Source organism: Burkholderia sp. Ax-1720 (genome assembly GCF_011753035.1).
Classification (GTDB): domain Bacteria; phylum Pseudomonadota; class Gammaproteobacteria; order Burkholderiales; family Burkholderiaceae; genus Burkholderia; species Burkholderia gladioli.
Genome location: NZ_VWWK01000019.1, coordinates 1 through 56,079, shown reverse-complemented (window position 1 = coordinate 56,079; position 56,079 = coordinate 1). Strand labels below are relative to the sequence as shown.

Genomic DNA, 56,079 nt, shown 5'->3' with positions numbered 1-56,079 from the left:
CGCGTAAGGGACAAGCGGATGCGGGACATCCACGGCATCGCGCGCCATCCCGGCCTGCTGGCCGGCCGCGATCACGCGTGCCCCGGCGCCGGCCGCAAACGGCTGCGCGCGCACCGCGCCCTCGAACACGCCGACCGTCACGCGCGCCCCGTCCAGGCGCACCGCGAAACGCGTGCCGAGCGGCCTCAGCTCGCCCGGCGCGGCCGCCACCACCAGCGGCCGGGCCGGCGTGCGCTGTTCGTGGCCGCTGCTCACCATGATTTCGCCGCGCAGCAGAACGATGCGGCGCTCGTGTGCATCGAAGCGCACGTCGATCGCGCTGTCGGTATTCAGCATCACGCGCGTGCCGTCGACCAGCGTCAGGCCGCGCCGCTCGCCGACGGCCGTGCGCCAGTCCGCGTTCCAGAGCGCCCAGCGTTCGGCCGGATCGAGCGACCAGGCCGCGCCGCCCGCGCCGACCAGCACGGCCAGCACCTTGAGCGCGGTTCGGCGGCGCGGCGCGCGGGCCGGCAGCAGCGCGGCCCGCGCGGCGCCGGCATCGACGCCGCCGGCCAACTGCGAGAAACGGCCCTGCATGGTCTGGATATGGCACCACGCGGCCTCGTGCAGCGGATGCTCGGCGCGCCAGCGCTCGAAGCCGCCGAGCAGGGCCGGGTCGCGAGCGCCCTCGCCCTGCAGATCGACCCACCATTGCACCGCGCGCCGCGCGATCTCCGGCGGAATCGCCGAGGCTGCCTCGTGCTTCATCGGTTCAGAGCGCCATCGCGAAGAAACACCGGGCCGCGGCCTTGACCAGGTGACGCTTGACGGTGGACAGCGAGAGGCCGAGCTCGGCGGCGATCTCGGCCTGCGTGAGGCCGTCGAGCTGGGACAGCAGGAAGGCCCGCTTGGCCGCGACCGGCAGCCCGTCGAGCAGGCGATCGATTTCGAGCAGGGTCTCCATCACCAGCGCGCGCGTTTCCGGCGAAGGCGCCACCGCCTCGGGCTGCGCGGCCAGCGCCTCGAGATAGGCCTGCTCGAGCTGCTCGCGACGCCAGTGGTTGTAGAGCACGCGCTGCGCGACGGTGGTCAGGAAGGCACGCGGCTCCTCGGCGCGGATCGGCTCCTCGCGGGCCAGCAGGCGCAGGAAGGTGTCGTGGGCGAGATCGGCCGCGCGATGCGCGCAGCCGAGCTTGCGTCCGAGCCAGCGCTGCAGCCAGGCGTGATGGTCGCTGTAGAGCAGATCGACTTCGCGGTGCAGCAGCAGTTTGTTGGCCGACATCTAAGCTCTCCCGGCCGGGCGCGGCGGGTTTCAACAGGTAAATGAGAATGATTATTATATACAACAACAAAAATCATCTCGAAAACTATCTGTCGGCTTCGCGTCGGCGGGAAGGCAGCCCAGATGCGGATGCACGGCCTCGCCGCGCCCCGCGCGGGACGCGGCGACGAGCACCGAGGAAGGAAAAAACGGCGATATCGGCTCCGGGCCGCCGGGCGCGCCACGAGGCAGCGGTACTTCAGGCAGCGACGGCCAACACCTGCCCCTCGAAGCGCACCTCGACCGCGAGCCCGAGCCCGCAAGGCCCGTCGCGCAGGACCACGCGGGCCCGATGCTGCTCGGCGATGCGCTGCACGATCGACAGGCCGAGCCCGCTGCCCGATTCGGCGACGCCCTGCGCGCCGCTGCCGCGATAGAAGCGCTCGAACACGCGCGCTCGATCGGCCGCCGGGATGCCCGGGCCGGTATCGCAGACCTCGATCACCGGCACGCCGCCGGCATCGCGCCGGGTGCGCACGTCGATGCTGGCGCCCGCTCCCGCGTAGCGGATCGCGTTGTCGACCAGGTTGTTGAGCAGCACGCGCAGCGTATCGGCGCAGCCGGGTACCACCAGCGCGCCGCTCGCGTCGGCGCCGAGATCGACGCGCCGCGCATCGGCCAGGCGCGCGCGTTCGCCGACCACCGAGCGAGCCAGCGCGGCGAGATCGACCGGTTCGAACGGCTCGGCCTGCGTCTGAGGCTCGAGCCGCGCGAGCGTCAGCAACTGCTCGGCGAGATGACCGAGCCGCGTCGCGCCGGCCTGGATCTGCGCGATCACGCGCAGGCGCTCGGCCTCGCTGCCGGCGCGGCCGAGCAGCTGCGCCTGGATCGACAGGCCCATGATCGGCGTGCGCAGCTCGTGCGCGGCATCGGCGATGAAATGGCGCTGCAGCGTAAACGAAGCGTCGAGCCGCTGCAGCAGGTCGTTGATGGCGCCCGCGAGGGGCCGCACCTCGTCGGCCACCGCCTCGGCATCGAGCGGATCGAGATGCGTCGCGTGGCGCTGCCGCAAGCTTTCGGCGATCGCCCGCAGCGGCCGCAGCCCGTAGCCGATGCCGAACCACAGCGCCACCGCCAGCAGCGGCAACAGCGACAGCACCGGCCAGAGCAGATGGACGGCGATGCGCGCCAGCGCGTCCCAGCGTGCCGTGCGCGGCTGCGCGACCCGGATCGTGGTGCCGGCGCTCTCGCGCACGTAGCTGTGCCAGCGCTGGCCATTGGCTTCGAGCGTGCCGAGCCCCGGCGCGCCGGGCGGCGGCAGCACGATGCCGGGATCGGTGGTGAAGGCCAGCCGGCCGCCGCGCCAGAGCTGCAGCACCACGTCGTCGGCGTCGTCGAGCTGGCGCGCCGGCGCCGCGCCGTCATGGCCCGCGAAGGCGGGCAAGCCATGCTGGTTGATCTCGATCTGGCGCGATACGCTGCGCAACTGGTCGTCGAGCAGCACGTCGAGTTCGCGCACCGCCGCCCAGTAGGTGCCGGCGCTGGCCAGCACGCCCACCACGCAGGCGGCCGGCAGCAGCCAGATCAGCAGCCGGCCGCGCAGCGAGCCGGCCAGGCGGCGCCAGGGCGAGCGGCTCATGCCGCCTCGCTGATCCGGTAGCCCACCCCGCGCACGGTCAGGATCGCGACGTGGCCGAGCTTCTTGCGCAGGTTGTGGATATGCACCTGCACTGCATTGCTCTCGATCTCCTCGCCCCAGCTGTAAAGACGCTCCTCGAATTGCTCGCGCGAGATCACCGCGCCGGGATCGACCATCAGCTCGTGCAGCATCACGAACTCCTTGGGCGACAGCGCCACCTCGTCGCCGCCGAGCCAGACCTGGTGCCGCACCGGATCGAGCCGCAAGGCGCCGGCCGACAAGGTGGTCTGCGCGCGGCCAGAGTGGCGGCGATTGACGGCGCGGATGCGCGCCAGCAGTTCCTCCAGCGCGAAGGGCTTGACGAGGTAATCGTCGGCGCCGGCGTCGAGCCCGGCGATGCGATCCGACAGCGCGTCGCGCGCGGTGATCACGATCGCCGGCAACGCATCGTCGCGGCGCCGCAGCGAGCCGAGCAGGGACAGGCCGTCCCGCCCGGGCAGGCCCAGGTCGAGCAGCATCAGCCCATAGGGCGTGGTGCGCAGCGCGAGCGAGGCGGCATCGCCGTCGCGCACCCAGTCCACCGCGAAACCTTCGTGGCGGAGTCCTTCCTCGAGCCCGCTGCCGATCAACGGGTCGTCTTCGACGAGCAATACGCGCATGGTGGGGTTCCGTGAACGGGCGGCCCGGCACTTCGGGCACGCATCGAGCACGGATCATAGGCAGGCGATGCTTAGGGGGTACTTAGCGCTGCCGGCGAAGCTCCGGTGCTGGATCTCATCGCGGCTCCTGGACTCCGAGCACCGCCACCGCCAGCAGCAAGGCCGCGGCGAGGGCCGATTCGAGCAGCAGGCTGCGGCGCAGGACGCGCACCGCCCCTCCTGATCGATCGCCGTCAGGTAGCCGGGCCTCGAGTCGTGGGGTCAGACGATAGCGATTCAGCGCGGCCAGCCCGAGCATGCCGGCGAACAGGGCCAGCTTGGCCAGCAGCACGCGTTGATAGGTATTGCCCGGGAATCCGGTCAATGGCCACCCGGCCACCAGCACGGTGTTCGCGATGCCGGTCGCGATCAGCGCCGCCACCGCGGCACTGCCCACGATGGAGAACTGCGCCAGCGTGCGAACCAGGGTTTCGACCCGCACCGCCCCGCCGGCGCCGGCCGCCGCCAGTTGAATCGCGAATCCGCCAAGGGCGCCGAGCCAGATCGCCGCCGCCGCGAGATGCACGAGGTCGGCCATCAGATGAAGCACGCCGCGCCGGCCGTCGTCCATCACCGCGTGGCCGCCCCAGGCGAGCGAACCGAGTACCACGAGGCCGGCGGCCGCCGCTGCCGCGAAGGCCGCCATCGTCGGCCGGCCTGCCAGCCGCCTGGCCAGGCAACAGGCGCCCAGGCAGGCAAGAACGCGAGCAAACCAGGCCGAGCCGAAGGCAGTGCCGCCGAGCAGCGCGCCGAGTACATCGAGATTCGCGTCGAGATCGTCGCTCCCCGACATCGCGCGCGTCATCACCGCCAGCGCGGCCACCGACGCGATCAGGCCAAGCCATGCCGCGCCGGCCAGCACGCGCGCGAACGGCACGACGAACCACGGCGCCCCGCGCTCCTCGCGCCGCAAGGCATACAGCGCGAACATCGGCAGCCCGGCGAGCAACATCGCGGCCGCATACAGCACGAAGCGGATCGCGATATTCAGCGCCCCATCCATCGCGCTCATCGGACCGTGAAGCTCACCGAGCCTGCCACCGGATGCGTATCGGCCGACACCGCCCGCCAGGCGACGCGATAGGTGCCCGCCCGCAGCGCCTGGTTCGGCACGATCAGCATGATTTTCGGGTCGGTGGTTCCCGACACGGTCGAGGCGATCTTCATCGGTGCGTGACCGGCCATGCCCGGCATCGCCGTCATTTCCAGCACGGCGCCCGACAGGCGCGGCATCAGATCCTCGGAGAAGCGCAGCTCGATGCGCTCGGGAGCCGGGCCCTCGACCTGGTTGGCGGGAGTCGAGGCAAGCAGCGCGGGATGGGCGGATGCGGTACTCGCCAGGATCAGGGACGAGACGACGAGCGACAGGCCGGGCAGAATCAGACGACGCGACATGAATGGACTCCTAAAGGATGGGAAAACGGGTGGAAAGACCGGGCGCCGCGTCGCTCAAAACCACACGCGAACGCCCGCCAGCACCGACAACTCCGAGCGCCGGCCGCCCTCCCGGACGACCATGCGCGCGCTGTTGCCGTAGGAACGATCCCAGCTGATGCCGAGATAGGGGGCGAACTGACGATCCACTTCGTAGCGCAGGCGCAAGCCCAGCGAGGTATCGCCGAGGCCGGCGCCTTGTCCGCGCGCCGCGTCGTTCTTCGCGAACAGATTGGCCTCGAACGACGGCTGCAGGATCAGGCGATTGGTGATCAGCAGGTCATAGCGCCCCTCGACGCGCAACGAAGCCTGGCCGCGCTGGCCGACAAAGGCCGTCACCTCCGACTCGAAGTTGTAGAGCGCCAGGCCCTGGATGCCGAAGGCGAGCCAGGTCTGCGCCGCCGAGGGCCGGAAATCGTGGCGCAGGCCGGCTACCAGGTCCCACCAGGGCGTGATCGAATGCCCCCAGAGCGCCTGGACTTCCGCATCCTCGAGACGCGAGCCGACGCGGCTTCCCTCGGTGCGCAGCCACAGACGGTCCAGGTCGCCGCCGATCCAGCCGCTGCCGTTCCAGTTCAGGGTGCCGCCGGCGGTGCGATGCTGCCATTCGAGCTGATCGAATACGAAGTACGAATGCAGCTCGGTATCGCCCATGTCGTGCAGCGCGCCGCCGCGATAGACGGCGCGGCGATCCGCATCGGTCAGGGGCGCGACCGGCGACGCCGGGCTCGGCGCCATCGGCTGCACGAGCGGCTCCGGCAAGGCGGCCGGCGAGGGCATCTCCACCTCGGCGGCATGGACGCCGGAGATGCCGAGCGCAGCCGTCATGCCGAACAAGCAGGCGACAGCGCGCGGACGAAGGGACATCTTCATGACGTGGTTCATTCCTCCACCACCACTTCGCGGAACATGCCGGTTTCCATGTGGAACAGCAGATGGCAGTGATAGGCCCAGCGGCCCAGTGCATCGGCCGTCACGCGGTAGCTGCGGCGCGTGCCGGGCGGCATGTCGATCGTATGTTTGCGGACCTGGAACCGGCCAGCCTCGTCCTCGAGATCGCTCCACATGCCATGGAGGTGGATCGGGTGCGCCATCATCGTGTCGTTGACGAGCACGAGCCGCACACGCTCGCCGTAGCGCAGCCGGATCGGCCCCGCGTCGGAGAACTTCAGGCCGTTGAACGACCAGGCGAACTTCTCCATATGGCCCGTCAGATGCAGTTCGATGCTGCGCATGGGCGAGCGGCCGTCCGGATCCGGGAAGGTGCTGCGCAGGTCGGCATAGGTCAGCACGCGCCGACCGTTGTCGCGCAGGCCGACACCGGGATCGTCGAGCCGTGCCGTGGGTGCCATCGCCTGGGCATCGACCAGCGGGTTGCCGCGCTCCGTCGCCGGATGCTGGATCATGCCCGCCATCGCGCCATGGGCCATGCCTTGCATCGTGTCGGGCGACATGCCGGCCATCGAACCATGGTCCATGCCCTGCATCGCATCCGACGACATCCCCGCCATCGCGCCGTGGTCCATGCCCTGCATCGCATCCGGCGACATCCCCGCCATCGCGCCGTGATCCATGCCCTGCATCGCATCCGACGACATCCCCGCCATCGCGCCATGGTCCATGCCCTGCATCGCATCCGGCGACATCCCCGCCATCGCGCCATGGTCCATGCCCTGCATCGCATCCGGCGACATCCCCGCCATCGCGCCGTGATCCATGCCCATGTCGGCCATCGTCAGCAGCGGGCGCGGGTCGAGTGCAGGAACCGGCGCGGCCAGCCCCTCGCGTCGAGCCAGCGTGGCGCGTGCATAACCACTGCGATCCATCGATTGCGCGAAGATCGTATAGGCCTCGGCCGAACCCGGCTCGACGACGACGTCATAGGTTTCCGCCACCGCGATCCGGAATTCGTCCACCGCAACCGGCTCCACGTCCTGGCCGTCGGCGGCGACCACGGTCATCCTGAGCCCCGGGATGCGCACATCGAAATAGCTCATGGCCGAGGCATTGATGAACCGCAGCCGCACGCGCTCGCCCGGATTGAACAGGCCCGTCCAGTTGTCGTCCGGCGCCGCGCCGTTGACCAGATAGGTATAGGTGTAGCCGCCGACGTCCGACAGGTCGGTCGGGCTCATCCGCATCGCGCTCCACATCCGCCGATCGGCGAGCGTGGCGCGCCAGCCATCGCGCCGCGCGTCGCGAAACAGGTCCACCAGGGTGCGCTGGTGGAAGTTGTAGTAGTTCGACTGCTTCTTGAGCCTGGACTTGATGCGACGAGGATCCTCGTCGCTCCAATCGGACAGCATCACCACGTAGTCGCGTTCGCAGCGCCTCGCCTCGGGTTGCGCCGGGTCGATGATCAGCGGGCCATACACACCCGTCTGCTCCTGCAGCGAGGAATGGCTGTGATACCAGTAGGTGCCGTGCTGGCGGACCTTGAAACGGTAGGTATAGCTGCTGCCCGGCGCGATACCGTCGAAGCTCAGCCCCGGCACGCCGTCCATGTTCGACGGCAGCACGATGCCGTGCCAGTGGATCGAGCTCGCCTCGTCCATCCGGTTCGCCACGCGCAGGGTGACGGTATCGCCTTCCCGCCAGCGCAGGATCGGCCCCGGCAGGGTGCCGTTGACGGTGGTCGCGCGGCGTGACTTTCCGCCGATCTCCACCGAGCTGCGCGCGATCGCCAGGTCGAATTCGGATCCGGCGAGCACGCGCGGGCGGTCGCCGGCTTCGAGCGCCCACACTTCGGGCCGCCACATGCCGAGCCCTCCCGCGACGCCGGCCGCGCAAAGCCGCGTCACAAAATTTCGTCTTCCCAGATTCGTATGCATTGCCGAGGATCGTCCGATCGCCTTGATTCACTTGGAACGCCGCAGCGTCGATATCGCCGCGACCCGGCCGGGTAAGGCCTGCCGAGCAGATTAAGAAGGGACCGACGACTGCCGGATGGCTCCCAAATGACGGTTTTTTCATCTTCGGCAAACGTGGCGCGTCATCCGATTTGGCGTTATCGTTTGCCGCATCGCTCCACTGCCCCAGCCTCTGCCCGCCATGCGCATCCTGATTGTCGAAGACGAAGAAAAAATGCGGACCTACCTGCAGCGGGGATTGACCGAGGCCAGTTATGGCGTCGCGGTCGCCGGCAACGGCGAGGACGGCCTGTTCATGGCGCTCGAAGAGGACTTCGACCTGCTGATCCTCGACGTGATGCTGCCGGTCATCGACGGGCTCGAAGTGCTGCGCCGCCTTCGGCAGCGCAAGTCGACGCCAGTGCTGCTGCTCACCGCTCGCGACTCGGTTCCCGACAAGGTCGAGGGACTCGAGCTCGGTGCCGACGACTACCTGGCCAAACCCTTCGCGTATGCGGAACTGCTCGCGCGAATCCGCTCGCTGCTCCGGCGCTCGCGAGACGTCGGCACAACCACGTTGCGGATCGCCGATCTCGAACTCGACCTGGTGAAGCGGCGCGTGAAGCGGGCCGGCGCGCGTGTCGAGCTGACCGCGCAGGAATTCGCGCTGCTGCAACTGCTGGCCGAACGCGAAGGAGAAATCCTCACGCGCGCCTTCATCACCTCGCAGGTCTGGGACATGAACTTCGACAGCGACACCAACGTGGTCGACGTCGCCATACGCCGCCTGCGCCTGAAGATGGACCACCAGGAGCCGAAGCTGCTGCACACCGTGCGCGGCATGGGCTACGTGCTGGAAGATCGGTCCGCATGACGCGGCAGCGTCGTTATTCGCTGGGCGCGCGCCTGGCCGCCGCGTTCGCGTTGGCGGGCCTGGCGGTGCTGGCCATGCTCGGTGGCTACCTGTACCAGGCGCTGTCGACACAGTTGCGGCAACGCGACGACATCGAGATCGCCGACAAGCTCAAACAGGTCACGCAACTCACCAGCGCGGCGCGCACGCTCGCCGGCGTGCGGCTCGCCGCGCCGGCATTTCACGAAACCCTGCTGTCGCATTCCGGCTTGTTCGTCGGGGTCTTCGACGCGAGCGGCGCCCCCATCGTCGAGCATTCGGAGGAAGCCGGGCTCTCGCTGGATGCCGGCATCGCACAGGGCCATCGGGCAGGCGTCGCCTATGCCTGCGCGCCGGCCGGCATCGGCTCGGCCGAATGCATCCACGGCGCCGTGCCGCTCGGTGACGGCAACCGGATCACGATCGCCATCGCGCGCAGCGCCGACGATCGCAGCGCCCTGCTGCGCGCCTATTGCCTGGATATCGTCGCGGCCACCGTGATCGGCGCCTTGCTGGTCGGCACGCTGGGATACCTGATCACCCGCCTGGGCCTGCGCCCGGTGCGCAACATCGGGCGCCAGGCCTCGCAGATCGAGGCCAGCAGCCTGCACGAGCGGCTCGATGTGGCGCACGGCCCCGCCGAACTCGTCGATATCGGTGCCTCCATCAATCGCATGCTGGATCGACTGGAGCGCGCGTTCGCGCGCCTGTCGCGCTTCTCGTCCGACGTCGCGCACGACATGCGCACGCCGCTCGCCAACATCATCAGCGCCTCGCAGATCATCCTGTCGCGCGAGCGCGAGCGCGCCGACTACGAGACACTGATCGAATCCAACATCGAGGAATGCGAGCGCCTGCAACGGATGCTCGACGACATGCTGTTCCTCGCCCGCTCCGATCACGCCACGCAACACCTGTCGCCGACGCGACTCGATGCGCGCGAGACGCTCGGCAGGATCGCCGTGTATTACCAGGCGCTCGCTGACGAAAAAAACCTGCGCATCCGCATCGACGGAACGGGCACCGTGCTGGCCGACGCGCTGCTACTGCGGCGCGCGGCGGCGAACCTGCTGTCGAATGCGGTGGAACATGCCGCCCCGGGCAGCACCATCGCGATCGAGGTGGCGCAACAGAACGAGGCCAGCACGATCCGTGTCGAAAACAGCGGCGCGACGATTCCACCAGCCCACCTCGAGAACATCTTCGAGCGTTTCTATCGCGTCGACCCCTCTAGGCAAGGTTCGGCGAAGAACGCCGGCCTAGGCCTCGCCATCGTCCGCTCGATCATGGAACTGCATCGCGGCAGCGTCGACGTGACGAGCCGCGACGGGTTCACCGCGTTCACGCTGAGGTTTCCGCGCGAGGCAAGCCGGCACGATTGACACGGTCGTGACGAAAAGATCATCCACGCGTCACCGCTCGCTCGGGCGCGGCTCTCCAGAATCCATGGCATCGGGATCGCATATCGCCATGCCCGGATCAAGACTGGAGAACGCCACCATGAAGCTGCGCACCCTCATGCTCATCGCCGCCATCGCCACCGCATCCACCACGGCGCTGGCGGATGCCGGCCACGACGCTCCCGGCTCGCGAACGGCGCCGGCCGCCGCCGGCAAGACCCGCGAGCAGGTTCGCCAGGAACTGATCCAGGCGTATCACGACGGCTTGCTGCCGGCCAGCAAGAACGACTATCCGCCGAGCGCGTCGACCATCGAACGAAACCAGGAACTCCACCGGATCGCGCAGCCGGCTTGGGATACGCATCGCTGACGGGCTCGGCGCGCGCGATCGCGAGATCGGTGCACGCGCCGACCTCGCGGGAGCAGGGCGCGGAGCGCCCATGCGAATCAATGATGCGCATAGATGCCGCCGCGCGGGCCGGCAATCGGCATTGCCACGCCACCGCCCTGGGCCGATGCCGCGGACATCGTCCCGTAGCCCGACGTATCGCGTCGGGCGGCCGCGTCGCCGTTCAGCCTGGCTTCGGCAGCCTGGATATCGTCGGGATACTGGTTCGAATTGCGAGCCGGCTGGTAGCCGGCCCGCTCCAGGCGAATCAGTTCGGAACGCACGCTGTCGCGCGAGGTCAGGTGCGTGACGTCGGCATGCGCGGCACCGGCCAGAAGGGCAAGAGACGAGGCGACGAGAAGCGAAACGATAGGGAATTTCATGATCTGCACTCCTGATATTGAACGATGGAAGAAAGGCGAGGCACATCGCCAACGCCTATCCCCCATGATCCCGACGCGCGGTTAAGCCGAGCTTAACGAGCCGCAATCGCAACGAGACACGATCCTGATCGCAACGGCATCCGGTCCATAAGCAACGCTTAAGTCTCGCGCCGGCACAGTAGCGCCGCGATCCACCCGGATCGCGCCCGCTACCGTGGAGACTCCCGTGACTTCGATGACAAGGCCCCGAGCCGACGATACCGCCCGGATGCTGAACAAGGTGCCGCCCGTCACGCTGGCGTTCTGGCTGGTCAAGATCCTGACCACCACCGTCGGCGAGACCGGCGCCGATTACCTGGCCGTCCACGTCGGGCTCGGCACGGCCCTGACGGCCGGCTTGATGCTGCTCCTGCTGGCCCTCGCGCTGTTCGCCCAGTTTCGCGCGCGCGCCTACCTGCCCTGGCTCTACTGGCTCAACGTGGTACTCGTCAGCGTGGTCGGCACGCAGATCACCGACGCATTGACCGATGGCCTGCATGTCAGCCTGTACGCGAGCAGCAGCGCATTCGCCGTCGCGCTCGCCGCCGCCTTCGGGATCTGGTATCGCAGCGAGGGCACGCTGTCGTTCGACAGCATCGTCACGCCACGGCGCGAAACGTTCTACTGGAGCGCGATCCTGCTGACCTTCGCGCTCGGCACCGCCGCCGGCGATCTCGCCACCGAAGCGCTGGGCATGGGCTTCCGGCTCGGCGTGCTCGCCTGCGCCGGCCTGATCGCACTGAGCGCCCTCGCCGCCCGGCTCGGCGCCTCGCGCGTGCTCACCTTCTGGATCGCCTACGTGTTGACGCGCCCGCTCGGCGCCTCGCTCGGCGACCTGCTCTCGCAGGCACGCGAATACGGCGGCCTCGGCCTGGGCACCGTGCACACGAGCCTCGTATTCCTGGCCGTGATCGTGCTGCTGGTCGGCATGCTGGAGATCGCGCACCGGCGCGGGCCCGCATCCCGCTCGCCAGCCTGAGGCGTCGCCCCATTGCATTCATCCGCCCACCCGTTCATTCACTTCATCAGGATTCCTCTCATGCCTATCCGAAAACTATCCGCCCCCCTGCTCGCCGTCGCGATATCGCTCGGCGCCGCGGTCACCCTGCCTCTCTCGCCGATCGCCACGGCACAGGCTGCCGCCGCCTCGCGGCTCGGCGATCTGTCCGGCTTTCGCGCGATCGTCGTCGATACCTCGAAGCTGGTCGAGGCCGGCAGGCTGCCGGATGCGAAGCTGCGCATCAAGGACCTCGAAACGCGCTGGGACGATGCCGAGCCTTCGCTGAAGCCGCGCGACGCCGCCGACTGGCATCGCGTGGACGATGCGATCGACCGCGCGCTGTCCGCCCTGCGGGCAAGCCGGCCCGATGCGGCCGCCTGCCGGCAGGCGCTGGCCGATCTGCTGGCGGCGATGGACGGCGCCGGCGGCAAACCCTGAGTCCACCCTGCCCACCGAGCACACTGGAAGAAAAAAGACCCGGCCATCATGGCCGGGTCGAAAAGAGTGAAACGGGATCGTCAAGGGGGACGCCGTCCGAATCACTCCACGTGGACGGGAGCCCAATCGGCTCATGTCGCCAGCATGCCGGAAGCGAAGTTAACAGCCCGTTAAGACCCCTGCCGGCCGCCCGCATATCCGGCCCTGTTTTTTCTCTAAGTTTCGGCCGCCACGCTGGCTCGCTTCGAGTGGCCACCTCCGCCTTCCGGGTTTTCGGTGGCCAGCCAGTTCATCCCGCTCCGGCCTCATGACATCCGCTCCGTTTCGCCGCCTGCTCGCCGCCCTGACCTGCGCCGCCGCCCTGCTTCCGGCCGGCATCGTGCTGGGCAGCACCCCGCCGGCCGGCTACGCGAGCGCGCCGCGCGCGATCGATTTCGTGGTCGCCGTGGCCAGCCGCGATCTCGCCCAGGCCCGCGCGGATCAAACGCACGGCCTGAACTATGCCGAGGATGAAACCGAGGCCAGGCTGGCGGCCGCGATCCGCGAATGGCTCACCGACGGCAACGACGGCAGCCTGCACCTCGCGCCGGCCGACCGGATGAGCCTGTTCGCACTGTATTGGTCAGCGCAGCAGATGCCGGCCAACTCGAGTTGCTTCCAGGATCCGGACGACGATGGCTGCGAACAGGAACTGGCGCATTGGATGGGTGCCGTGCGCGACGATGCACCGGCCTTCCTGGCGGCCTACCATCGCGCCGAGCGATCGCTGAACCTGCCCTCGCTGCCCGCTCCTTCGAACCGCCTGCAAACCGGCAGCCCGTGATTGTCGGTATCTCGTCCATCCGCGCCATGCATCACGAACAAATCAATGATTCATCAGTGATCGACACCGGGCGCCGTGCATCGATATGACGATTCGTCCCGCTCGCTCGATTGCCTCGATCCGGCACGACAGCGCACCGCGTCACGGTTTCGCACTCGTCAACAAACCCCAGGATTTTTGAAAGCATTCATTTACAAAGCACGAGGAGGTCACTAGAATCCGGAACGCAATCACGAATCATTCTCATTAATATCAATATTCAGTCGAACATCCGGCTCGACGAAACCGCTTTCGATAACGCTCTCTCGCCCATGTCCACCGCTCTTCGCACGAGGCCTCGCGTCCTCGTATCGGCCCTCGCCTGTTCCGCGTTGTTCACCCCGCTCCTTGCCGCCGCGCAAACCAGCCCGGCCGCGCCCCCGTCGGCCGGCACCGCGCCCGTCGCTTCGCCTTCGCACGACGCTTCGCAGTCCTCTTCTATTCCCGGCGGCACCCTGCCCGCGATCTCGGTGACCGCGCAAGCGCAGATGCAGACGCGCACGCTGCCGTCCTACAAGTTCACGGCGCCGCTGCTCGATACGCCGCGCTCGGTCACGGTGATCCCGGAGGAAGTGATCCGCGAGAAGAACGTGACCACCTTCGCCGACGCGCTGCGCACGGTGCCCGGCATCACCTTCCTCGGCGGCGACGCGGCCGCCAATCCCTCGGCGGACCGGCCGGTGATCCGCGGCTTCGAATCGCGCAACTCGATCTTCGTCGACGGCCTGCGCGACTCCGGCGTGCAGAATCGCGAAACCTTCGACATCGAGCAGATCAGCGTCGTCAAGGGCCCCGACTCCGTCTACGCGGGGCGCGGCTCGGTGGGCGGCAGCATCGACATCGTCACCAAGGCGCCGAAGAACGACAACTTCACCAATGCCAGCCTCGGCTTCGGCACCGACAGCTACAAGCGCGCGACGCTCGACGTCAATCGCAAGCTCGACGACACCACCGCCGTGCGCCTGAACGTGATGGGCCACGACAGCGACCAGGCGGGCCGCACCGACGTCTACAGCAAGCGCTGGGGCATCGCGCCGTCGGTCACCTTCGGCCTGAACACGCCGACCCAGGTCACCGTCAGCTACTACCACCTGAACTCCTGGGACATGCCCGACTTCAGCGTGCCGTTCCGCGCCAGCGGCACGCCGGTGCCGTCCGATCGCGGGCTGTTCTACGGCCTGAACACGCGCGACTACCGCTACGGCCAGACCGATACGGCCGAGGTGCGCGTCGAGCATCGCCTGGAGGGCGGCTGGAAGCTGCGCAACACCACCATGGTCGGCCGTTCGACGCTCGACTACGTGGCCACCAATCCGCAACTCACCTCGCCGAACTCGAACACCATCAGCCTGCAGGCCAAGAGCGGCAAGTACGCAACCAACAGCATCGCCAACCAGACCGAGCTGACCGGCCGTGCCACCCTGTTCGGCATGGAGCACACGTTGACGGGCGGTATCGAATTCAGTCACGAGCAGAGCCGCTACGAGGGGTACCTCGTGAGCGACGTCAACGGCAACAACATCCGCTCGGGCGGCCCCTGCTCGGTGGCCTTCAACTGCACGCCGCTGGGCAGTTGGAACCCCAACAATCCCTGGACCGGCAACCTGGTCCTGAACGGCGACAAGGGCTTTCCCGGCGCGACCACCAACACGCGCACCGACGTCGCCTCGGCCTACCTGTTCGACACGGTCCGGCTCTCGGAACGCTGGCGCTTCAACGCGGGCCTGCGCTACGACCGCTACGACGTGCGCGCGAAACAGGCCGGCGTGGCCGACCTGAGCAATACCGCGAACCTGTTCAGCTACCAGTTCGGGCTGGTGTTCAAGCCGGTCGAGACGCTCAGCCTCTACACCTCCTACGGCACCTCGTCGAATCCGCCCGGCGCGAACGCCGGCATCGGCGGCGGCAACGACCAGCTCACCGCCACCAACCAGGACCTCTCGCCGGAGCGCTCGCGCAATATCGAGGTGGGTGCGAAGTGGGACGTGCTCGACCAGCGCTTGTCGCTGAGCACCGCGCTGTTCCAGACCGACAAGACCAATGCGCGTGTCTCCGACGGCCTCGGCCACACCGTCAATGCCGGCTCGCAGCGCGTACGCGGCTTCGAGTTCGGCTTCGCCGGCGACGTCACGCGCAAGTGGCACCTGTTCGGCGGCTACTCCTACCTGAACGCCGTCACCACCAACGCCGGCGCCGGCAGCCCGACCGCCTCGGGCCTGCCGATGGTGATGGTGCCCAAGCACAACTTCACGCTGTGGACCAGCTACGACGCGCTGCCCAAGCTCACGCTCGGCGCCGGCGCGACGGTGTCGAGCCTGACCTACGCCTCGGTGTCGGCCACCGCACGCAAGTGGACGCCGGGTTACGCACGCTTCGACGCCGCCGCCACCTACCACGTGACGAAGTCGATCGACCTGCAGTTGAACGTGCAGAACATCTTCGACAAGAAGTACTACGCCACCGCCTACCCGATCTACGCGGCCTGGGCGCCGGGCCGCTCGGCGATGCTGACCTTGAACCTCTACCAGTAAGCCGGGAATGCACCGGGAAGCCGAAGGACTTCCCGGTGCCGCCACCTTAATCCTCCGTTAAGCCGCCGCTCGCTACCCTTGCGTTTCGTTTTCCAATCAAGCGAACAAAGGGGCAGGCATGCACGCCAAGGCAGCACAAACGGCCGAGCACGCGATCAGCAAGGTTCCCGCGCTGACGCTCGGCTTCTGGATCATCAAGATCGCGGCCACCACGCTCGGGGAAACCGGCGGCGACTGGGTCACCATGTCCCTCGACCTCGGCTACCTGGTCGGCTCGCTGATCTTCCTCGCGGCCTTCGTGGTGCTGGTCGCCGCCCAGGTCCGTGCCTCGCGCTTCAACGCCTGGCTGTACTGGGCGACCATCATCGCCACCACCACCTTCGGCACCACGCTGGCCGATTTCTGCGATCGCTCGCTCGGGCTCGGTTATGCGGGCGGGGTGTCGATCATCGTCGCGCTGCTGGCCGCGAGCCTGGCGACCTGGTATCGCGTCGAGGGCACGGTTTCGGTGGACAGCGTGACCGGCGCACGCGCCGAATGGTTCTACTGGGCCACCATCATGTTCTCGCAGACGCTCGGCACCGCGCTCGGCGATTTCGTCGCCGGTCACGATCTCGGCGGCCTCGGCCTCGGTTACGAGACCGGCGCCGCGATCTTCGGCGCGGGCCTGGCGCTGGTTGCGGTACTGATGCTGTGGCCGCGCGTGTCGCGCACCGCGCTGTTCTGGGCGGCCTTCGTGTTGACGCGCCCGCTCGGCGCCACGTTGGGCGACTGGCTCGACAAGCCGGTGGCACAGGGCGGGCTGGAACTGAGCCGCTTCTACGCCACCGCGCTGCTGGCCGTTTTCATCGTGGCCTGCGTGCTGCTGGTTCCGCGACGCGCGGCGGGAAGCGGCGCGCGGGCTTGACGAAAGCGCAAGGGCCGACCACGAGAAACGGTTCACGCGACGCGCCCTCGTCTGACTCCTTCGCTCAACGCATCGCAGCCCGGAACATTCACCGCGCGCGCGGCAGGCTCACCGTCACGCGCAGCCCGCTCGGCTCGACATCCCCGAGCTCGATGCGCGCCCCGATCCGCTCGACGATGGTGCGCACGATCGCCAGCCCCAGCCCCGAGCCGATCGCCTCGTTGCCGACGATCCGGTAGAACGCATCGAACACGCGCTCGCGCTCGGCCGGCGCGATTCCCGGCCCGCTGTCGGCCACCGACAGCTCGACATGGTCCTCGCCGGCGCGCACCGCCAAGTCGATGCGGCCGCCCTCGGGCGTGTAGCGGATCGCGTTGTCGACCAGGTTGCGCACCAGCATGCGCAGGTCGAGCGGGCGGGCCAGCACCTCGCCCTCGTCGAGCGCGACCACGCCGATATCGATGCGGCGGCGATCGGCGAGCGGCATCAGGTCCTCCAGCACGGCACGGCACTGCTGCGCCACCGACAGACGCTGATCGGCCGCATCGGGCGCGTCCTGCACGCGCGCGAAGTTCAGCAGTTGCTCGACCAGCGCGCTGCCGCGCGCCAGCCCGCGCCGCAAGGCCAGCACGCGCTCGTGCGCGGGCGTGGCCAGCGTCAGGGGCTCGAGCCGCTCGGCCTGCAGCGACAGCGCCGTCAGCGGCGAGCGCAGCTCGTGCGCCGCATCGGCGATGAAGCGGCGCTGCGCGGCCACCGATTGCCCGACGCGATCGAGCAAGCGATTCAGGGCGACCACGAACGGCCGGATCTCGTCGGGCAGCCCCGCATCGGACAGGCTCGACAAATCGCGGCTGTCGCGTCCGTCCACATGTGCCGACAGCGCGCGCAGCGGCGCCAGCATGCGGCGCACCACGTAGCCGAGCACCAGGACCAGCACCGGCACGAACACGATCAGCGGCGCGGTGGTGGCCAGCGCGCTGCTTTCGGCCACGTCGTTGCGGCCGGCCGTCTGCTGGCCGACAGCCACGCGCGTGCCGGCGTCGAGCGTGCGCACCACCACCCGCCAGTCCACGCCGGCCACGTTCACGTCCTGCACGCCGTCGGGCAGCGAAGCCGGCAGCGCGAGCGTCCCGCCGCCGGCATCGAGCCGCTGCACCACCAGCTCGGGCTTGCGATGCACGGCCTTTACCCGCTTGCCGACGATGCCGCCTCGCTCCATCTCGGCCAGCACCTGCGGCGTCATCATCGCCGCGACCTGTTCGAGCTGCCAGTCCTGCAACTCGTTGGCCTCGTGGAAGGAAGCGAAGAACGAGGCCAGGCCGGCCACCAGGGCCGCCAGCAGGACCATCACCGACAGCCACGCCGAGAGCCGGAATTGCAGGGAATATTTCATTGGTTCTTCGACACCATCCAGCCCACGCCGCGCACGTTGCGGATCGTCTCGCTGCCGAGCTTGCGGCGCAGCGAATAGATCAGGAATTCCACCGCGTTGCTCTCGACCTCCTCGTTCCAGCCGTAGATGCGATCCTCGAGCTCGGTGCGCGAGAGGATCGCGCCGGGCCGCTGCAGCAGCGCATGCAGCAGGGCGAATTCGCGGCTCGACAGGCGCACCGAGCGCTCGCCCGCGCGCGCCTCGTGGGTGGCGGGATCGAGCGACACCACGCCGTTGCCGAGCACCGGCGCGGCCGTGCCGCCGCCGCGTCGTGCCGCCGCGCGGATTCGCGCCAGCAATTCGGTGATCTCGAAAGGCTTCAGCACGTAATCGTCGGCGCCGTTGTCGAGGCCGCGCACGCGGTCCTCCACCGCGTCGCGCGCGGTCACCACCACCACCGGCACCGGATTGTTGGCGCCGCGGATCGCGGCCAGCACCTGGAAGCCGTCCTGTTTCGGCAAGCCGAGATCGAGCAGCACCAGGTCATAACGTTGCGCGCGCACCGAAGCGATCGCCCCGGCCCCGTCGCGCACCCAGTCCACCGCGTAGCTGGCGTCGCGCAGCGCGCCGGCCATCTCGTCGCCGATCATCTCGTCGTCCTCGACCAGCAATACCCTCATCGGCCCGATCCCCCGTGCGTTCATGGATGCCCTCGCCGGCGGCTGCAATCCACCGCCTTCCCAGGCTACAGGCGCGAATTTACCGCAATTCCCCTCGCCCGCTCCGGCATCGATGATGGCCCTGTTTTCAATTCGTCCCTATTTTTCAGCTAAGTCTGGCCGGTCATGCTTCCTCGGCCCGGCGCGCCCGATTCCAGAGGCGCGCCGCGTCCACCGCCCGGCTGCCCATGAATGCGATTTTTTCGGATCTGAAAAAGGCCCATATGCGGCCGACCGCGACGCGTATCGCGGTCTACCGGCTGTTCCACGAGGAGCCGACCGCCCATTTCACCGCCGACCAGGTGTTCCGCCAGCTCGGCGAGCGCGACGAGCCCTACAACCTGTCGAGCATCTACCGCGCGCTGGGTTCGCTGCAGGACGCCTCGCTGATCCTCGGTTCCTCGCTGGGCATGGCCAAGGTGATCTACGAGCTCAATCGCGGCCAGCAGCACATCCACCTCGTCTGCACGCGCTGCGAGGCGATCCAGGACATCCACGATCCCGAGTTCGAGGCCCAGCAGGCAAGCATCGCCTCGGCTCACGACTTCCGCTACCTCAGCTACAGCCACGCCGTGTTCGGCATCTGCGGCGCCTGCCAGCAGCGCCTCGGCGGCCGGCACTGAGCCCCGGCCGGCGCGCCCGGCCGCCGCCGGCATCGTTCCTCCCGCCTCCCTCCGGCGCCCTTTCCGGGCGTTCGCTCCCCGCTTTCCCTGTTCCCGCCGCATTGCACGAAAGTTGACCTTGGCCCGGCTACGGGCTAACCCGAATGCAAAAAAGTATCGGTAAACGGTCTTATTTTCAGTGGCCGCCAGGCCCCGCCACGGCTATTTTTCATGCATCGGGCGGCAGCCCCGATCCGCGCCACGGCGCGGCGAGACACGCGGGAAGGCAGACGTGGCGGTGCCGGAGGACCAGGACAGATGAAGGCGATGCGGATTGAGGATGCACACGAGGCCGGGCGGCCGGGCGAGTTCGCCCAGCCCGACCTCGAGCTGGTGGCGGTGCCGCGCGACGAATCCTTCAAGGTCTGGTCGCACGGCTACCCCTATCGCACGGTGCGCTGGCACTTCCATCCCGAGTACGAGATCCACCTGATCACGGCCACCACGGGCAAGTATTTCGTCGGCGACCATATCGGCAATTTCGCGCCCGGCAACCTGGTGATGACCGGCTCGAACCTGCCGCACAACTGGGTCAGCCACGTGCCGCGCGAGGAACGCGTCGAGGAGCGCTGCCTGGTGCTGCAGTTCGGCGCCGAGTTCGTCGAGCGCGTGATCGCCGCCTTCCCCGAATTCCGTCGCGTCGAGGCCCTGCTCGACGCCTCGCGCTGGGGCCTGCTGTTCAGCCCCGAAACCGGCGCGGCCGCCGCGCCGATCCTGCGCGAGATGCTCGGCGCGCAAGGCATGCGCCGCATCGTGCTGTTCGTCTCGCTGTTCGAGCTGCTGGTGCGCAGCCCCGCGCCGGCGCGCCTGGCCAGCGCCGCCTACTGCGCGAACCCGGCGCGCTACGCCGAATCGCGCATCAACCACGTGCTCTCGCATATCGGCAAGAACCTCTCGCAGGAGCTGCGCGAAACCGAATTGGCCGAGCTGTCGGGGCAGAGCGCGAGCGCCTTCTCGCGCTACTTCCGCCGCCATACCGGCGTGCCCTTCGTGCAATACGTGAACCGGCTGCGCATCAATCTCGCCTGCCAGTTGCTGATGACCGACGAACTGAGCATCACCGACATCTGCTACCAGGTCGGCTTCAACAACCTGTCGAACTTCAACCGGCAGTTCCTCCAGCTCAAGGCGATGTCGCCGTCGCGGTGGCGCGCCTGGCAGCGCCTGAACGCCGCCAGCGCGAGCGGCGCCAGCGCGCCGCCGCTGATCGAGGAGCCCGGCGTCGAAGCCTTCGGCTGATCCGGCGCGCTTCGCGCCGCGCCGGCACGGCTTGCCGGCACCGCTCGACGAGCGGATCCATTGATTCGTCATGCAGATCATCCACGGAGCATCGCAGCCTGCTCCCGATGCTTGCCCGATCCACACCGCTGCAACAGAACGGCAGATCCGAAGCCGGCCATTTTCGACAACACGGAGACATACGATGAACCAGTCCTTCTCTCTCGCCCTCGGCGCCGCCGCGCTGGGCCTCGCGCTGGGCGGCATCACGCCGGCCTTCGCGGCGCCGTCCGGCACGGTGGCGTTCCTGATGCCGGACCAGGCCTCGACGCGCTACGAGCAGCACGACTTCCCCGGCTTCAAGGCGCAGATGCAGAAGCTCTGCCCGGATTGCAAGGTGCTCTACCAGAACGCCAATGCGGACGTGGCGCTGCAGCAGCAGCAATTCAACTCGGCGATCGCCCAGGGCGCCAAGGTGATCGTGATCGATCCGGTGGATTCGACCGCGGCCGCCTCGCTGGTGCACATGGCGCAGGGCCAGGGCGTCAAGGTGATCGCCTACGACCGGCCGATCCCGGCCACACCGGCCGACTACTACGTCTCCTTCGACAACGAGGCGATCGGCAAGTCGATCGCGCAATCGCTGGTGCAGCACCTGAAGGACAGCGGCGTGCCGGCGGGCAAGGGCGGCGTGCTCGAGGTGAACGGCTCGCCCACCGACGCGGCCGCCGGCCTGATCCGCAACGGCATCCATGCCGGCCTGCAGGGCAGCGGCTACAAGACCCTGGCCGAGTTCGACACGCCCGAATGGGCGCCGCCGAAGGCCCAGCAATGGGTCAGCGGCCAGATCACGCGCTTCGGCTCGCAGATCGTCGGCGTGGTGGCCGCCAACGACGGCACCGCGGGCGGCACCATCGCCGCCTTCAAGGCCGCCGGCGTGAACCCGCTGCCGAGCGTGACCGGCAACGACGCGACCAATGCCGCGCTGCAGTTGATCATCGCCGGCGACCAGTACAACACCATCCTCAAGCCCAGCGAGATCGTCGCGGCGGCGGCGGCCAAGGCGGCGGTCGGCTTCCTGTCGGGCCAGGCGCCCAAGGGCGAGACCACGCTCTACAAGACGCCCACCCAGTTGTTCACGCCCGCGGTGATCACGGCGAGGAATCTCAAGGCCGAGGTGATCGACAAGGGCTTCGCCAGCGCCAGGGAGCTCTGCACCGGCCGCTACGTCGACGGCTGCAAGAAGCTCGGCATCAGCCAGTAATTCCCGGCAGCAATCCGCGCGGGCCGGCATCGCAGCCGGGCCCGCGCCGCAACTCACAGGCCATTGCCTCATGAACCAAGACTCCACGACGACCCGCGCGACACCCGGCGAGCTGGTGCTGAGCCTGCGCGGCATCTCGAAACAGTTCGGCGCGGTATCGGCGCTCAGCGATATCGAGCTCGACGTCCACGCCGGCGAAGTGGTCGCGCTGGTCGGCGACAACGGCGCCGGCAAATCGACGCTCGTGAAGATCCTCGCCGGCGTGCACCAGCCCACCTCGGGCAGCATCCACTTCGGCGGCAAGCCGGTCACGCTGTCCGATCCCGGCACCGCGCTCGACCTCGGCATCGCCACGGTGTTCCAGGATCTCGCGCTGTGCGAGAACCTCGACGTGGTCGCCAACATCTTCCTCGGCCGCGAGCTGAGCCCGCTGCGGCTCGACGAGGTCAGCATGGAAGTGCGCGCCTGGACCCTGCTCAATGAATTGTCGGCGCGCATCCCGAGCGTGCGCGACGTGGTCGCCTCGCTGTCGGGCGGCCAGCGCCAGACGGTGGCGATCGCCCGCTCGCTGCTGCTCGACCCGAAGCTGATCATGCTCGACGAGCCGACCGCCGCGCTCGGCGTGGCGCAAACCGCCGAGGTGCTCAACCTGATCGAACGGGTGCGCGATCGCGGCCATGCCGTGATCATGATCAGCCACAACATGGAGGACGTGCGTGCCGTCGCGGACCGCATCGTCGTGCTGCGGCTGGGCCGCAACAACGGCGTGTTCTACCCGGATTCGTCGAATGCGTCGCTGGTCGCGGCCATCACCGGCGCGACCGAGAACGCGGTCTCGCGCCGCGCCGGCCGCCGCCAGGCGCACCTCGACACGCAGCCCCTGCAAGGAAACGATCATGCGCAATGACAGCCCCCAAGCCTCGCAGCCGGCGCCGCTGCTCGACCGCGCCGACGTGCGCGTGGCGCATGCCAGCGGCCTGGGCGAGACGCTCGCCGCCTTCGGCCGCCGCGTGCGCGCGGGCGACCTCGGCTCGCTGCCGGTGGTGGCCGGCCTGATCATCATCTGGACCGTCTTCACCAGCCTCAACCCGGTGTTCGTCTCGGCGGACAACCTGGTCAACCTGCTGTTCGACTGCTCGACGGTGGGCGTGATCTCGCTGGGCATCGTCTGCGTGCTGATGGTCGGCCAGATCGACCTGTCGGTCGGCTCGATCAGCGGCTTCGCCTCGGCCCTGGTCGGCACGCTGTGGGTCAACGAGGGCTGGCCGGTGCCGCTCGCGATCCTCGCCGCGCTGGCGGCCGGCGCCTTGATCGGCGCGCTCTACGCGCTGCTGTTCAACCGGCTCGGCATGCCCAGCTTCGTGACCACCCTGGCCGGGCTGCTCGCGATCCTCGGCCTGCAACTCTACGTGCTGGGCCCGCCCGGCTCGATCAACCTGCCCTACGACTCGGCGCTGGTCACGCTCGGCCAGCAACGGGTGCTGCCGGCCGCGGTCTCGCACGGGCTGGCGCTGCTGCCCGGCCTCGCGCTGGTGCTGCTCGGCCTGCGCACCCGCGAGCGCCGCCGCGCGGCCCGGCTCTCGGCGCCCTCGGCGCTCGGCGTGCTGGTGCGCGCGGCCGTGATCACGGTGCTGCTCGAGCTGGTGGTCGCCTACCTCGATCGCGGCCGCGGCGTGCCGCTGATGTTCGCGCTGTTCGTCGCGCTGGCCGCCGCCATGCACTACGCGATGACGCGCACGCGCTGGGGTCGCTCGATGCACGCCGTGGGCGGCAACCACGAGGCCGCGCGCCGCGCCGGCATCCATGTCGGCGCGATCTATACCAGCGCCTTCGTGCTCTGCACCAGCCTGGCCGCGCTCGGCGGCATCCTCACCGCGGCGCGCCTGGCCTCGGCCAGCCAGCAGGCCGGCACCGGCGACGTCAATCTCAACGCGATCGCGGCGGCCGTGATCGGCGGCACCAGCCTGTTCGGCGGGCGCGGCAGCGCCTGGTCGGCGGTGCTGGGGATCGTCGTGATCCAGTCGATCGCCAGCGGCCTGACCCTGCTGAACCTGTCGTCCTCGCTGCGCTTCATGATCACCGGCGCGGTGCTCGCGATCGCGGTGATCGTCGATTCGCTCGCGCGCCGTTCGCGTGTCTCGCACGGCCGCGCCTGAGCCCTCACCTGGAGAATTACGCATGTCTGAATCGTTGAATGGAAAGGTCGCCGCGATCACCGGCGCGGCATCGGGAATCGGCCTGGCCTGCGCGCGCGCGCTGGTCGAGGCCGGCGCGAAGGTGGTCTTGATCGATCGTGCCGAGGACCGCCTGGCCGCGTGCCGCGAGGAACTCGGCCCCAACGCGCTGAGCCTGGTGGTGGACCTGCTCGCGCCCGCCGAGGTGTCGGCGATGCTGCCGCGCATCCTCGAACTGGCGGGGCGCCTGGACATCTTCCACGCCAATGCCGGCGCCTACGTGGGCGGCGAGGTGGTGGCAGGCAACCCCGACGACTGGGACCGCATGCTGAACCTCAACATCAACGCCGCGTTCCGCTCGGTGCACGCCGTGCTGCCGCACCTGGTGGCCCAGCGTTCCGGCGATATCATCTTCACCAGCTCGATCGCGGGGATGGTGCCGGTGGTCTGGGAGCCGATCTACACGGCCTCGAAGTTCGCCGTGCAGGCCTTCGTCCACACCACGCGGCGCCAGGTGATGCAGCACGGCGTGCGCGTCGGCGCGGTGCAGCCGGGGCCGGTGATCACCGCCCTGCTCGACGACTGGCCGCAGGCGAAGATGGACGAGGCACTGGCCGCCGGCAGCCTGATGCAGGCGGACGAAGTGGCCGACGCGGTGCTGTTCATGCTGACGCGCCCGGCCAACGTGACGATCCGCGACCTCGTGATCCTGCCGACCCGCGTCGATCTCTGATCGGCCGCCCCGACACGTCTTATCGACAGGAACCCGAAACATGACGGACCACCCGAACCCCGACGCGCGCTATGTGATCGGCATCGACGTCGGCACCGGCAGCGCGCGCGCCGGCATCTTCGACGCGGCCGGCCGGATGGTCGCCTCGGCCCGGCACGACATCCAGGTGTTCCATGAGCGCGGCGCGATCGTCGAGCAGTCGAGCACCGACATCTGGCAGGCGGTCTGCACGGCGGTGCGCGCGGCGCTGGCGCAGGCCGCGATCGCGCCGGCCCAGGTGGCCGGGCTCGGCTTCGACGCGACCTGCTCGCTGGTGGTGCTCGGCGAAGGCGGCAAGCCGCTGCCGGTCGGGCCGTCCGAACAGGCCGAGCGCGACATCATCGTCTGGATGGATCACCGCGCGCTCGACCAGGCCGAGCGCATCAACGCGCACGGCCACGCCGTGCTCGACTTCGTGGGCGGGCGCATCTCGCCCGAGATGGAGACGCCCAAGCTGCTGTGGCTGTATGAAAACCGCCGCGCGATATTCGATGCCGCCTGGCAGTTCTTCGACCTGAGCGACTTCCTGACCTGGCGCGCGACCGGCGAGCTGGCGCGCTCGACCTGCACGCTCACCTGCAAGTGGACCTACCTGGCCCACGAGCGGCGCTGGGACGAAAGCTATTTTCGCGGCATCGGCCTGGGCGTGCTGGCCGACGAGGGCTTCGCGCGGATCGGGCGCGAGGTGGTCGAACCCGGCACACGGCTCGGCCAGGGCCTCAGCGCCCAGGCCGCCGCCGAGCTCGGGCTGCCGGTCGGCACGCCGGTCGCCGCCGGCGCGATCGACGCGCATGCCGGCGGGATCGGCACGGTGGGCGCGCAGCACGAGCCCGAAGCCTGCCTCGCCTATGTGTTCGGCACCTCGTCCTGCACCATGACCACCACGCGCGAGCCCGTCTACGTGCCCGGCGTGTGGGGGCCGTATTTCTCGGCGATGGTGCCCGGTTCCTGGCTCAACGAAGGCGGTCAGTCGGTGGCCGGCGCCGCGATCGAGCGGCTGGTCGCGATGCACCCCGCCGCCGCCGAGGCGCAGGCCGAAGCCGAGCGAGCCGGCCTGGCCCTGCCGGCCTGGCTGGCCGAACTGGCGGCAAAGCGAGCCGGCGGCGAACTCTCGGCAGCCGCGAAGCTCGCCGACGGCCTGCACGTGGTACCGGAATTTCTCGGCAATCGCGCACCCTTCGCCGATCCGCACGCGCGCGCCGTGATCGCCGGGCTCGACATGGAGACCGGCATCGACAGCCTGGTCGCGCTCTACGTGGCGGGCCTGGCCAGCATCGGCTACGGGCTGCGCCAGATCATCGACACCCAGGCGGCGGCCGGTGCGCCGATCGAGAAGATCGTGATCAGCGGCGGCGCCGGGCGGCTCGACCTGGTGCGCCAGTTGCTGGCCGATACCACCGGCAAGCCGGTGCTCGCCACCGAGGCCGACGAGCCGGTGCTGCTCGGCGCCGCGATGCTGGGCGGCGTGGCGGGCGGCCTGTATGGCGACCTGCGTTCGGCGATGGGCGGCATGTCGAGGATCAGCCGCAGCTACACGAGCGCCGAGGGCGGGATCGCGGCCCTGCACGCGGCACGCTATCGGGCCTTCGAGGCGCTGCAGCGGGTGGCGCGCGAGATTCGCTGAAGAGGCGCCGGGCTCAACATCCTGTTGTCACACAACACGTGTCTGATTCCCGGATCCCACCGTGTTTCTTCGTGTTCCGGTTCGTCGCGCGGGCTGCCCCGCCCACGCGGCATCGACTCCCGTCATCGAAATGAAAGAACGGCCGATGCTCGAATACGCGCTGCATCCCGTCGAGGACCGCCTGGTCCATGTCGACGAGTTCTGTCGCGACCTGCCGCTGCTGCGCGGGCTGGCACGCTGCCCGCTCTGCTCCGGCGTGCTGCGCGTGGTGCAGTTGCGCGATCGCACGCACGCGCGCCGCTTCGTGCACGCGGCGGGGCCGTTCGCGCGCTGCCCGCTGGTGTCCGACGCGGTGCCGAATCCGCTCGCCGTCAATGTCGGGCCGCCGCTGACCGAACGCGCCAAGCAACTGCGCGCGAGCTTCTTCGCGCAATGGCAGCGCCACCTGCAGACCATTCGGCAAACCGCCTCGGCCTTCAACGTGACGCGCTTCACCGGCGCGATCGAACACGCGGACGTGTTGAAGATGTGGGGCTGGCCGACGCTGGCGCAGCGGGATATTCCGTACGTGATGCTGGTGCTGACCGACTTCATCGCCGCGCCGGGCAACGAGAAGCAGGCGGCCTGGCTGCGCTTCTGGTTCGATGCCTCGGTGCAGCAGATCGGCGATCTGGGCAAGCCGGACCGGGTGATGCCGCGCTTGTTCCGGTTGCGCTACAAGCGGCCCCGCATGTCCAAATACCCCAGCGTTCGGCATCTGATCGATTGCCAGCAGGTGCCGATGACGGCGCACGACATGGTGGACGCGGAAGCCTTGTTGACGGGGGCGGATGTGTCGGCGTTCGAATCGTTCGCCCGGAAGATGGCGAGAACGCCCGCCGAGTAAACGCGGCGCGGCCGGTTCCCGTGAATCCCGCCCCACGGGAACCGGCCGCGCCGGATCAGCCTTGCCCGCTCAGTCTCAACCGTGCGTCAGGCTCAGCGCGTAGAACTTCACCACCGTCCCCGGCGTCGTCAGCGGCGTCCCCGACACGGCGCTCTGGTCGTAATCGCCGGCCTTGAAGTAGAAACTCTCGCCATCGAAGCTCGAGTCCATCGTGAAGGACTTCGACGTGCCGTTGATCTTCGCGGTGATCTTGGTGCCGCTCAGGCTCAGTTCATAGGTGAAGGACTTGCCGATCGTCACGTTGGCGATCGAATAGGTCTGGCCCGAGCCGCCCTGGTTGGTGTCCTCGATGAACAATTGCGCGACGCCGCCGGAGGTCACCTGCAGCTCGCAGAGCGGCTTGCTCGGCCCGCTGCCCTGGAAGATCTGGCCGATGGTGGTGGTCTTCGGCACCTGCGCGACCGTCACCGTGGCATCGAGCTTGTTGGTGCCCGAGGTGCTCCAGGTCGCGTTCTCGCGCATTTCCGTGCGCGGGTGCTGCGAGCCCGAGGTGGTCCAGCCCTGCTTCGGGTCCATCATCACCATCGAGCCGTCCGACTTGTCGGTGTAGAAGTAGTACTGGTTCGTGTAGCCGGCCGCGAGGCTGTCGCCATTGACGGTCGTCACGCTGCCCGACGAGCCCGTCGGCAATTGCAGCGTCCAGGGCTTCAGGTTGAAGTTCGAGCCCGGCGGCGCCGAGGTGCTGAGGCTGGCCGCGGCCGCCGCCTGGTCGGACTGGATTTCCTGCGAGCCCGCGAACGCCGGTGCCGACACCCATGCGCCGAATACGGCCGCGACCAGGCAAGCCATCATTGATTGCTTCATGTCTCCATCTCTCCTGTTTGATTGACCGTTGATTTCCTGAATGGCGGCAAACAAGTTGTCGTTATCGTTTTTGTGATTGTCGTGCGACCCGGCTCGCGGTCCTGCCGCGTGACGGGTGCCGTGCCTACTGCATGCTTCCGACGTTCGGGAACCGGCTCGCCAAGGACGATGCAGCCGCCGGTTTCCGAACGTCTCCGAGGCTACATCCATCGATTCACGCTGTAAAACGATAGAAATCTATAGTTTCCAGTGACGGAATCGATACTTGTAAGTCGCCGTAAGCATCGCTGCGAGCGAGCGGCCTCGCGCCTTCGATTCTTGTATTCATGATGAAAGGCGCGAGGCGAAGAGAAGGGCTCAGGTATAGATCGACGCCTCGGGCAAGGCGCCGGTCAGCGCATAACGGCCGACATCGCGCAGCCGATAGTCGAGCGGGTCGTGCAGCGTATGCGTGCGCGCGTTGCGCCAGAAACGATCGAGCGCGAGCGGCGCGGCGGTGGCGCGCGCGCCGCAGGCATCGAACAGCGCCTCGCCGGCATCGAGCGCCGCGCGCTGCGCGACGATCTTCGCCTCCGAGATCGCCAGCGCGACCTCGGCGCGGCCATCCGCGCTCAGCGCTTCCTTGCGATCCCAGGCGGCCTGCAGGCTGCGCGCGGCGCGATCGGCCAGCGCCTCGGCCGCCACCGCCTGCACTCGCATGTCGCCGAAGCGCTGCAGCGTGTAGGGATCGTCCTGCGCATTGGCCACGCCCGAGTGAATCCACGGCCGGCCACGCGTGCTCACGTAGTCGCGCGCCTCGGCCAACGCGCCCTCGGCCAGCCCGACGAACAGGTTGGTCAGCACCAGTTGCGAAACCAGCGTGCGCAGCGTCGCGCGCGGCGTGGGCGGGGTTGCCGAGCGATGCAGCACCTCGTCGGCCTCCACCCTCACCGCATTGAACGAGACACTGCCGCTGTCGGTCTGGCGCTGCCCGATCGGATCCCAGTCTTCATGCACCGTGATGCCGTCGCGGCCGGTGGGTACCACCGCGAACACCGGCTTGCCGGTGGCCGGATCGTGCGCCGAGATCGTCATCCGCGCCGAGCCGCGCGTGCCCGAACAGAAGCCCTTGATGCCGTCGAGCCGGTAGCCCTCGCCGTCCTGCCGCGCGACCAGCCGCGTGTCGAGCGGATTGACGGCATTGCCCCACCACCAGCCCTGCTCGACGGTGCCGCGCAGGTAGCGCTCGCGCTGCGCCTCGCTGCCCCAGACATCGACGCTGACGATCTGCAGCACCTGGAAACCGACCAGATGCGCGAGCGCGCTGTCGACGCGCGCGATCGCGCGGATCGTCTGGTAGACGATCGGCCAATCGGCTTCCTGGCCGCCGAAGGCGCGCGGCACGGCCAGCGTCTGCAGGCCGAGCGCGGCCATCCAGGCCTTTTCGCGCGCGGCGTGACCGCCGCGTCGGTCGCGTTCGGCGGCGCTCGCGCGCAATGCGGCGATCAACTCGCCGAAGCTGCCCGGCGCGTCGAGCGACGGGCCGGAAGCAGCGCTGGCACCTTCATGGGGTGGCGTGGCGGATGAAGGGGAATCGCTCATCGTGGAAAAGCTCTCGATCGTTTCAGGTCGGACGAATAGGGTCGAATGCGATGCGCGACGCCCATCTCTCGCGCCACACTCGATCTTGCCGACCGGCTGTCGTAAACACGGATATTGCCGCGGCAATCCGATGTCGGGGCGCAAGCCGGCGGCCCTCGCCGCGATGATAGATGCGCTCGCCGAGGCCCGTCCAACAAGCAATCCGCAAATGGAAATCGCCGAAACCGATATGCCCGACGGTGATCCAGAGGCACCTTCTTGATGGTTTCAGCGATTTGCAGTCTTTTTCAAAACTGCTATTCATGAATGACCGGACGGGGAAATCCGGCGCGGCAGGCAGCGAATCATCGGCAACCAGGGGCACGAACCCCATCACCAGCGGCACGACGCTCCCGCGTACGTGGCGGCGAGACCTGAAAAAATGCGAGGCTGAACATGAGCATCCAGCAACAAGCATCCGGCATTTCTCCTGCACTCCTGATCGATCGACGCAGCCGGGCTCGCACCCGCCGCGCGCCGGGCGCATTCCGGCGCTTCGCCTCGGCGGCCTGCTCGCTGCTCGCCTCGTTCTGCGTGGCGAGCAGCGCGGCACAGGCGGCCGACCTGGTGGTGCCGGCCTACTTCTATCCCTCGGGCTCGGGCGCGACTGCCTGGAACACGCTGGCCAGCAATGCCGCCTCGGTGGCGCTGACGGCCATCGTCAACCCGAACAGCGGCCCGGGCACCGCCGTCGATCCGGCCTACACGAACGTGATCTCGAAGCTTCGCGCGGCGGGCGGCAAGGTCATCGCCTACGTGCATACCTCCTACGGAAGCCGCTCGCTGTCCGATGTCGCGAACGACATCAATACCTATCTGGCCTTCTATACCGTCGATGGCTTCTTCATCGACGAGATGGCGAACGACAGTTCGGCCGCCCACGTCCAGTACTATCAATCGCTCTACAACTACATCAAGGGGCTGTCCGCCAGCTACCAGGTGGTCAACAATCCCGGCACCTATATCCCGGAGATCTACGCGAGCCTGCCGGTGGCGGATCGTTTCGTGGTCTACGAGGACAAGCAGGCGAACTACGCGAGCTACAGCGCCGCCGCCTGGCAGGCGGCCTATTCGCCGGACCGCTTCATCCATATCGTGTACAACACCAGCGCCGCGCAATTGAGCGGCGACCTGCAGTTCGCCGTGGCGCACGGCGCGGGCGGCATCTACGTGACCTCGCTGAAGCTGCCGAATCCGTACAACGGGCTGCCTTCGTACTGGTCCCAGGAAGTCGCGGGCGTCGCGGCGCTCAATCCGCCGGCGGCGAAGGCATCCAACAAGACGGCGAGTACGAAGCCTGCCGGACGAAACACACGCTGAGACGTTGGCGCCAACGTCCATCTAAACAGCCGATAAGCTGTATTTTCAAATAACAACTTATCGGCTGTATCTTGTGATTACAGCCTGCCGGCTGTATGCTGATGGCGTTCGCCATCCTCTGGCGCATCGCGCCCCTTCATCGTGAACTACCCGCTCAAGACCCTGAGCCAGATGCGGCCACTGCTGCAGGGCTTCCGCAAGGCCGCCGGCCTCACGCAAGCCGATGTCGCGGAGCGGCTCGGCGTCACCCAGCAGACTTACGCCAGGCTCGAAACCAATCCCGCAAGCGCAAGCCTCGAACGGCTGTTCCGCGTGATGCGCGTGCTCGGCATCGAGATGAATCTGAGCGACATGCAGATGCCCCAGGACACGCCCTCCAGGGGCGCCGCGACAACCCCATCCGGCAGCAAGCGCTCGTCCGGCGACAACTGGTGATCCGCGATGTCGAGAGCCTCACACCCCACTCGCCTGGTGCTCTGGATGAACGGCGTCGAAGTCGGCTACTGGAAGCGGGTACAGGGTATCGACCGCCTCGCCTACGCCGAGAGCTGGCTGGCCAGCGAGCAGCGCCGGCCGCTGTCGCTCTCCTTGCCGTTCCGGCCCGGCAATGCCCCCTACCAGGGCGCCATCGTCGCGAACTACTTCGATAATCTGCTGCCCGACAGCGACGCGATCCGGCGCAGGATCGCGCAACGCTATTCCGCTCGCGATGCATCGCCCTTCGCCCTGCTCGAAGCGGTCGGACGCGATTGCGTCGGCGCCCTGCAATTGCTGCAGCCGGGGCAGGAGCCGGACAATCTCCAGCAGATCACAGGCACGCCGCTGAGCCTGTCCGACATCGCGCACTGGCTGCGCGAGCTGCCCCGCGTGCCCGCGCCCGGTCACGATGCAAGCCGCGACCTGCGCCTGTCGATCGCCGGCGCCCAGGAAAAAACCGCCCTGCTCTGGCATCGCGATCAATGGTGGCGCCCCGACGGCAGCACGCCGACCACCCATATCCTGAAGCTGCCGCTCGGCTTGGTCGGCGGCATCGGTGCCGACATGCGCACCTCGGTCGAGAACGAATGGCTCTGCGCGCTGGTGGTCGCGGCCTATGGCCTGCCGGTCGCGCCTTGCGGCATCGGGCAATTCGAGGACCAGAAGGCGCTCGTGGTCGCGCGCTTCGATCGTCGCCACGCCGTCAACGGTCGCTGGATCATGCGGCTTCCGCAGGAAGACCTGTGCCAGGCCACCGGCACCTCGGGCTTGAACAAGTACCAGGCCGACGGCGGCCCCGGCATCGAGACGGGCATGGATATCCTCGCCGGCTCGGTCGAGGCGGAGCACGACCGCCGCCACTTCTTCACCGCGCAGCTCGTGTTCTGGCTGCTGGCGGCAGCAGACGGCAATGCCAAGAACTTCAGCATCGCGCACCTGCCGGGTGCCGATTATCGCGCCACGCCGCTTTACGACGTCCTCTCGTTTCATCCGATCATCGGCCGCCGGGCCGGGCAGATCGCGCCGCAACGAATCCGCATGGCGATGGCCGTTTGCGGCACCAACCGGCACTATGCCTGGCACGAGATCCTGAACCGCCACTGGCTTGCCCAGGGCCGACGTTGCGGCATGCCGGAGGCCACCGTGCTGCGCATCATCGAGCGCCTGGTGGCGACCACGCCACGCGTGATCGCCACCGTCAGCGCCCTGCTGCCCCGCGATTTCCCGGCCGATCTCGCCGATGCCGTGTTCGAGGGCTTGCGCAAGCAGGCCCGTAAACTGGAAACGGGCCTCTGAAGGCCCGTTTCCAGTTTCATGCGCAACGCGGCGAGCCGAACCACGGCTCGCCGCATCTTCACCGCCTCAACGCTGCGCCACCGACTGCGCGGCTGCCGAAGCCGGCACGCTGCCCACCGCGGTCGCCGGCGTGCCCCAACCGCCGCCGAGCGCGCGGATCAGGTTGACCGTCGACACGGCTTGCGCGCCGGTCAGCTGGTTCGCCTGCAACTGCGACTGCAGCACCGAGCGCTCGCTGTCGATCACGTCGATATAGGCGATCTGCCCTTCCTGGTACTGCGTGCGCGACAGCTTCGCCGCGCGCTGCGAGGCGCTGACCGCATCGCCCTGCGCGCGGATCTGGTCGTCGAGCAGGCGCAGGTCGGCCAGGTTGTCCTCCACCTCGCGGAATGCCACCAGCACCTGCTGGCGATAGTTCGCCACCTGCTCGTCATACTGCGCGCGAGCCTGCTGCACGCCCGCGGCGCGGCGGCCGCCGTCGAAGATCGGCAGCGACAGCGCCGTGCCGGCGAACGGCCCGAGCAGGAAGGTGCGGCTCGACCACATGAACAGGCTGCCGAGCGTGTTGGCTTCATAACCGAACGAGCCGGTGATGTCGAGCTTCGGGAAGTAAGCCGACTTCGCCAGGCCGATCCGCGCATTCGCGGCGGCCATGGCCCGCTCGGCCGCCGACACGTCGGGCCGCCGTTCGAGCAGGGCCGAAGGCAGGCCGCCCGGAATCCGCACGGCAACCGGCACGATCGGCGTTTCCCGGAACGAGAAATCCGCCGGCGGCTTGCCGAGCAGGATCGCCAGCGCGTGCTCGGAGGCCGCGCGACGCCGCGCGACGCCCACCGCATCGGCCTGCGCGGTCGCCAGTTCGTTCTTGGCGCGCGACACGTCGAGCTCGTTGATGTCGCCTTCGTCGAAACGGCGCTGCGCGAGCTTCAGCGATTCCTGGCGCAGGTCGACGGTGCGACGGTAGAGGTCCTGGTCCGCATCGAGCTGGCGCAGTTCGAAGTAGTTCTGCGCGACATCGGCCTGCAAGGCCAGTTGCACCGAGCGGAACAGCGCCTCGCTTTGCGCGGCGTCGGCCCGCGAGGCCTCCACGTTGCGACCGACGCGGCCGAACAGGTCCGCCTCGTAGGACACCGTGCCCTGGGCACGCCACAGCGTGGCATTGACCGGGCCCGAGCCTTGCGGCAGGAACTGCGAGGCCGAGGACGCGCCTTCGCGGGTCGGCCCGAAGCCGGCGTCGAGCGAGGGGAACCAGGCCGAACGTGCCGCGCGGGTGGCCGCCCGGGCCTCCTCGACGCGGGCCGCCGCGGCCTTCAGGTTCTGGTTCGCGTCGAGCGCCTGCTGCTCCAGTTTGTCGAGCACCGGATCGCCGAACACGGTCCACCATTCGCCGCGATGCGCGGCGTCGGCGGGCTCGGCCGGCTTCCAGGTACCGGCCTGCTCGCCGGCGGCCAGCGTCGGCGCTTCCTTGAAGGCGGCCGGCGTGGCCACCTCGGGCCGCTTGTAGTCGGGGCCCACCGCGCAGGCGGCGAGCAGCGCGGACATCAGGGCGCTGAGCCCGGCGAGCCTGGCCAGGCGCAGGATGGTCTTGTCGTTTTTCATCATCGAGTCCTCAAGCATCCGCGGCCGATACGTCATACCGCGGCGTATCCTTCTGCGCGACGTGGATCTTGCCACCCGCCAGCGTACGCAGCACCACATAGAACACCGGTGTGAGCATCAGCCCGAACAGCGTGACGCCGAGCATGCCGAAGAACACGGCGACGCCCATCGCATGGCGCATCTCGGCACCGGCACCCGAGGACAGCACCAGCGGCACCACGCCCATGATGAACGCGATCGAGGTCATCAGGATCGGGCGCAACCGCAGCCGGCTCGCCTCGACGGCGGCCTGGAACGGCGTGCGTCCGTCGTGCTCGAGCTCGCGGGCGAACTCGACGATCAGGATCGCGTTCTTCGCGGACAGCCCCACCAGCACCATCAGGCCGATCTGCGTGAAGATGTTGTTGTCGCCCTGCGTGAGCCACACGCCCGTGAGCGCCGACAGGATGCTCATCGGCACGATCAGGATCACCGCCAGCGGCAGCGTCAGGCTTTCATACAGCGCGGCCAGCACCAGGAACACCAGCAGCACGCTGATCGGGAAGATCAACAGGCCCGCGTTGCCCGCCAGGATCTGCTGGTAGGTCAGGTCGGTCCATTCGAACTTCACGCCGCGCGGGAACACCTGCGCCGCGATCCGCTCGACCGCCGCCTGCGCCTGCCCCGACGAATAGCCGGGCGCCGGGCCGCCGTTCACGTCGGCTGCCGTGTAGCCGTTGTAGCGCACCACCATTTCCGGCCCGAAGGTCGGCGTCACGGCGACCAGCGAGGACAGCGGCACCATCTCGCCGTTCGCGTTGCGCGTCTTCAGCAGGCCGATATCGTCGGGCTTCTGGCGGAACGGCGCATCGGCCTGCACGCGAACCTGGTAGACGCGGCCGAAGCGGTTGAAGTCGTTCACGTAGAGCGAGCCGAGGTAGATCTGCATGGTGTCGAACACGTCGGTCACGTTCACGCCGAGCTGCTTGGCCTTGGTGCGGTCGAGGTCGACATTGAGCTGCGGCACGTTGATCTGGTAGCTGGTGAACAGCGGACCCAGCTCCGGCGCCTGCTGCGCACGCTTGATGAAGTCCTGCGTCGCATCGGCCAGCCGCGCGTAACCCACCGCGCCGCGATCCTCGACCTGCATCTTGAAGCCGCCCAGCGTGCCGAGCCCGAGCACCGGCGGCGGCGGGAACACGGCGACGAACGAATCCTTGATGCCCGCGTACTGCTGGTTCAGCGCGCCCGCGATGGCGCCGGCCGACAGCGCCTTGCCATGACGATGGTCGAACGGCTTGAGCGTGACGAACACGATACCGGCGCTCGAGCTGTTGGTGAAGCCGTTCACCGACAGGCCCGGGAATGCCACCGCGCTTTCCACGCCCGGCTGCTTCAGCGCGATCGAACTCATCTGGCGAATCACCTTCTCGGTGCGATCGAGCGAGGCACCGTTGGGCAACTGCGCGAAGGCGATCAGGTATTCCTTGTCCTGCGCGGGCACGAAACCGCCGGGCACCAGCTTGCCCATCAGCACCGTGGCGCCGAGCAGCACCACGTAGATGCCGAGCATCAGCGACTTCCTCGACAGCACGCCGCGCACGCCGCGGCCGTAGTTCTCCGCGCCGCGATGGAACACCTTGTTGAAGCCGCGGAAGAAACCGCCGAACAGCCGGTTCATCACGCGCGTGAGCCAGTCGGGCTTCTCGTCATGGCCCTTCAGCAGGATCGCCGAGAGCGCCGGCGAGAGCGTCAGCGAGTTGAACGCCGAGATCACCGTCGAGATCGCGATGGTCATCGCGAACTGCTTGTAGAACTGGCCGGTCAGGCCCGACATGAAGGCCAGCGGCACGAACACGGCCACCAGGGTCAGCGCGATCGCGATGATCGGCCCGCTGACCTCGCGCATCGCCTTGTAGGTGGCTTCGCGCGCGGACAGCCCGCTCTCGATGTTGCGCTCGACGTTCTCCACCACCACGATCGCGTCATCCACCACGATCCCGATCGCCAGCACCATGCCGAACAGCGACAGCGCGTTGATCGAGTAGCCGAACATCAGCAGCAGCGAGAAGGTACCGATGATCGACACCGGCACCGCGATCAGCGGGATGATCGAGGCACGCCAGGTCTGCAGGAACACGATCACCACGATCACCACCAGCGCGATCGCCTCGAGCAGGGTATGCACCACGGCCTTGATCGAGGAACGCACGAACTGCGTCGGATCGTAGACGATCCGGTATTCGACGCCCTTGGGCATGTCGGCCTGCAGTTCCTTCATGGTCGCGCGGACCTGATCCGAGATCTGCAGCGAGTTCGCACCCGGCGACTGGTTGATCGCCATCGCCACCGCCGGCTGGTTGTCCAGCAGCGAGCGCAGCCCGTATTCGGACGCGTCGAGATCGATCCGGCCGAGGTCGCGCAGGCGCGTGACCGCGCCGTCCGGCGCCGTCTTCACGACGATGTTGCCGAACTCCTCCTCGGTCTGCAGGCGGCCGCGCGCGTTGACCGACAACTGCAGCGGCGTGCCCGGAATCGACGGCGAGGCGCCGATCACACCGGCCGCCACCTGCACGTTCTGCTCGCGGATCGCGCGCACCACGTCGTCGGCGGTCAGGTTGCGCTCGGCCACCTTCTGCGGATCGAGCCAGACGCGCATCGCGTAGTCGCCCGCGCCCCACAGCTGCACCTGGCCCACGCCCTGGATCCGCGACAGGCGGTCCTTGACGTTGATCAGCGCGTAGTTGCGCAGGTAGGTCATGTCATAGCGGTTGTCCGGCGAGATCAGGTGCACCACCATGGTCAGCGTCGGCGAGCTCTTGACCGTGGTGATACCGAGGCGCTGCACGTCCTCGGGCAGGCGCGGCAGCGCCTGGTTCACGCGGTTCTGCACCAGCTGGGTGGCCTTGTCCGGATCGGTGCCGAGCTTGAAGGTGACCGTGATGGTCACGTTGCCGTCGCTATTGGCCTGCGACTGCATGTACAGCATGTCCTCGACGCCGTTGATCTGTTCCTCGATCGGCGAAGCGACGGTCTCGGCGATCACCTTCGGGTTGGCACCCGGGTATTGCGCCTTGACGATCACCGACGGCGGCACGACTTCCGGATATTCGGAAATCGGCAGCATGAACATCGCGATCACGCCGCCCAGCAGGATCAGGACGGATAGGACTCCTGCAAAGATCGGACGATCGATGAAGAATTTGGATATGTTCATGAAAAGCTCTTTCTGGTTATGCGCGAGTGGGCCGTTTTCTCAAACGGCCATCAGGACGACGCGCGGCCGGCGGCGGGCAGCGAGGCCGCCGCGACCGGAGCCGCCGCGTCGTCGCCGCCCGTCATCGGCACCATGTGGACCTTCACCTGTTCGCCCGGGCGCACGCGCTGCGTGCCGTTGACCACCACCCGGTCGCTCGCCTGCAGGCCGCCGGCGATCACGCGCTGGTTGCCGTGCAGCGAACCGATCTGCACCTCGCGATAGGCCACCTTTCCCTGGGCGTCGACCACGAACACGAACTTCTTGTCCTGGTCGGTATTGATCGCCGCGTCGTCCACCAGCAGGGCCGGATGCGGGGCGCTGCCGTCCACCTTGACGCGCGCGTAGAGGCCCGGCACCAGGGTGCCGTCGGCGTTGTCGAAGCGCGCCCGCACGCGGATCGTGCCCGACGAGGTATCGAGCCGGTTGTCGACCGAGTCGATCACGCCGTTGCGCGAATAACCGCTTTCATTGGCCAGGCCCAGGTCGACCGGCACCTTGCGGCCGTCGCGCTGGTTGCCGATGTAGCGCAGGTAGGTCTGCTCGTCGGCGTCGAACGAGGCGTAGATCGGCGACACCGAGACCAGCGTGGTCAGCGGCGCGGCCGAGGCGCCGGCCGACACCACGTTGCCCAGCGTGATCTCGGCGCGCGAGGCGCGGCCGGTGAACGGCGCGACGATGCGCGTGTAGCCCAGGTTGATCCTGGCGGCCTCCAGCGCGGCGGCGGCGGCCTTCACGTTGGCCGCCGATTCGCGCGCGGCGTTCTGCTTCTCGTCGTAGTCGCGCTTGGCGATCGCGTTGTCGCCGATCAGGCGCTGCGCGCGCTGCCAGTCGGTCTGCGCATAGCCGTCGCGCGCCTGCGCGGCGGCCAGTTGCGCGGCCGTGCGATCGACCTCGGCCTGGTACGGGCGCGGGTCGATCACGAACAGCACGTCGCCCTTCTTGACCAGGGCGCCGTCCTTGAAGTTGACCGAGACGATGGTGCCCGACACCAGCGGGCGCACGTCGACGCGCTCGATCGCCTCGAGGCGGCCCGAGTAGGTCTGCCAGTCGGTGATGGTCTTGGACAGCACGTTCGCGACATCGACTTCCTGCAGCGGCGGCGCGGCGTTCTGGGGGGCGCTGGCGCTGGCGCGGATCACGCCGAACGCGCCGCCGCCGACGGCGACGACGACCGCCAACGCGGCTGCCGCGATGCGGGAGCGGGGAGTACGTAGGATGGACATGAAGATCTCCGGTTGCGTTGGAATAGGTAAACGGCTCAGGTCTGCGCCTGGAAACGGCAGGTCAGGAAGCGCACGGCTTCCTGCAGCGCGGGGGCGTAACCGCCCAGCTCCGCGTGCGTGACGTCGGGATAACGAATCACCTGGGTGAGCACGCCGGCCTCGATCAGGCGGGCGGCGTACTTCTCGGCCTCGACGTGCAGCACGTCGTTCTGCGCGGTCGCGATCAGGGTGGCCGGCAGCCGCGCGAGGCGCGCCGATTCGAGCGGCGCCGCATAAGGGTGCATGCGCTGCGCCGGCTGGGGCAGGTAGGCGCGATAGCAGGCGGCGCATTCCTTGACCGTGATGTCGGAGCCGAGCTGGCGCTCGTCGCCCATGCGCGTCATGCTCGGATCGAGCATCGGCCCGAACAGCGCCTGCGCGGCGATCGAGATCTCGCCGCGATCGCGTGCGATGAAGGCCAGGCAATTGGCGATCTGGCCGCCCGCGTCGTGGCCGGCCACCGCGATCTTGCGCGGATTGCCGCCGAACGCGCGCGCCCGGGCCTCGACCCAGCGCACCGCGCGATAGGCGTCCTCGGGCGCGGCCGGAAACGGATGTTTCGGGGCCAGCGAATAATCGACCGATACCACCAGCGCCGGCAGCCGCTCGGCGATGAAACGCGAAGCGAAGTCCGCGTCCGCGAGCGAACCGCGGACGAAACCGCCGCCGTGGAAATAAAGCACTACTGGCAATCCGGTCTTGTCGGGGCGCCGATAAAGGCGCAATACGATGTCCTGGGCATGCCCTTCGATTTCGACATCGGAGACCGCGAGCGAGGTGCCCGCCAGCTCCGGCGCGGCCGGAGCGGAATTCAGCAGATTGCGAAAACCGGATGCATCCATGAGTCAGGCGCGAAAGCGCGTCCATTGCGAGATGGAGCGCATTCTGGGTCCGGCAGACATCAGGATAAATGCCTATAATCCGGCAACACAATTCAGGGGCCTCGAACAATCGGCGCCCGGAGCTGCCCAAAAGCCGCTCCAGACCGGCCGATCGGGGCCGAACAATACCGGAGGTAGCGATGGACCGTCTTCAAGCGATGCAGGTCTTCACCCGCGTCGTCGATACGAACAGCTTCACGAAGGCCGCGGAGACGCTGAGCCTGCCGCGCGCGTCCGTCACGACGATCATTCAGAACCTCGAAGCGTTCCTCGGCGTGCGCCTGATGCACCGGACCACGCGCCGGCTCTCGCTCACGCCCGACGGCGCCGCCTACTACGAGCGCTGCGTGCGGATCCTGGCCGAGGTCGAGGAAACCGAGGCCAGCTTCCAGATCAACAATCGCAAGCCGCACGGCAAGCTGCGGGTCGACATGCCGGGTTCGCTGGGACGGCTGGTGGTGATCCCGGCGCTCAACGAATTCCGCGATCGCTACCCCGACATCGACCTCCAGCTCGGCCTGTCGGACCGCCCCGTCGACCTGCTGCAGGAAGGCGTCGACTGCGTGATCCGGGTCGGCGCGCTGCAGGATTCCTCGCTGGTGGCGCGTCGCGTCGGCCTGTTCGAGGGCGTGACGGTGGCCTCGCGGGCCTACCTGGAACGCTACGGCGAGCCGCGCTCGATCGACGACCTGGCCGATCATCGCGCGGTCAATTATTTTTCGAGCCGCACCGGCCGCAACATCGACTGGGCCTTCCTGATCGACGGCCAGGAGGTGGAGGTCAAGATGGAGAGCGTGGTCTCGGTCAACGACGCCGACGCCTACGTGACCTGCGGTATCGAGGGCTTCGGCCTGATCCAGCCGCCGCTGTTCATGGTGCTGCCGCAACTGCGCTCGGGCGAGCTCAAGGAAGTGCTGACCGGCTACAAGCCGCTGCCGATGCCGATCTCGGTGGTCTATCCGCACAGCCGCCACCTGTCGCCGAAGGTGCGCGTGTTCGTCGACTGGGTGGCCGAGGTGTTCGACCGCTGCCCGCTGCTGAACGGCTCGGGGCGCCCGCCGCTCGACACCATCTGCAGCAAGCGCACCTTCGAGGAAGCCGAGCGCGCGCCGGTACTCGATACGCCGATGGTCACCGAATGGGTGGCCTGAGCGCCTGAACGCCGCCCGCCGGGCGGCATCGATCCTCAAGGCAAACGGGGCGGCCAACTGGCCGCCCCGTTGTTTTTCAGCGCCACGCTCGCTCAGTCGAGCAGGCCCAGGATTTCCTCATACAAGGCACGCGGCACCCTCACGCCCTGCGCGATGCTGCGCTCGCGCGCCGCGAAGCGGCGTTGCGAAGGCAGGCGCGCGCCCTGCGCGGCGATCTCGCCGAGCACGCGCTCGCCGCTCGCACGACCGGCTTCCCGCGCGTCGCCGGCGAACACGGCCGGATCGAAGGCCAGCAGCAGTTCGCCGTGATACGGCGAGGCGCCCGCGCCGCCGTCATGGTCGAGCGATTCGGGGCTGGTCAGGTCGCCGATCAGCGCGCCCGCCATCAGCTCGACCATGGTCGAGAGCGCCGAGCCCTTGTGGCCGCCGAAGGTCCGCATCGCGCCGCGCAGCGCCGCGTGAGGATCGGTGGTCGGGCGGCCCTGCTCGTCGATCGCCCAGTCCTCGGGGATCGGCTTGTCCTGGCGCGCGTGCAACTCGATCTCGCCGCGCGCGATGGCGCTAGTCGCGAAGTCGAACACATAGGGCAGTTGCCCGTCAGGGCGCGGCCAGGCGAAGGCGATCGGGTTGGTGCCGAACACCGGCCGCGTGCCGCCGGCGGGCGCGACCCAGGCGTGGCTCGGGCACATCGCGATGCCGACCAGGCCGTGCGCGGCGATCGCCTCGACCTCGGGCCACAGCGCCGAGAAGTGATAGCAGCGGCGGATCTTCAGCGCCGCCAGCCCCTGCTGGCGCGCCGCCTCGACCAGCGCCGGCAGGCCCAGCTCGAAGGCGGGCAGCGAGTAGCCGCCGTGCGCGTCGACCTCGATCACGCTGCCGGCCAGCCGGCGCAGGCTCGGCACCGCGCGCGGATCGACGCGCCCGGTGCGCAGCGAGCGCACGCAGACGATCAGGCGGTAGATCCCGTGCGAATGGCATTCGTCGCGCTGCCCCTGCACGATCACCGCGGCGATCGCGCGCGCGTTCTGCTCGGTCATGCCGTGCCGCGTCAGCACCCGGCGCGCGAGCGTATCGACCTCGTCGAGCGACAACCTCACTTCCTCAGCAATACTCATCGACTCTCTCCAGGCCGTGCGCCGGCCTTGTTCGCGTGCCGCGGCGGCCGCGGCGGACTGTCGGCGCGCCAGTGCCACGGCACGCTCGAAAAAGAAACGCCGCGACGGCCGGAAACGCCGGCGCGGCAAGAGGGCAAACGCGGCGGGCATGAACACGGGCCCCCGTATCACTCGTCGTTGTCGAGCCGCAGCTTGGCGGCCGGCACGCCGGTGGCGGCGCCCCAGTAGTAGGTCAGCAGCGCGATCGCCGCCACCACCAGCGTATCGGCCGGGTGGCCCAGCACCCCGATCCCGCCGAAGCTGCCCAGGTAGGAGGCGAGGATGATCAGCGCGTAGAACGCGATCAGCCAGGCCGAGGAACGCACCTGCTCGCCCAGGCTCATGTGCTCGGTCGGCACGAAGCGGCGGCAGGCCAGGTAGACCAGGAACAGCAGGATCTGCAGGCCGAGCAGCCAGGAGACGGTGCTCCAGCCCGACCAGTAGACGATCAGCGCGGCGACGATGAAGGACAGCGGGCCCAGCACCGCGAAGGCGCCGGCGCGAAACGGCCGCGGCAGGTCGGGCGCGGTGCGGCGCAGCGCGGCCACCGAGACGGGCGCCACCGCGTAGCTGAGCACCAGCGCCGCCGACACTACGTTGATCAGCACGTCCCAGGAAGGGAACGGCAGGGTCCAGAACACCGAGAGCGCGAGCGTGAGCCACAGCCCCGCGCGCGGGATCCCGCTGGCCTCGTCGATGCGCGTGAAGACGCTGAAGAAGGTGCCGGTCTTGGCCCAGCCATAGACCACACGCGGCGCCGCGTTCATGTAGATGTTGCCGCAACCGCTCGGCGAGATCATCGCGTCGGCCACCACCATGTAGGCCAGCCAGCCGACCCCGAGCACCGTGGCGATATCGCGGTAGGGCAGGGAGAACGCGCGATCGATGCCGCCCCAGCCGCCGGCCAGCATGTCGGTCGGGATCCCGCCCAGGAAGGCCAGTTGCAGCAGCACGTAGATCAGGGTGGAGAGCAGCACCGAGAGGATCAGCGCGATGGGAATCGTGCGCTGCGGATCGCGCACCTCGCTGGCCACCGAGATGATCGGCGTGAGCCCGAGATAGGCGAAGATCACCCCGCCCGCCGACACCGCCATCTCGACGCCGGACAGCCCGAACGGCGCGAAGCCGGCCACCTGCAGGTTGCGCGGCTTGAAGAACACGAGCAGCACCACGATCACCGCCAGCGGCACCACGAACTTGAACAGGCTGATGATGTTGTTGGCCGTCGCGAAGGTCTTCACGCTCGAGTAATTGAGCCGGAAGAACAGGCACAGCAGCGCGAACTGCAGCAGCCAGCCGAGGGTGGTCGGCGCGTTCGAGCCGGGCACGGTGAGCGCCGGGAACCAGGCGGCCGCGTACTGGCGCGCCGCGACCACCTCGATCGCGATCAGGCTGGAGAACGCGATCAGCGTGATGAAGCCCATCAGGTAGCCGAGCAGCGGGCCGTGCGAGAACACCGGGTAGCGCACCACGCCGCCCGCGCGCGGCAGCGCGGCGCCGAGCTCGCAGTAGACGATGCCGAGCAGCAGCACCGCGAAGCCGCCGAGTACCCAAGAGAAGATGCCGGCCGGGCCGGCGATGCTGGCCACGTGGCTGGCCGCGAACAGCCAGCCCGAGCCGAAGATCGCGCCGAGCCCGATGAAGGTCAGGTCGGTCAGCGAGAGTTGCCGCTGGAATTTGCCTTGTGCCATCTGTCTGTCTCCTGCCATGTAGGCCGTCCGGTCGTGCGCGCCGGCGCGTCGCCCGCCGGACGGCGGGTCACGCAACCGGAACGCAGGGACGAACGCCCGCGCCGCGCGCAGGCGATGCGCACGGTGCTCGGGGCGCCGAAGCGGCGCGGGAGGGAGAGAGCCGGGCCAGGGTGGCGGCCCGGCCGGTCGAAGCGGTTCCGGCTGCGGCGGATCGGGCGAAGCGGGCCACGCGCGCGGCGCGGGCCGCCCCGTCCTGCTCAGAGGCCGACGTCGGGCAACGCGGGACGATTCGCGAGCGCCTCGGCGACGATCTTCTTCACGTGCGCGAGCGCCTCGCCTTCGAGCGCGAGACGCGGCGGACGCGTGATCGCGCTGCCGCGGCCCAGCAGTTCCTCGCACAGCTTGATGCACTGGACCAGGTCGGGACGCGCGTCGAGGTGCAGCAGCGGCATGAACCAGCGATACAGCGCGAGCGCCTCGTCGAAGCGCTTCTGCATGGCCAGGCGGAACAGCGTCTCGCCTTCCTTCGGGAACGCGTTCGACATGCCCGACACCCAGCCCTGGGCGCCCACCGCGATGCTCTCGACCACCACGTCGTCGAGGCCCGCGAACAGCACGAAGCGATCGCCGACCGCGTTGCGGATGTCGATGAAGCGGCGCGTATCGCCCGAGGAATCCTTGAAGTAGACGATGTTCTCGCAATCCTGCAGCGCGATCAGCACGTCGGGCGTGACGTCGTTCTTGTAGATCGGCGGATTGTTGTAGACCATCACCGGCAGGTCGGTGCTGGTGGCGACGGCGCGGAAATGCGCGGCCGTCTCGTGCGTCTTGGCCGAGTAGACCAGCGCCGGCATCACCATCACGCCGTCCACGCCGGCCTTGGCCGCGGCGCGCACGGTCTGCCTGGCGAATTCGGTGGTGAATTCCGCCACGCCGGCGATCACCGGCACGCGGCCGCCCGAGGCGTCGCGCGCGGCCTCGATCACCGAGATCTTCTCGGCCACCGTCATCGAGGTGTTCTCGCCCACCGTGCCGCACACCACCAGTCCCGACACGCCGTCCTTCACGAGATTGCTCATGACGCGATGCGTGGCCTCGAGGTCGAGCGAGAAATCGGGCTTGAACTGCGTGCTGACGGCGGGGAATACGCCGCTCCAGTGCTTGGCGGATTGGGTCATGTTCCAGTCTCCTCGAAGGGGAAGTCGAATCGGTGCAGCGAGTATCCGCCCGCCAAAACCTCGCGGCTTGTGACTAATTACCGGTGACGATGATGAAATCGGCACAGCCGGCAATGCCTTCGATCGGCTGACTGCGCTGTCCCGTAATGGGCGAGACGGTTCGGTATCGAGTGGTCGCCATGCGCACCGGATACCAGCCGGGGCACGCGGCGCGCGGCCGGGAACCGCCCGCGGCGGCCGCGCCGGGCGCGCATTCGAGGGCACGATCCTCTCGGATGCGATGTATTTTTGCAACGCAGCATGCCCAATGGAATCGTCAACTTCGGAGCATCACACTATTGCTCCAAATGCATCAATTCGAAAACGGCCGCCGGTGCCGGCTCGCCAGGAATCGCCGAAATCCAGTCTGGACAAGGCTTTTGCCTGACCCTATTCGCAGTACGGAAATCGATTGTTCCAGCACGACGACAATTCAATTCGCGACGGCCTTATTTATCGATGCTGCGCGCGCACCTAAATTTCACTCCATCGCGCAACCGGACCGGAAGCGCTCCCGAATCCCCAAGGAGTTGAACATGAACCGCCTCGCCCTCACCGCCGCCGCTCTCGTGCTGTCCGCCACCGCAGCTTCCGCCTTTGCCGATGGCGGCATCGGCCGCGCCGGCAGCTACGGCGACCTGCCCGCCATGCACGCGAACACCACGCAAGCCCCGCTCACCCGCGCCCAGGTGCGCGCCGAACTCGCCCAAGCCCAGCGCGACGGCACCCTGGCCCTGATGCGCAAGAGCACCTCGTATCCGCAAGGCATCGAGCTCGCCCAACAACGCGCCGCCCATTCGGAATCGGGCGCCCCGTCGAGCGAACTCGCCTCGGCCAACCGCTAAACCAGCCGCGCGCGGCCCAGGCGCCGCGCATCCCCGGCAAACCCTGTCACCGGAAGGAGGTCACGATCATGAACCCGAACGAACCGAAACCGTCGCAACTCGACCACTGGGACCAGACCACGCCGGTCTGGATCCCGTTCCGCGCGCAGCCGCGCGGCAACGAGAGCGAGTGACACGCCGATGAAAAAACGGGCGGCCTTCGCGGGCCGCCCGTCGATGTTTCACCGCCTCGTGCCCGTCGGGCCCGGCCGTCGCTCCTCGGGAAGGCGCGACGGCCGGGCCCGATTCTTTTCAACGAGGCGCCAAGCGCGGATGCAACACCGCGATCAGCGTGCCGGCACGCCGTCGCGCCACTCGCTCCAGTGCGTGACGATGTCCTGCACCAGCGGATTGCCGGCGCGATACAGGTTCTCGGTCGCGATCGTGAAGCCGCCCTGGTCCGCGTAGTTGAGCAGGTTGTCGACGCTGGTCTGGCCCGGGTACGGGCGATCGAAGTCGGAGCCGGTGCGCAGCACCGCCACGCGCGAGAGGTCGACCCGCTTGGTGGCCGCCGCGCGCGTGAGCGCCTCGTAAGTGGCGTTGTCTTCCTGGGCCGTCATGCAATAGGTGCCCTTGCCGTCGGTCAGGATCTTGGTCCACTGGCGCGCGCGCTCGCCGATCTTCGTGCCCGAGAACCAGGTATTGCCCGACGAGGTATCGCAGCGGACCACCGCCGGCGGCCGGTTGGCCGGTGCCGTGTCGAACTTCGCGCGCGCGGCCTGGGCCTGCGCGTTGTCGGCCAGGGTCACGTTGCGCGACAGCGCATAGGCCGCCTCGGTCAGCTTCGGATTCAGCTCGAACACCTCGGTCTTGTAGTCGAGCGGCGGCTTGTCGCTCGGGCTCTTGGTATTGATGCCGAGGTAACCGGTGTTCCAGCCGGCCGGGATCTCGCGCGCGTCGAGCTCCCACTGCAGGCTGAAGTCGACCAGGTAATGCGACCAGGCCGCCGAGCCGACCGTGCCCTGGGCCGGATCGACGCCGGCGATGCCCGAGACCAGGAAGTAGGTGCGGCGCAGGTCGAACTTCGGCGAGAAGCCCAGCGCCATGATGGTGGCCGCCGCGTTCGCGTAACCCATGCCGGTGGTCACCACGCAGACGTCCTGGCGGTTGCACTGCACGTTCGGATAATCGGGCGAGAGGCCTTCCACCCTGACCGGCGTCCAGGGGCCGATCCGGTCGGTCCAGGCCTGCCCTTCCGGCCCGAACATGGTGATGATCATCACCTTGGGCGCGCGCGTGCCGGCCGCGTGGTCGGCGCCGTCCTGCGCGTCCTGGGTGGTGGCGGAGTTCTGCGCGACGGAAGGCACCGTGGCGCACGCGGCCAGCGAGACAACGGCCGCGGAAATGATCGAGCGAGTCAGCATCGTCGTTCCTTATGAATGGAGTGGTGAGAACGGCTATCGACATGCGAGGCGCGCGCGCCGCACCGGGCCCTCCGGCATGGCGCGCGCGTCGGTTTCGTCGTGACGCGGGGACACGACGCGGCCCGCGGCGATCGAGGTCGCCGTCAGCCAGGCCGCAAGCGTAGCGAACACGCGGCACGCGCCGCCGGCAAGCCCGAAGCGGCGAACGCCGGAGCGAGCGGAACCGGCGAAACCGGCCGCGAATTCGTACGACAGGATTGCGATTCTATCGGTCGGGCGCGGCCGGCCAAATTTCCGGGCGCCCGGCGCAATGAAAACGGGAGCCGCGATGGGCTCCCGTCGATGGGCGGCGACCTGCGCCGGCGGCTCAGTTCAGCGGCTCAGGTCACATCCTCAGGTCACCTCGATGCGCGGCGCGCCGTCGACCAGTTCGCCGATCACGGCCGCCTGCGCGAAACCGTCGGCGTGGAAGCAGGCCAGCACCTCGTCGACGCTGTCTGGCGCGCAGGCCACCAGCAGGCCGCCCGAGGTTTGCGGATCGGTCAGCAGGGCCTGCGCGATCGAGGGCAGGCCGTCGCCCAGCCGTACCTCGGCGCCATAGGCGGCCCAGTTGCGTCCCGACGCGCCGGTCACCACGCCGGCCTCGGCGAACGCCTCGGCGCCGGCCAGCCAGGGCAGCGCGGCATAACGCACGCGCGCCGTCAGCCCCGCGCCGCGCGCCACCTCGAGCCCATGGCCGAGCAGGCCGAAACCGGTCACGTCGGTCATCGCGTGCACGCCCGGCAGCGCGGCCAGCTCTGCGCCGGGCCGGTTCAGCTTGGTGGTGGCCGCGATCATCGCCGCGTAGCCGGCGGCATCGAGCTGGTTCTTCTTGAGCGCGGCCGACAACACGCCGACGCCGAGCGGCTTGCCGAGCACCAGCACGTCGCCGGCGCGCGCGCCCGCGTTGCGCTTGACGCGCGAAGGATGCACCAGGCCCAGCGCGGCCAGCCCGTAGATCGGCTCGACCGAGTCGATCGAATGACCGCCCGCGACGGGAATGCCCGCCTCGGCGCAGACCGCCTCGCCGCCCTTGAGCACCGCCGCGATGGTCTCGTGCGGCAACACGTTGATCGGCATGCCGACCAGGGCCAGCGCCAGGATCGGCTTGCCGCCCATCGCGTAGACGTCGGACAGCGCATTGGTGGCGGCGATCCGGCCGAAGTCGTAGGGATCGTCGACGATCGGCATGAAGAAATCGGTGGTGGCGACGATCGCCTGCTCGTCGTTGAGCCGGTAGACGGCGGCATCGTCAGCGGTCTCGGTGCCGACCAGCAGGTCGGGGAACAGCGCGGGCGGCGCGTTGCGCTTGAGCAGGTCGGCCAGCACGCCCGGTGCGATCTTGCAGCCGCAGCCGCCGCCGTGCGACAGGCTGGTCAGGCGCGGCGGCTGATTCGATTGCGGGTTCGAGTTCATGGCGAGGGGGTGGTGGTCGTGGTTGGGAAAGCGCCATTATCGACAATCCGCGGCGAACGCGGGCGCGACCCGCACCGGGCGTCACGAAACGGACACTTGGCGAAACCGGGAGCATGCTGCGATAATCCACGGCTTGCCGCATTTTGCCTCCGATTGCCGCAAGCCCGGCCGGGCTTGCGGGCAGCTAAACCGGCTCCTCGTCTCGCGCCCCCCGCCGTCATGGATCATCTGCTCGTCGCCCTCGTGCTGTTCTCCGCGCTGCTGCACGCGATCTGGAATGCCTTCCTGCACGTCAGCGAGGATCGCGTGATCCAGCTCGGGACGATGGCCGTGCCCTACCTCGTCGCCGGGGTGGCCGGCGCGCTGTGGCTGCCGGCGCCGGCCGCGGCCGCGTGGCCCTACATCGCGGCCTCGGCCCTGCTCGAGATCGGCTATTGCGTGGCGCTGCTGCGCGCCTATCGCAGCGGCGAATTCAGCCAGATCTACCCGATCGCGCGCGGCAGCTCCCCGCTGCTGGTCGCGCTGTTCGCCTTCGCCGCGCTCGGCGAACGGCCCTCGGCCTTCGCGCTGGCCGGCATCGCCCTGGTTTCCGGCGGCATCATCTCGCTCGCGCTGCGGCGCGGCCTGCGCCTGTCCGGCGAGAGCGTGCCCTATGCGGTGCTGACCGGCGTATTCATCGCCGCGTATTCGGTGGTGGACGGCATCGGCGTGCGCCTGGCCGGCAATTCGCTGTCGTATATCTGCTGGGTCTACCTGCTGTGGAACGTGCCGCAGTTCGTGCTGGTCTGCGCGCTGCGCGGCGGCCCGCGCGCGCTGCTGGCGCCGAGCGCCACGCTCTGGCGCGGCGTGGCCGCCGGCACCTGCGCGCTGGGCGCCTATGCGATCGTCACGCTGGCCTACCGCTACCTGCCGGTGGCCACCGTCTCGGCGCTGCGCGAGACCAGCTCGATCTTCGCGATCGGCATCGGCTGGTTCGCCATGCGCGAGCAGCCCACCACGCGGCGCCTGCTGGCCTGCGCGATGGTGGTGGCGGGCGCCGTGCTGATCCGGATGTAGCGCGCAGGCCGACCCATCCAGCGGCCCGGCGTGCTCAGCGATCCACCACCTTCACCGGCAAGCCGGTCTTGTACTGCACGCGGCGCAGCGTGATCGCCGTGCTGACGTCGCGCACGCCCTCGATGGTGGCCAGCCTGGACATCACGAAGCGCTCGATGCCCGGGATGTCGTTGGCGACCACGCGGATCATGTAGTCGTAGGCGCCCGTCATCAGGTAGCACTCCATCACCTCGTCGCAGCCGCGGATCACGCGCTCGAAAGCCGCCAGCGTGTCGGCCGACTTCTCCACCGCCACCGACACGTAGGCGTTGACGGGATAACCCACCTTGTCCTGGTCGAGCACCGCGACGTAGTCCTTGATCACGCCTGCCTCCTCGAGCAGGCGGATGCGCCGGTACAGCGGCGAGGGCGAGATCGACAGTTCCTCGGCCAGTTCGGCCGCCTTCACGTGCGCGTTGCGCTGCAGCGCGTTGAGGATCGTCACATCGGTCTTGTCGAGCTTCATTGGCTCCATTCCTCAATTCGACTTGAAAAATTGGCGTTTCGAGCCAGGCATGGCAGCGAATCGCACAGGTTTTGGCTGAACTGTACAGCGCTGCGCCGCTACCATTCCAGCAGTTTCGGTCCGCGAGGACGCGAACGCGAACTGTGGAGAGCAAGGATGAAGGTCGTGGTGATGGGCGCGGGCGCCGTGGGGTGCTTCTATGGCGGGATGCTGGCGCGGGGCGGCCAGGACGTGGTGCTGATCGGGCGAGCGCGGCATGTCGAGGCGATCGGCGCGCAGGGCCTGCGCTTCGAATCCGCGCATTTCGACGAGCGCGTCCCGGTGCGGGCGAGCACCGATCCGGCGGCGGCCGCCGAGGCCGACCTGGTGCTGGTCTGCGTGAAATCGGACGATACCGTCGAGGCGGCCGAGGCATTGCGCCCGCACCTGAAGCGCGAGGCGATCGTGGTGTCGCTGCAGAACGGCATCGACAACGCGGCGACCCTCGAGGCCGCGCTGGGCCGCCCCGCGATCGCCGCGGCCGTCTACGTGGCCTGCGAGATGGCCGATGCCGGGCATCTCCGGCATCACGGGCGCGGCGACCTGATCATCGGGACCGCCGCCGGCAGCGAGGCGGTGGCGCGGTGCTTCGAGGCAGCCGGCGTGCCGACCCTGGTCTCCGCCGACGTGGCCGCGGCCTTGTGGGACAAGCTGGTGCTGAACTGCTCGTACAACGCCATCTCGGCGCTGGTGCAACTGCCGTTCGGCGCGGTCAGCGGTCTGCCGGCGGCCGAGCAGGCGATGCGCGACGTGCTAGCCGAATGCCTGGCCGTCGCCCGCGCCGAGGGCGTGCGGATGGACCTCGATGCCGGCAGCCAGTACGCGCGCATTCGTCGGACTATCCCGGGCGGCCAGTATTCCTCGATGGCGCAGGATTTCGCGCGCGGCCGTGCCACCGAGATCGCGCACCTGAACGGCGCGATCGTGCGGCGCGGCACGGCGCTGGGGGTGGCGACGCCGGTCAATCAGATGCTGGTGGCGCTGATCGGCCTGATCGAGACGCGGATGGGAGGTGAGCGGGAAGCGGCGGGGACGCGCGAGGCGATGGCGGTTTGAGGGGGGCGTCAGACGTGGAGGACGTTTGCCGGAACGAGCGTCGATCGTGAGCCGTGTCAGACAGGCTGCAAAACCTGACTGTCAATACGCAGTTCTTGAGAACATAAGCTCTTGTTTCTTATAAATCTTCCTCAGTTCTCATGCTAGAGTGACTCTCGCAATTCCACCGGCATCCGGAGTCCCGCCATGAAACTCGAAGACCGCATTCGACGCTCGATATCGCAACGTGCAAGCCTGGTCGTCCTGCGCTCCGAATTCGCCAGGATGGGAAGCGATTCGCAGATCGGGCGCGTGCTGGCCCATCTGGTCGAGAACGGCGAATTGGTCAGGGTGAGCAAGGGCGCATTCGCCAAGACGCGCATCAACAAGTTCACCGGCAAGCCGACACCGGCGGGAACCCTGGAAGTCATCTCCGCGGAATTGTTCGCCAAGCTTGGAATCGAGATCAGATCGAGCCGGCTCGTCGACGAGTACAACCGCGGCGAAACTACTCAGGTTCCGGTGAGCAGCATCGTCAATACTGGCCGTCGACGCATCACTCGCAAGGTGACCGTAGGGAGTCGCACGCTGGCCTATGAAAGTCATTCCGGACGAACTCATCTCCGATATTGAAGATGCCGCTGCCGCGGGAATACTGAAAGCCCTCTCTCCCGCCGTGGCGGAGAAAGACATACACGTCACGGATGCGCTCCATGCCTTGTCTCGAATTCAACTCAGGCATGTCGCCCACCAGTTGAATCGGGCGCGGGGCAACCCGGCGCCCGCGACACTGGATGTAGCCACGCACTTGATCTTCGCCGGTGGCACCTGCCTTTCCAAGGCACATGGGCTGATCGAGCGGATGTCCGAAGACATCGACATCAAGGTCGTGCTCGATGCCATTCCACCGGGATACGCCCTGCCGCACCGGCAAGGCGACCGGAAACGTCTCGGCGACCTGCATGATGCCGTCGAACGCTGCCTGAGCGATATCGGCTTCGAATATGCGGCGGCGACGAGCGGCGACAATCCGGTTTCAAGGGACAATCGCCGCTACTACTGCCTTGCCGTCTCCTATGACGCACGATTCCAGGACGTTTCCGGCGCGCTTCGCCCGCAATTGAAGCTCGAACTCATTCATCGTCCTCCGCGGCTCCCCGTCGAGACACTCGAAATGGGCTATCTGCTCGACAGCTTCATTCCACGCGAACGACCTCATCGATTTGCGATGGCTTGCCTGTCAGCCGCTGAAACCCTGGCGGAAAAAGTCCTGTCCATGCTGCGTCGCTGTGCATGGAACTGGGACGGTTATCAGCGGGGCACCTTCGATACGGCGCTGATCCGGCATATCCACGATGTGCGATGCATCGTCGAATCGAATCCCGCCAGTCTCGAGGCCGCGCGCACTGTCTTTGCCGATCTGGTCAGGCAGGATGCCAGGGAGTTTCGAGGCCAGCATCCCCGCTTCGACACGGACCCGTTCGCGGTTCTACGACATACGCTGGACGCCGCCCGTCATCGTGAAGCGCTTCGCCGGGATTTCGACCAACGCCTGTCGCCGCTGATATACGGGGACGACAGACCGACGTTCGACACCTGCTTCGCCGCATTCGCCTCGGCCGCGCGAGAACTGCTGGCATAGTTCACGTCGATCGCTGCGCCGATGTATTCGCCTCAATCCGATTCCGTTGTCTCGGCCTGCACCGGCGTCCTGGCCATCTCCGGCCGGTTGGAATCGGCTGGCGCCTCGACGCCGGGCTCGGATTTACGCTCCCCATACAAATGCGAAATCGCCTCGTCGCAGAGATGATGCGGCGGATGCACCCAGATGGTCGACAGGAACCATTCGGGCCTGAGCCACATGAGCAGTCCGAACAGCAGCAGCACGGCGATCATGCCGAGCCACAAGGTAAGCAAATCCATGAGGAGTCCGTAAGCCAGTCGCGACACCCAAGCGGTGACACTTGGGTAACGCGCCAGGCTACCGGGCTATTCCATCGGCAGGCGCGATGGCGAAACAAAATGAGGAAGCGCGCCCGCCACCGGCGATACAGACCGATCACATCGGCGATCAGTTCGGCACCAGCCGCCAGCCGCCGCCCACGATCTCGACCATCACGCGCGCGCGCTCGTCGAGGCCCGAGTGATCGGTCGGCGTCATGTTGACGACACCCTGCGAGGTCCGCAGATCCCTGGTGTTCTCGAGCGCGGTGCGCAGCGCCGAGCGGAACGCCGCGGTACCCGGCTGGCCCTGCTTCAGCGCGACGGGAATCGCCTGCTGCAGCAACAGGCCCGCATCCCAGGCATTGCCGCCGAAGGTCGAGGTGCTGCCCGCGCCATAGGCACCGTCATAGGCGCGCCGATAAACCAGCGCGCTCGCCTTCACGGGGTTCGAATCGGGCAGTTGCTCGGCCACCAGCAAGGGGCCGGCCGGCAGGAAGGTGCCTTCGCAATCCTTGCCGCACAGGCGCAGGAAATCGCCGTTCGCCACGCCGTGGGTCTGGTAGTAGAGGCCCTTGTAGCCGCGCTCCTTGAGCGTCTTCTGCGGCAGCGCGGCCGGCGAACCGGCGCCGGCGATCAGCACCGCATCGGGATTGCGCGAGACGATCTTCAGCACCTGGCCGGTGACCGAGGTGTCGTTGCGCGCATAGCGCTCGCTCGCGACCAGCTGGATGCCGGCCTTCGCGGCCGCCTTGCCGAATTCGTTGAGCCAGCTTTCGCCATAGGCATCCGCGAAGCCGATGAAGCCGACCGTCTTCACATGATGCTCGACCATGTTCTGCACGATCGCGCCGGCCATCAGCGCGTCGTTCTGCGGCGTCTTGAAGGCCCAGCCGCGCTTGGCGTCCATCGGCGCCACGATCGAGGCGGCCGCGGCCAGCGCGATCATCGGCGTGCCGGACTGCGCGGCGATATCGAGCATCGCTAGCGAGTTCGGCACGATGGTCGAGCCGACCAGCGCGTCGACATGGTCCTCGCTGCTGAGCTTGCGTGCGTTCTGCACCGCGTGCGAGGGGTCGGAAGCGTCGTCGAGCACGATGTAGTCGATCTTCTGCCCGGCGATCTCCCTGGGCAGCAGCGCGATCGTATTCTTCTGCGCAATGCCGAGCGAGGCGGCCGGGCCGGTGGCCGAGACGGTCACGCCGATCTTCACGTCGGCCAGCGCCGGCAGGCTGACGAGCCCGGCGAGGCCGGCCAGCAGGCAGGCGGCGTGGATCGGTTTCAGCGCGGACAGGAAGGGCTTCATGCTGGGAGGCTCGTATCGAATGAATGGGCGGGACGGATCCCGGCCGGCGTCGCGCGACGCGGTACCGGCGCCCCCACTGAACGTTCGACCCGGCCCGGCTATTCCATGCGGGGAGAAAAAAGCCGCGCCGGCCGGCGCTAGCCGCCGCGCTTCGCGAACACCACCTCGTCGATCGCCTCGGCCAGCGTCTCGAAGGCCGGCCCGATCTCGTCCTCGGGCACACAGGCGTAGCCGAGCAGCAGCCCCGGCGCCGCGCGCGAGGGATCGGCGTAATAGCCGGACAGCGCGCGCACCACGATATTGCGTTCGAGCGCGGCCTGCGCCACGGCGCGATCGTCGGCGCCGTCGGGCAGGCGCATCACCAGGTGCAGGCCCGCGTCGCCGCCCACGGCCGGCAGCGCGTCGCCGTAGCGGCGCGCCAGCACGTCGAGCAGCGTCTGCCGCCGCAGGCCGTACAACGCGCGCATCTTGCGGATGTGCGACACGAAATGCCCTTCCGCGATGAATTCCGCCAGCACCGCCTGCTGCAGCAGTTGCCCCTCGCGATACAGCTCGGCGCTGGCGGTCGCGAAGCTTTCGGCCAGCGGCTCGGGCGCCACCAGGTAACCCACCCGCAGCCCCGGGAACAGCGTCTTGCCGAAGCTGCCCACGTAGATCACCTGCCCGCTGCCGTCGAGCCCCTGCAACGAGGCCAGCGGCCGGCTGCCGTAGCGGAATTCGCTGTCGTAGTCGTCCTCGATGATCCAGGCGCCGTGCTGGCGCGCGTATTCGAGCAGCATGCGCCGCCGCGCGAGGCTCATCACCATGCCGAGCGGGTACTGGTGCGAAGGGGTGACCAGCATCAGCCGGGGCGGCGTGGCGAGATCCTCGGCGCTCGGCGCGATGCCTTCCTCGTCGACGGGGATCGGCCGCGTGGTCAGCCCCGAGACGTGCAGCACGCTGCGCACGCCCCAGTAGCAGGGATCCTCGGTCCAGATCACGTCGCCGGGATCGGTCAGCAGGCGCGTGGCCAGGTCGATCGACTGGTGGATGCCGGTGGTGATCACGATCTGCTCGGGCGAGCAGCGCACCGAGCGCGAGGTGCGCAGGTAGTCGGCCAGCGCCTCGCGCATCGAGGCGAGCCCGCCGCCCGGCGCGTAGGTCAGCAGGTCGGGCCGCAGGCGGCGCCAGTATTTGTTGTGCAGGCGGGTCCAGACCCGGGCCGGAAAGCGCGACACGTCGGGCACGCCCGGCATGAAGGCGCCGCCCTGCCGTTTGGAGACCCCGGCGCCGGCCACCAGCCGCGCGCCGCGCGCGGACAGCGTGCGCGCCAGCGGGCGCCGCAACGCCGCGG

General features: G+C 68.3%; 52 protein-coding genes (1 of these 52 only partly in view). 25 read left to right on the top strand and 27 right to left on the bottom strand.

Annotated elements, in window-relative coordinates; genetic code table 11:
- The 8 genes from F3J18_RS09030 to F3J18_RS08995 form a co-directional block, all read right to left on the bottom strand.
- Positions 1–747: the 5' portion of a FecR family protein gene (locus F3J18_RS09030; protein WP_166912605.1), read on the bottom strand. Its footprint begins 243 nt before the window's first position; the window shows 747 of its 990 coding nt (coding positions 1–747); it begins with the start codon at positions 745–747; its stop codon lies beyond the left edge, outside the window.
- 4 nt (positions 748–751) lie between these two features.
- Positions 752–1,261 (bottom strand): sigma-70 family RNA polymerase sigma factor, encoded by a 510-nt coding sequence (locus F3J18_RS09025; protein ID WP_025102208.1) that lies wholly within the window; start codon positions 1,259–1,261, stop codon positions 752–754.
- 238 nt (positions 1,262–1,499) lie between these two features.
- On the bottom strand, positions 1,500–2,879 hold the full coding sequence (locus tag F3J18_RS09020) for an ATP-binding protein (RefSeq protein WP_166912604.1): 1,380 nt from the start codon (positions 2,877–2,879) through the stop codon (positions 1,500–1,502).
- Positions 2,876–3,538 carry a response regulator gene (locus tag F3J18_RS09015; protein ID WP_025102206.1) on the bottom strand — a complete coding sequence of 221 codons (663 nt, stop codon included), beginning with the start codon at positions 3,536–3,538 and terminating at the stop codon, positions 2,876–2,878. Before F3J18_RS09015 ends, F3J18_RS09020 begins: the two co-directional genes overlap by 4 nt.
- A gap of 115 nt (positions 3,539–3,653) precedes the next feature.
- Complete coding sequence (gene copD / locus F3J18_RS09010; protein WP_166912603.1) at positions 3,654–4,580, bottom strand: copper homeostasis membrane protein CopD; 927 nt, start codon at positions 4,578–4,580, stop codon at positions 3,654–3,656.
- A gap of 5 nt (positions 4,581–4,585) precedes the next feature.
- Complete coding sequence (gene copC, locus F3J18_RS09005) at positions 4,586–4,972, bottom strand: copper homeostasis periplasmic binding protein CopC (protein WP_166912602.1); 387 nt, start codon at positions 4,970–4,972, stop codon at positions 4,586–4,588.
- A gap of 54 nt (positions 4,973–5,026) precedes the next feature.
- Entirely contained in the window at positions 5,027–5,884 is an 858-nt protein-coding gene (locus F3J18_RS09000) for a copper resistance protein B (RefSeq protein WP_240154581.1), read from the bottom strand.
- Positions 5,885–5,892: 8 nt separating this feature from the next.
- Positions 5,893–7,842, bottom strand: a complete 1,950-nt coding sequence (locus F3J18_RS08995; RefSeq protein ID WP_166912600.1) for a copper resistance system multicopper oxidase — start codon at positions 7,840–7,842, stop codon at positions 5,893–5,895.
- 220 nt (positions 7,843–8,062) lie between these two features.
- On the opposite strand from F3J18_RS08995, the gene F3J18_RS08990 reads away from it, so the two are divergent.
- From F3J18_RS08990 to F3J18_RS08980, 3 genes are all read left to right on the top strand, one after another.
- Entirely contained in the window at positions 8,063–8,734 is a 672-nt protein-coding gene (locus F3J18_RS08990) for a heavy metal response regulator transcription factor (protein WP_046582068.1), read from the top strand.
- Positions 8,731–10,134, top strand: coding sequence for a heavy metal sensor histidine kinase (locus F3J18_RS08985; RefSeq protein ID WP_166912599.1), 1,404 nt, complete (start codon positions 8,731–8,733; stop codon positions 10,132–10,134). Before F3J18_RS08990 ends, F3J18_RS08985 begins: the two co-directional genes overlap by 4 nt.
- 118 nt (positions 10,135–10,252) lie before the next feature.
- Positions 10,253–10,522: a DUF4148 domain-containing protein gene (locus tag F3J18_RS08980; protein ID WP_166912598.1), complete on the top strand. Its 270-nt coding sequence runs from the start codon at positions 10,253–10,255 to the stop codon at positions 10,520–10,522.
- Between the two features lie 77 nt (positions 10,523–10,599).
- On the opposite strand, the gene F3J18_RS08975 is transcribed toward F3J18_RS08980, so the two are convergent.
- Complete coding sequence (locus F3J18_RS08975) at positions 10,600–10,923, bottom strand: DUF4148 domain-containing protein (RefSeq protein ID WP_166912616.1); 324 nt, start codon at positions 10,921–10,923, stop codon at positions 10,600–10,602.
- A 268-nt stretch (positions 10,924–11,191) separates the two neighbouring features.
- On the opposite strand from F3J18_RS08975, the gene F3J18_RS08970 reads away from it, so the two are divergent.
- The 5 genes from F3J18_RS08970 to F3J18_RS08950 all read left to right on the top strand — a co-directional run bounded on the left by F3J18_RS08970 (position 11,192) and on the right by F3J18_RS08950 (position 16,700).
- The gene (locus F3J18_RS08970; RefSeq protein WP_166912615.1) at positions 11,192–11,941 is read left to right on the top strand and encodes a hypothetical protein; all 750 of its coding nucleotides are present in this window, start codon (positions 11,192–11,194) and stop codon (positions 11,939–11,941) included.
- A 60-nt stretch (positions 11,942–12,001) separates the two neighbouring features.
- Complete coding sequence (locus F3J18_RS08965; RefSeq protein ID WP_166912597.1) at positions 12,002–12,400, top strand: histidine kinase; 399 nt, start codon at positions 12,002–12,004, stop codon at positions 12,398–12,400.
- 307 nt (positions 12,401–12,707) lie between these two features.
- On the top strand, positions 12,708–13,223 hold the full coding sequence (locus F3J18_RS08960; RefSeq protein ID WP_166912596.1) for a hypothetical protein: 516 nt from the start codon (positions 12,708–12,710) through the stop codon (positions 13,221–13,223).
- Positions 13,224–13,534: 311 nt separating this feature from the next.
- Positions 13,535–15,793, top strand: a complete 2,259-nt coding sequence (locus F3J18_RS08955; protein WP_166912595.1) for a TonB-dependent siderophore receptor — start codon at positions 13,535–13,537, stop codon at positions 15,791–15,793.
- 118 nt (positions 15,794–15,911) lie between these two features.
- A complete protein-coding gene (locus tag F3J18_RS08950) occupies positions 15,912–16,700 on the top strand; it encodes a membrane protein (RefSeq protein WP_025100161.1) in 789 nt (262 codons plus the stop codon).
- An 88-nt stretch (positions 16,701–16,788) separates the two neighbouring features.
- Here the strand turns inward: F3J18_RS08950 and F3J18_RS08945 are convergent, their stop codons facing one another.
- Both F3J18_RS08945 and F3J18_RS08940 read right to left on the bottom strand, forming a co-directional pair.
- The gene (locus F3J18_RS08945; protein ID WP_166912594.1) at positions 16,789–18,093 is read right to left on the bottom strand and encodes an ATP-binding protein; all 1,305 of its coding nucleotides are present in this window, start codon (positions 18,091–18,093) and stop codon (positions 16,789–16,791) included.
- Positions 18,090–18,752, bottom strand: a complete 663-nt coding sequence (locus F3J18_RS08940) for a response regulator transcription factor (RefSeq protein WP_166912593.1) — start codon at positions 18,750–18,752, stop codon at positions 18,090–18,092. Before F3J18_RS08940 ends, F3J18_RS08945 begins: the two co-directional genes overlap by 4 nt.
- Before the next feature lie 263 nt (positions 18,753–19,015).
- Here F3J18_RS08940 and F3J18_RS08935 point away from each other — a divergent pair, with 263 nt between their 5' ends.
- The 8 genes from F3J18_RS08935 (at position 19,016) to F3J18_RS08900 (ending at position 27,391) form a co-directional block, all read left to right on the top strand.
- Complete coding sequence (locus F3J18_RS08935; RefSeq protein WP_240154582.1) at positions 19,016–19,414, top strand: Fur family transcriptional regulator; 399 nt, start codon at positions 19,016–19,018, stop codon at positions 19,412–19,414.
- Positions 19,415–19,711: 297 nt separating this feature from the next.
- Positions 19,712–20,692: an AraC family transcriptional regulator gene (locus F3J18_RS08930; protein WP_166912591.1), complete on the top strand. Its 981-nt coding sequence runs from the start codon at positions 19,712–19,714 to the stop codon at positions 20,690–20,692.
- A 184-nt stretch (positions 20,693–20,876) separates the two neighbouring features.
- On the top strand, positions 20,877–21,935 hold the full coding sequence (locus F3J18_RS08925; protein WP_166912590.1) for a sugar ABC transporter substrate-binding protein: 1,059 nt from the start codon (positions 20,877–20,879) through the stop codon (positions 21,933–21,935).
- Positions 21,936–22,005: 70 nt separating this feature from the next.
- Positions 22,006–22,842, top strand: coding sequence for an ATP-binding cassette domain-containing protein (locus tag F3J18_RS08920; protein WP_060000889.1), 837 nt, complete (start codon positions 22,006–22,008; stop codon positions 22,840–22,842).
- Entirely contained in the window at positions 22,832–24,091 is a 1,260-nt protein-coding gene (locus tag F3J18_RS08915; protein WP_166912589.1) for a sugar ABC transporter permease, read from the top strand. The genes F3J18_RS08920 and F3J18_RS08915 overlap by 11 nt, the downstream gene beginning before the upstream one ends.
- A 22-nt stretch (positions 24,092–24,113) precedes the next feature.
- Positions 24,114–24,842, top strand: coding sequence for an SDR family oxidoreductase (locus F3J18_RS08910; protein WP_166912588.1), 729 nt, complete (start codon positions 24,114–24,116; stop codon positions 24,840–24,842).
- 40 nt (positions 24,843–24,882) lie between these two features.
- Positions 24,883–26,505, top strand: coding sequence for an FGGY-family carbohydrate kinase (locus tag F3J18_RS08905; RefSeq protein ID WP_166912587.1), 1,623 nt, complete (start codon positions 24,883–24,885; stop codon positions 26,503–26,505).
- A 130-nt stretch (positions 26,506–26,635) separates the two neighbouring features.
- Positions 26,636–27,391 carry a hypothetical protein gene (locus tag F3J18_RS08900; protein ID WP_240154549.1) on the top strand — a complete coding sequence of 252 codons (756 nt, stop codon included), beginning with the start codon at positions 26,636–26,638 and terminating at the stop codon, positions 27,389–27,391.
- Between the two features lie 75 nt (positions 27,392–27,466).
- On the opposite strand, the gene F3J18_RS08895 is transcribed toward F3J18_RS08900, so the two are convergent.
- The 3 genes from F3J18_RS08895 to F3J18_RS08885 all read right to left on the bottom strand — a co-directional run bounded on the left by F3J18_RS08895 (position 27,467) and on the right by F3J18_RS08885 (position 30,221).
- Positions 27,467–28,255 (bottom strand): polysaccharide lyase family 7 protein, encoded by a 789-nt coding sequence (locus tag F3J18_RS08895; protein WP_226285356.1) that lies wholly within the window; start codon positions 28,253–28,255, stop codon positions 27,467–27,469.
- A gap of 357 nt (positions 28,256–28,612) precedes the next feature.
- Positions 28,613–29,836, bottom strand: coding sequence for an acyl-CoA dehydrogenase family protein (locus F3J18_RS08890; RefSeq protein ID WP_166912586.1), 1,224 nt, complete (start codon positions 29,834–29,836; stop codon positions 28,613–28,615).
- Between the two features lie 22 nt (positions 29,837–29,858).
- Positions 29,859–30,221: a hypothetical protein gene (locus F3J18_RS08885; protein ID WP_166912585.1), complete on the bottom strand. Its 363-nt coding sequence runs from the start codon at positions 30,219–30,221 to the stop codon at positions 29,859–29,861.
- Between the two features lie 50 nt (positions 30,222–30,271).
- On the opposite strand from F3J18_RS08885, the gene F3J18_RS08880 reads away from it, so the two are divergent.
- The 3 genes from F3J18_RS08880 to F3J18_RS08870 all read left to right on the top strand — a co-directional run bounded on the left by F3J18_RS08880 (position 30,272) and on the right by F3J18_RS08870 (position 32,968).
- Entirely contained in the window at positions 30,272–31,195 is a 924-nt protein-coding gene (locus tag F3J18_RS08880; protein WP_166912584.1) for a spherulation-specific family 4 protein, read from the top strand.
- A gap of 171 nt (positions 31,196–31,366) precedes the next feature.
- Entirely contained in the window at positions 31,367–31,630 is a 264-nt protein-coding gene (locus F3J18_RS08875) for a helix-turn-helix transcriptional regulator (RefSeq protein ID WP_205195364.1), read from the top strand.
- A gap of 6 nt (positions 31,631–31,636) precedes the next feature.
- A complete protein-coding gene (locus F3J18_RS08870; protein WP_166912582.1) occupies positions 31,637–32,968 on the top strand; it encodes a type II toxin-antitoxin system HipA family toxin in 1,332 nt (443 codons plus the stop codon).
- Positions 32,969–33,034: 66 nt separating this feature from the next.
- On the opposite strand, the gene F3J18_RS08865 is transcribed toward F3J18_RS08870, so the two are convergent.
- From F3J18_RS08865 to F3J18_RS08850, 4 genes are read right to left on the bottom strand one after another with little or no spacing between them, the layout of a single operon-like run.
- A complete protein-coding gene (locus tag F3J18_RS08865; protein WP_161783306.1) occupies positions 33,035–34,567 on the bottom strand; it encodes an efflux transporter outer membrane subunit in 1,533 nt (510 codons plus the stop codon).
- A 10-nt stretch (positions 34,568–34,577) separates the two neighbouring features.
- The gene (locus tag F3J18_RS08860; RefSeq protein WP_166912581.1) at positions 34,578–37,763 is read right to left on the bottom strand and encodes an efflux RND transporter permease subunit; all 3,186 of its coding nucleotides are present in this window, start codon (positions 37,761–37,763) and stop codon (positions 34,578–34,580) included.
- Positions 37,764–37,813: 50 nt separating this feature from the next.
- The gene (locus tag F3J18_RS08855; protein ID WP_166912580.1) at positions 37,814–39,028 is read right to left on the bottom strand and encodes an efflux RND transporter periplasmic adaptor subunit; all 1,215 of its coding nucleotides are present in this window, start codon (positions 39,026–39,028) and stop codon (positions 37,814–37,816) included.
- Between the two features lie 35 nt (positions 39,029–39,063).
- Positions 39,064–39,909: an alpha/beta hydrolase gene (locus F3J18_RS08850; RefSeq protein WP_025100179.1), complete on the bottom strand. Its 846-nt coding sequence runs from the start codon at positions 39,907–39,909 to the stop codon at positions 39,064–39,066.
- Between the two features lie 179 nt (positions 39,910–40,088).
- Between F3J18_RS08850 and F3J18_RS08845 the strand changes: the two genes are divergently transcribed.
- Positions 40,089–41,099, top strand: coding sequence for a LysR family transcriptional regulator (locus F3J18_RS08845; RefSeq protein WP_013689313.1), 1,011 nt, complete (start codon positions 40,089–40,091; stop codon positions 41,097–41,099).
- Positions 41,100–41,191: 92 nt separating this feature from the next.
- Here the strand turns inward: F3J18_RS08845 and F3J18_RS08840 are convergent, their stop codons facing one another.
- The 3 genes from F3J18_RS08840 to F3J18_RS08830 all read right to left on the bottom strand — a co-directional run bounded on the left by F3J18_RS08840 (position 41,192) and on the right by F3J18_RS08830 (position 45,122).
- Positions 41,192–42,214: an Ldh family oxidoreductase gene (locus F3J18_RS08840; protein ID WP_025100180.1), complete on the bottom strand. Its 1,023-nt coding sequence runs from the start codon at positions 42,212–42,214 to the stop codon at positions 41,192–41,194.
- 167 nt (positions 42,215–42,381) lie between these two features.
- The gene (locus tag F3J18_RS08835) at positions 42,382–43,944 is read right to left on the bottom strand and encodes an APC family permease (RefSeq protein ID WP_166912579.1); all 1,563 of its coding nucleotides are present in this window, start codon (positions 43,942–43,944) and stop codon (positions 42,382–42,384) included.
- 257 nt (positions 43,945–44,201) lie between these two features.
- Positions 44,202–45,122, bottom strand: coding sequence for a dihydrodipicolinate synthase family protein (locus tag F3J18_RS08830; protein WP_013689310.1), 921 nt, complete (start codon positions 45,120–45,122; stop codon positions 44,202–44,204).
- Positions 45,123–45,697: 575 nt separating this feature from the next.
- On the opposite strand from F3J18_RS08830, the gene F3J18_RS08825 reads away from it, so the two are divergent.
- A complete protein-coding gene (locus F3J18_RS08825) occupies positions 45,698–46,006 on the top strand; it encodes a DUF4148 domain-containing protein (protein WP_025100182.1) in 309 nt (102 codons plus the stop codon).
- 326 nt (positions 46,007–46,332) lie between these two features.
- Here F3J18_RS08825 and F3J18_RS08820 read toward each other — a convergent pair whose 3' ends face one another.
- Positions 46,333–47,409, bottom strand: a complete 1,077-nt coding sequence (locus F3J18_RS08820) for a purine nucleoside permease (protein ID WP_166912578.1) — start codon at positions 47,407–47,409, stop codon at positions 46,333–46,335.
- Between the two features lie 393 nt (positions 47,410–47,802).
- Complete coding sequence (gene selD, locus F3J18_RS08815; RefSeq protein WP_025102149.1) at positions 47,803–48,864, bottom strand: selenide, water dikinase SelD; 1,062 nt, start codon at positions 48,862–48,864, stop codon at positions 47,803–47,805.
- A 219-nt stretch (positions 48,865–49,083) separates the two neighbouring features.
- Between selD and F3J18_RS08810 the strand changes: the two genes are divergently transcribed.
- On the top strand, positions 49,084–49,920 hold the full coding sequence (locus tag F3J18_RS08810) for a DMT family transporter (RefSeq protein ID WP_017918438.1): 837 nt from the start codon (positions 49,084–49,086) through the stop codon (positions 49,918–49,920).
- A gap of 34 nt (positions 49,921–49,954) precedes the next feature.
- Here F3J18_RS08810 and F3J18_RS08805 read toward each other — a convergent pair whose 3' ends face one another.
- Positions 49,955–50,425 (bottom strand): Lrp/AsnC family transcriptional regulator, encoded by a 471-nt coding sequence (locus F3J18_RS08805; RefSeq protein ID WP_025102147.1) that lies wholly within the window; start codon positions 50,423–50,425, stop codon positions 49,955–49,957.
- 156 nt (positions 50,426–50,581) lie between these two features.
- Between F3J18_RS08805 and F3J18_RS08800 the strand changes: the two genes are divergently transcribed.
- From F3J18_RS08800 to F3J18_RS08790, 3 genes are all read left to right on the top strand, one after another.
- Positions 50,582–51,520 carry a 2-dehydropantoate 2-reductase gene (locus F3J18_RS08800; protein WP_166912577.1) on the top strand — a complete coding sequence of 313 codons (939 nt, stop codon included), beginning with the start codon at positions 50,582–50,584 and terminating at the stop codon, positions 51,518–51,520.
- Between the two features lie 186 nt (positions 51,521–51,706).
- Complete coding sequence (locus F3J18_RS08795) at positions 51,707–52,132, top strand: DUF6088 family protein (protein WP_025102145.1); 426 nt, start codon at positions 51,707–51,709, stop codon at positions 52,130–52,132.
- Positions 52,095–53,141 (top strand): nucleotidyl transferase AbiEii/AbiGii toxin family protein, encoded by a 1,047-nt coding sequence (locus tag F3J18_RS08790; protein WP_166912576.1) that lies wholly within the window; start codon positions 52,095–52,097, stop codon positions 53,139–53,141. The genes F3J18_RS08795 and F3J18_RS08790 overlap by 38 nt, the downstream gene beginning before the upstream one ends.
- Positions 53,142–53,173: 32 nt before the next feature.
- Here the strand turns inward: F3J18_RS08790 and F3J18_RS08785 are convergent, their stop codons facing one another.
- From F3J18_RS08785 to F3J18_RS08775, 3 genes are all read right to left on the bottom strand, one after another.
- Entirely contained in the window at positions 53,174–53,422 is a 249-nt protein-coding gene (locus tag F3J18_RS08785; protein ID WP_152554573.1) for a hypothetical protein, read from the bottom strand.
- A 148-nt stretch (positions 53,423–53,570) separates the two neighbouring features.
- Positions 53,571–54,746 (bottom strand): ABC transporter substrate-binding protein, encoded by a 1,176-nt coding sequence (locus F3J18_RS08780; protein WP_025102142.1) that lies wholly within the window; start codon positions 54,744–54,746, stop codon positions 53,571–53,573.
- A gap of 137 nt (positions 54,747–54,883) precedes the next feature.
- Positions 54,884–56,079, bottom strand: a 1,196-nt coding sequence (locus tag F3J18_RS08775) for a PLP-dependent aminotransferase family protein (protein ID WP_166912575.1), incomplete at its 5' end; no start/stop codon positions are given.

Bases quoted from the DNA above. Each gene is read 5' to 3' on its own strand.
- F3J18_RS09025 (WP_025102208.1), bottom strand. From the start codon at position 1,261: ATGTCGGCCAACAAACTGCTGCTGCACCGCGAAGTCGATCTGCTCTAC.
- F3J18_RS09020 (WP_166912604.1), bottom strand. From the start codon at position 2,879: ATGAGCCGCTCGCCCTGGCGCCGCCTGGCCGGCTCGCTGCGCGGCCGG.
- F3J18_RS09015 (WP_025102206.1), bottom strand. From the start codon at position 3,538: ATGCGCGTATTGCTCGTCGAAGACGACCCGTTGATCGGCAGCGGGCTC.
- copD (WP_166912603.1), bottom strand. From the start codon at position 4,580: ATGGATGGGGCGCTGAATATCGCGATCCGCTTCGTGCTGTATGCGGCC.
- copC (WP_166912602.1), bottom strand. From the start codon at position 4,972: ATGTCGCGTCGTCTGATTCTGCCCGGCCTGTCGCTCGTCGTCTCGTCC.
- F3J18_RS09000 (WP_240154581.1), bottom strand. From the start codon at position 5,884: ATGAAGATGTCCCTTCGTCCGCGCGCTGTCGCCTGCTTGTTCGGCATG.
- F3J18_RS08995 (WP_166912600.1), bottom strand. From the start codon at position 7,842: ATGCATACGAATCTGGGAAGACGAAATTTTGTGACGCGGCTTTGCGCG.
- F3J18_RS08990 (WP_046582068.1), top strand. From the start codon at position 8,063: ATGCGCATCCTGATTGTCGAAGACGAAGAAAAAATGCGGACCTACCTG.
- F3J18_RS08985 (WP_166912599.1), top strand. From the start codon at position 8,731: ATGACGCGGCAGCGTCGTTATTCGCTGGGCGCGCGCCTGGCCGCCGCG.
- F3J18_RS08980 (WP_166912598.1), top strand. From the start codon at position 10,253: ATGAAGCTGCGCACCCTCATGCTCATCGCCGCCATCGCCACCGCATCC.
- F3J18_RS08975 (WP_166912616.1), bottom strand. From the start codon at position 10,923: ATGAAATTCCCTATCGTTTCGCTTCTCGTCGCCTCGTCTCTTGCCCTT.
- F3J18_RS08970 (WP_166912615.1), top strand. From the start codon at position 11,192: ATGCTGAACAAGGTGCCGCCCGTCACGCTGGCGTTCTGGCTGGTCAAG.
- F3J18_RS08965 (WP_166912597.1), top strand. From the start codon at position 12,002: ATGCCTATCCGAAAACTATCCGCCCCCCTGCTCGCCGTCGCGATATCG.
- F3J18_RS08960 (WP_166912596.1), top strand. From the start codon at position 12,708: ATGACATCCGCTCCGTTTCGCCGCCTGCTCGCCGCCCTGACCTGCGCC.
- F3J18_RS08955 (WP_166912595.1), top strand. From the start codon at position 13,535: ATGTCCACCGCTCTTCGCACGAGGCCTCGCGTCCTCGTATCGGCCCTC.
- F3J18_RS08950 (WP_025100161.1), top strand. From the start codon at position 15,912: ATGCACGCCAAGGCAGCACAAACGGCCGAGCACGCGATCAGCAAGGTT.
- F3J18_RS08945 (WP_166912594.1), bottom strand. From the start codon at position 18,093: ATGAAATATTCCCTGCAATTCCGGCTCTCGGCGTGGCTGTCGGTGATG.
- F3J18_RS08940 (WP_166912593.1), bottom strand. From the start codon at position 18,752: ATGAGGGTATTGCTGGTCGAGGACGACGAGATGATCGGCGACGAGATG.
- F3J18_RS08935 (WP_240154582.1), top strand. From the start codon at position 19,016: ATGCGGCCGACCGCGACGCGTATCGCGGTCTACCGGCTGTTCCACGAG.
- F3J18_RS08930 (WP_166912591.1), top strand. From the start codon at position 19,712: ATGAAGGCGATGCGGATTGAGGATGCACACGAGGCCGGGCGGCCGGGC.
- F3J18_RS08925 (WP_166912590.1), top strand. From the start codon at position 20,877: ATGAACCAGTCCTTCTCTCTCGCCCTCGGCGCCGCCGCGCTGGGCCTC.
- F3J18_RS08920 (WP_060000889.1), top strand. From the start codon at position 22,006: ATGAACCAAGACTCCACGACGACCCGCGCGACACCCGGCGAGCTGGTG.
- F3J18_RS08915 (WP_166912589.1), top strand. From the start codon at position 22,832: ATGCGCAATGACAGCCCCCAAGCCTCGCAGCCGGCGCCGCTGCTCGAC.
- F3J18_RS08910 (WP_166912588.1), top strand. From the start codon at position 24,114: ATGTCTGAATCGTTGAATGGAAAGGTCGCCGCGATCACCGGCGCGGCA.
- F3J18_RS08905 (WP_166912587.1), top strand. From the start codon at position 24,883: ATGACGGACCACCCGAACCCCGACGCGCGCTATGTGATCGGCATCGAC.
- F3J18_RS08900 (WP_240154549.1), top strand. From the start codon at position 26,636: ATGAAAGAACGGCCGATGCTCGAATACGCGCTGCATCCCGTCGAGGAC.
- F3J18_RS08895 (WP_226285356.1), bottom strand. From the start codon at position 28,255: ATGAAGCAATCAATGATGGCTTGCCTGGTCGCGGCCGTATTCGGCGCA.
- F3J18_RS08890 (WP_166912586.1), bottom strand. From the start codon at position 29,836: ATGAGCGATTCCCCTTCATCCGCCACGCCACCCCATGAAGGTGCCAGC.
- F3J18_RS08880 (WP_166912584.1), top strand. From the start codon at position 30,272: ATGAGCATCCAGCAACAAGCATCCGGCATTTCTCCTGCACTCCTGATC.
- F3J18_RS08875 (WP_205195364.1), top strand. From the start codon at position 31,367: ATGCGGCCACTGCTGCAGGGCTTCCGCAAGGCCGCCGGCCTCACGCAA.
- F3J18_RS08870 (WP_166912582.1), top strand. From the start codon at position 31,637: ATGTCGAGAGCCTCACACCCCACTCGCCTGGTGCTCTGGATGAACGGC.
- F3J18_RS08865 (WP_161783306.1), bottom strand. From the start codon at position 34,567: ATGAAAAACGACAAGACCATCCTGCGCCTGGCCAGGCTCGCCGGGCTC.
- F3J18_RS08860 (WP_166912581.1), bottom strand. From the start codon at position 37,763: ATGAACATATCCAAATTCTTCATCGATCGTCCGATCTTTGCAGGAGTC.
- F3J18_RS08855 (WP_166912580.1), bottom strand. From the start codon at position 39,028: ATGTCCATCCTACGTACTCCCCGCTCCCGCATCGCGGCAGCCGCGTTG.
- F3J18_RS08850 (WP_025100179.1), bottom strand. From the start codon at position 39,909: ATGGATGCATCCGGTTTTCGCAATCTGCTGAATTCCGCTCCGGCCGCG.
- F3J18_RS08845 (WP_013689313.1), top strand. From the start codon at position 40,089: ATGGACCGTCTTCAAGCGATGCAGGTCTTCACCCGCGTCGTCGATACG.
- F3J18_RS08840 (WP_025100180.1), bottom strand. From the start codon at position 42,214: ATGAGTATTGCTGAGGAAGTGAGGTTGTCGCTCGACGAGGTCGATACG.
- F3J18_RS08835 (WP_166912579.1), bottom strand. From the start codon at position 43,944: ATGGCACAAGGCAAATTCCAGCGGCAACTCTCGCTGACCGACCTGACC.
- F3J18_RS08830 (WP_013689310.1), bottom strand. From the start codon at position 45,122: ATGACCCAATCCGCCAAGCACTGGAGCGGCGTATTCCCCGCCGTCAGC.
- F3J18_RS08825 (WP_025100182.1), top strand. From the start codon at position 45,698: ATGAACCGCCTCGCCCTCACCGCCGCCGCTCTCGTGCTGTCCGCCACC.
- F3J18_RS08820 (WP_166912578.1), bottom strand. From the start codon at position 47,409: ATGCTGACTCGCTCGATCATTTCCGCGGCCGTTGTCTCGCTGGCCGCG.
- selD (WP_025102149.1), bottom strand. From the start codon at position 48,864: ATGAACTCGAACCCGCAATCGAATCAGCCGCCGCGCCTGACCAGCCTG.
- F3J18_RS08810 (WP_017918438.1), top strand. From the start codon at position 49,084: ATGGATCATCTGCTCGTCGCCCTCGTGCTGTTCTCCGCGCTGCTGCAC.
- F3J18_RS08805 (WP_025102147.1), bottom strand. From the start codon at position 50,425: ATGAAGCTCGACAAGACCGATGTGACGATCCTCAACGCGCTGCAGCGC.
- F3J18_RS08800 (WP_166912577.1), top strand. From the start codon at position 50,582: ATGAAGGTCGTGGTGATGGGCGCGGGCGCCGTGGGGTGCTTCTATGGC.
- F3J18_RS08795 (WP_025102145.1), top strand. From the start codon at position 51,707: ATGAAACTCGAAGACCGCATTCGACGCTCGATATCGCAACGTGCAAGC.
- F3J18_RS08790 (WP_166912576.1), top strand. From the start codon at position 52,095: ATGAAAGTCATTCCGGACGAACTCATCTCCGATATTGAAGATGCCGCT.
- F3J18_RS08785 (WP_152554573.1), bottom strand. From the start codon at position 53,422: ATGGATTTGCTTACCTTGTGGCTCGGCATGATCGCCGTGCTGCTGCTG.
- F3J18_RS08780 (WP_025102142.1), bottom strand. From the start codon at position 54,746: ATGAAGCCCTTCCTGTCCGCGCTGAAACCGATCCACGCCGCCTGCCTG.